The organism is Mesorhizobium sp. WSM3864 (assembly GCF_002294955.1).
In the GTDB taxonomy this organism is placed as follows: domain Bacteria; phylum Pseudomonadota; class Alphaproteobacteria; order Rhizobiales; family Rhizobiaceae; genus Mesorhizobium.
This window is the reverse complement of record NZ_NSGD01000024.1, coordinates 1-55,341: the sequence shown is the minus strand read 5'-3', so window position 1 is coordinate 55,341 and position 55,341 is coordinate 1. Positions and strand designations below refer to the sequence as shown.

The following is a 55,341-nucleotide window of genomic DNA, read 5'->3' as shown; positions in this document are numbered from 1 at the left end:
ATGCGCAGGGCCAACTGGAGCAAAGACTTCTTCTATGAACTCTTTACTCATATGCGATAGCCCTGCCCTCGAGGGGGGAGACAAGGCCGGCGCTAAATCAACTTCTCCAGCGTAATCGGCAGATCCCGCACCCGCTTCCCGGTGGCGTGGAACACCGCATTGGCAATCGCCGGCGCCACGCCGACGATGCCGAGCTCGCCGACGCCCTTGCCGCCCAGCGCCGAGGAATGCGGGTCGGGGATGCCGACCGAGATCGTCCGGATGTCCGGGATGTCGGCATTGGTCGGCAGCATGTAGTCGGCGAGGTTGCCGTTGACGATGCGGCCATGGCGGCGGTCGACGATGCCTTCTTCCAGCAGCGCCTGGCCGATACCCATGATGATGCCGCCCTTCCACTGGCTCTCCGCCAGCTTGGGGTTGTAGAGCCGGCCGGAATCCAGCGCCGACACGACGCGCGACACGCGCACCGTTCCAAAATCCTCATCGACGCGCACCTCGACGAAATGCGCGCACCAGGAGTGGCGGGAATAATCGCCCTCGGTGTGCGGCAGCGCCATGGCGATGGTGGTGTAGTTGTTGTAGCGCTGCTCCGGCGTGAAGCTGGCCGGAACCGTGTCGCCCTTGGCCTCGATCTTTTCGCGACCGAGGGCGCGCATCAGCTCGGCGATCGAGAACTCCGGGCCGTCACCGCGCGGCGAGGCGATGCGGCCACCCTTCACTTGAAGCGTGTTCGCCTGCAGCCCATGGAAGGGCGAGCGCGGATCGGAGAGCGCCAGCCCGATCAGCTCGTCCAGCGCCTGGCCCGCCGCCTTGTAGACGGCGCCGGTCATGACCCCGGCAAGCCGCGAGCCGCCGGTGACGCCGGCGCGGGCGAAATGCGAATCCCCCAGCCTCACCGACACCTTCTCCACCGGCACGCCAAGCGTCTCGGCCGCGGTCTGCGCCAGGATCGTGTAGGCGCCCTGGCCCATGTCGATGGAGGAGCTCTCGACCTCGACCGAGCCGTCGGCCAGGAGCTTCACCACGGCCTCGCCATAGGCGCGCCGCACCGGATAGGTGCCGGCCGCCACGCCCCAGCCGATGAGCTGGTGGCCGTCGCGCATCGAGCGCGGCTCGCGCGAACGCTTCGCCCAGCCGAAGGCTTCCCCGCCGGCGGCAAAGGCCTCCCGCAACTGCCTTGTCGACCACGCCTTCTTCGCGTGGGGATCCTGCTCGGCATAGTTGATCAGCCGCATCTCCAGCGGGTCGATGCCGAGCTCATAGGCGAGCTCGTCGATGGCGCATTCGATGCCGAAGGCGCTCGGGTTCTCGCCCGGCGCGCGCTTTGCCCCCGGCACCACCGTGTTCACCCTGACCACATTCTGCTTCGAGGAGAAATTGGGCGTCGCATACATGATCGAGGTGACGGAGCCGAGCGGCTCGACCCACATGCCGTCGACCGCCGTCTCGTTGACGCCGCGATGCACGATCGACTGGATGCGGCCCGCCTTGTCGGCGCCGATCGCAACTGTCTGGCGCGTCGCGGCGCGGCCGCCATAGGAGGTGAAATTCTGCGGGCGGTTGAGCACCAGCTTCACCGGGCGTCCGAGCATCTTTGCCGCTGCCGCGGCCACCGCGCTGTGCGCGAGCGCCAGCGCCTTGGAGCCGAAGCCGCCGCCGATATAGGGCGAGACCAGCCGCACATTCTGGAACGGCACGCCGAACCATTCGGCATAGGTGCGCGCCATGCCGTCGAGCCATTGGCTCGGTTCCCAGATGGTGAGCTGGTCGCCCTCCCAGCGCGCGATCAGCCCATGCGGCTCCATAGCCGCCTGGAACTCGCGCGGCGTGTTGTAGGCGGCGCAGACGCGCACCGGTGCCTCGGCAAAGGCGGCCTCGGCGTCGCCCCATTCCTTGGTCATGGCGTCGACCGGAATGCCGTCGCTGCCGTCGCTGAGGTCGACGATTGCCGGCATCTCGTCATAGCTGACCTTGACCAGCGCCGCGGCGGCGACGGCCTGCTCGAAGGTCTCGGCCACGACGGCAGCAATGTGCTGACCGGAAAAGGTGACCTCGCGCACCAGCGGGCAATAGGTTTCTTCGGACGGCTGTCTGCCGAACCAGTCCGATGCCGAATTCAGGTCCATGATGGTGTCGGGCGTCAGCACCGCGAGCACGCCTGGCGCGGTTTCCGCCGCGCGCGTGTCGATGCCGGTGACCTTGCCGGCGGCAATCGTCGCGCCGACCAGCACCGCATGGGTCAGCCCTTCGAGCTGCTGTTCGAACGCGTAATGCGCCGCGCCGGTGATCTTGGCCGGGCCGTCGACGCGCGACAGGCGCCCGCCCACCGCTTCGAGGCGCGCGCTGTCGGAGCCTGCGTGTTTCATGTCATGAACGGTCATGCCGTTTCTCCCAATTTCAGGATGGCGCGCGCGATCACGCGGGGCGCCAATGCGATCTTGTAGCGGTTGGCGCCATGGTCGACGGCGCCCTCCATGACGAGCTCGCTCGCCTTGCGAACGGACGCTTCGTCGAGCGGCTTGCCCTTCAGCGCCTCTTCGACGGCGCGCGCCCGCCACGGTTTCGTCGCGACGCCGCCGACCGCGACGCGGATGTCGCGTATGGTGCGGCCGTCGCCCTCGAGCTCCAGTCCGACGGCAGCGCTCGCCGCCGCGAACTCATAGGACTGGCGGTCGCGGACCTTGAGATAGGTCGAGCGCCGGGCCGCGGCGGAGCCCGGGATCTCGATGGCCGTGATCATTTCGCCGGGGCGGATGTCGTGCTCGCGTTCGGCCGTGGCGCCAGGGGCGAGGAAGAAGTCCTCGACCTTCAGCTTCCGCTCGCCGAGATCGACCTCGGCGTCGAAGGCGACCAGCGCGATGGCAAGATCGCCCGGATAGGTGGCGATGCAGGCTTCGCTGGTGCCGAGCACCGCATGGCCGCGCGTGACGCCGCCGATCGCCGAGCAGCCGCTGCCCGGCTCGCGCTTGTTGCAGGCCGGGAAGTTCTGCGGATCGCGGAAATAGGGACAGCGCGTGCGCTGCATCAGGTTGCCGCCGATGGTCGCCATGTTGCGCAGCTGTGCCGAGGCCGCCTGCCACAACGCTTCCGAAACCGCTGGGAAGTGGCTTTTCACCTCGGCGTTGTCGGCGACATGGCTCATCTTGGCCAGCGCGCCGATGACGGCGCGGTCGGCGGTTACATCAATGGCGTTGAGCCCCGCGATATGGCTGATGTCGATGACGGTGGCCGGTTCGGCGACGCCGCATTTGGCGAGATCGATGAGCGTCGTGCCGCCGGCAAGCAGCATGGCTCCGGGAAGGGCGGCCGCGTTGCGCGCGGCCTCGGCGCTGTCGGCGCGGAGATAGGAAAAGTCTCTCATGAGCGGAGTCCCTCGGCTGCCTGCCGGACGGCGGCGACGATGTGCGGATAGGCGCCGCAGCGGCACAGATTGCCGGCCATGTATTCGCGGATCTCCTCGTCGGAGCCGGCATGGCCCTCGCGGATGCAGGCCACCGCCGACATGATCTGTCCCGGCGTGCAATAGCCGCACTGGAATGCATCCTGTTCGAGGAAGGCGGCCTGCACGGCGTGCAGCGTGCCGTCTTCGTCGGCGAGCCCTTCTATTGTTGTGATCGAGCGTCCCTCGACCTGAGCGGCGAGCGTCAGGCAGGCCAGCACCCGCTCACCGTCGACATGAACGGTGCAGGCGCCGCACTGGCCCTGGTCGCAGCCCTTCTTGGTGCCGGTGAGGTGGAGCCGCTCGCGCAGCGCGTCGAGCAGGGTAACCCGCGGCTCGATATCGAGCGCGTGGTCACGGCCGTTGATGGTGAGGTGGACGGACAAGGTGGTGGGGCTTGCGCCGTTGCTGGCCTTGCCGTTCCTGAAATGGCCGTCTTCGGGAGGGTCGATGATTGTCTGGCTGGTCATGAGGCGTCGGGCTCCGATTGCTGGACGCTAGGGGGAGGGAAATGGGGCTTGGGAGGAGAGGGGCAAGGCGTCGAAGCAGCTAATCTCCCCCCTTGCGGGGGAGATGCCCGGCAGGGCAGAGGGGGTCGTCTCACGTCGAGCGCCAACGTCCTCGCGCGTCGCGCGCCAGCAAGGCGCTTCACGCGCGGCGCCCCCCTCTGTCGCCTGCGGCGACATCTCCCCCTCGAGGGGGGAGATTAGGCGCTTACCCCGTGACATACCGCTTGCCCTGATTATATGATAAGACAACTCCACTAAAACGGAGGCGCCTCCGTTTATTTACGTGGGGGCTGACCCGCATGGGTTCAAGCCCCATATTGCGACAGTGGAGAAAAAACTGACTGAACAGCCTTCGGAGCCTGCCGAAAAGCCTGAAACGCCGGCGCCAAAGCCGCTGCGCGCCGACGCGCGGCGCAACCGCGACAAGCTTGTCGAGGCGGCGGCGCAGGCGTTTGCCGCCGAGGGTGTCGATGCCTCGCTGGAGGAGATCGCCAAGCGGGCAGGAGTCGGCATCGGCACGCTCTACCGGCATTTCCCGACGCGCGAGCATCTGGTCGAGGTGGTCTACCGCCGCGAGGTGGAAGCGCTCTGCCATGCGGCCGAGGAACTTGCCGGCGCTCATCCGCCCGATGTGGCGCTGGAACTCTGGATGCAGCGCTTCGTCGACTACATCGCCACCAAGCGCGGTCTGGCGACAAGCCTGCGGCTGTTGCTCACCACCAACTCGACGCTGTTCTCCGATACCTCGGGCCGCGTATCCGGCGCGCTGAAGGGGCTGGTCGAACAGGCCGCAGCTGCGGGGAAGATCCGCGCCGACGTCGATGCGTCGGACGTGCTGCATGCGCTGGGCGGCATCTACTCCGCCCCCAACACGCCCGACTGGCGGGACCGCTCGGGGCGGCTGGTGAAGCTCTTGATGGATGGGCTGAGGTTCGGGGCATCGGAGGCGGCGAAAGCCGGCTGAAGCACCGCTAGCTGAGCGCGCTTCGTCTGTCCGGTTCCAAGCTGGTGATCCAGTCCGCAAAGGCCGACATCGCGGCGGTCGGTTCCCTGGACTTCAACTTGGTCAGCCAATAGCTGCCGAGCGATATTGAGGCCTGGAAAGGGCGCCTTATCGACCCCTTGCTCAGTTGTCGCGAAAACATCAGCGCCGGAGCCAGCGCAACGCCTGCCCCTTGTTCGGCGGCTTCCATCATCGCCAGTGAAGAATCGAAGACGATCGCGCTCGCGAAGTTCGCCGGCGCTTCCATGCCGGCGGCCTCGAACCAGCGGCTCCATTCGTCCTGACGGTAGCTGCGCAGCAAGGTAAGCGCGCCGAGGTCCTGCGGCGCGTGAAGCGTCGCCGCCAGTTCCGGCGTGCAAAGCGGCGTCAGAGGTGCTTCGAAAAGTTCCGTCGCATCAAGTCCATGCCAGGCGCCGTTGCCGAAGCGGATCGAAAAATCCAATCCCTCGGCCGCCAGGTCGACGCGGTTGTTGTTGGTGGACAGGCGCAGCTCGACGAACGGATGGGTGCGCCGGAAGTCTTCCAGTCTCGGAAGCAGCCAGCCGACGGCGAAGGTTCCGACGGCGCCGACGACGAGCGGTTCGCACAGTTTTCCAGATCCGACCCGCTCCAGCGATCGCGCCAGGCGGTCGAAGGCGTCGCCGACGATCGGCAGCAGAGCCTCGCCTTCCGCCGTGATCTTGAGGCCGCGAGGCAACCTGCGAAACAGCTGCACGCCGAGCCGCTGTTCGAGCGATCGAACCTGCTGGCTAACGGCGGCCTGCGTCACCGCCAACTCGATGCCGGCGCGTGTGAAGCTGAGATGCCTGGCCGACGCCTCGAAGGCCCGCAATGCATTGAGCGGCAGGTAAGGTCGAACCATCGATGCCCAAGATTATCTTATAGCTGTTGCGATTTATCATCGTTTGTAGCCGGTTCGAAGGGGTCATAAACCCGCAATCGTCCGATCCTGAGGGAGCAGATCATGTGCAGCCGGCTTCGCTTCACCATCGCTGCCGTCGTCCTCGCCTGCGCGCCGGGCAGCCTGTCGGGCGCTCGCGCCGCCGATCAGGACGCCAAGATAAGGCACCTCGTCGATGAGGCGGTGAAGCCGGTGATCGCCCAGTACGACATTCCGGGGATGGCCGTCGCCGTGTCCGTGAACGGCGAGCGTTTCTTCATCGACTATGGCGTGGCCGAAAAGGACACCAGGGCCGCCGTCACCCGCGATACATTGTTCGAGCTCGGCTCGATCAGCAAAACCTTCACCGCGACGCTCGCGGCCTATGCCGAGGTCGAGGGCAAGCTCGCGCTTGGCGACAAGGTCGGCAAGCACATGCCCGAGCTTCAGGGCAGCGCGCTGGGCCATGTCAGGCTGCTCGACCTCGCCACGCACACGGCCGGCGGTTTCCCGCTACAGCTGCCCGATACGGTGAAGACGCAAAAACAGCTCATCGCCTATTATCGCCAATGGAAGCCGCAATTCGCGGCCGCCACCACCCGCACCTACGCCAACCCGAGCATCGGCCTGCTCGGGATGGCCACCGCCAAGGCGATGGGCGCGAGCTTCCCGGCGCTGATGGAAAAACGGCTGTTGCCGGAACTCGGCTTGCGGCGAACCTACGTCAACGTCCCGGCCGCACAGATGAAATCCTATGCCTGGGGCTATAACCGCAACGACAAGCCCGTCCGCGTCACCCCGGCCTTGCTTGCCGCCGAGGCCTACGGGATCAAGTCGAACGCCGTCGACATGATCCGCTTCCTCGAACTCAACATGGGCATCGGCAAGGTGCCGGACGATGTCGCACGCGCGCTCGATGCCACCCACACCGGCTATTTCCGCGCCGGCGAACTGATCCAGGATCTGATCTGGGAGCAATATCCCTATCCGGTCGAACTGGCGAAGATCGTCGCCGGCAACGCGCCCAAGATGCTGGAGCCGACCCCGGCAACCGCGATCGAGCCGCCCATGGCGCCCCGCGCCGATGTGATCCTCAACAAGACCGGCTCCACCAACGGCTTCGGCGCCTATGTCGCCTATGTCCCGTCGAGGAAGATCGGCATCGTCATGCTGGCGAACAAGGCCTACCCGAACGAAGCGCGGGTCAGGGCGGCCTACCAGGTGCTGTCGCGGCTTGGCGACTGAGCCGCACACCCGATCGCCGCGGCGCTCGGTCGCCGAACGCCCCAAACGCAACCCTTTACCGGCGCACGACCGGCGCCCCGAAAGACCTGCCCAAAAAGGAGAACCAAGATGACCCTCTCGATCACCCGGCGCTCAGCGCTTGCCGGCGCATTCGCAACTCTGCCGATCGTCCGCATCCAGGCGGCGACGCGACCGGGCAAGGCCGATGTGGTGGCCGCGACCAAAGCGGTCGAAGCGCTCGAATCGAGGAATGGCGGGCGCCTTGGCGTCATGGTCCTCGGCACCGGAACCGACGCCGCGATCGAATACCGGGCCGACGAGCTGTTTCCGATCACCAGCACCTTCAAGTTCCTGGCCGCGGCGGGCGTGCTGAAGGCCGTCGACGACGGCAAGGCCAGGCTCGACGACCGGATCGTCTATGCCGCGTCCGATGTCGAACCGGGCTATTCGCCGGTCACGAAGGAGCACTCCGGCGAGGGCATGACGCTTGAGGATGTCTGCGCCGCGGCGGTTGTGTGGAGCGACAACACCGCCGGCAACCTTTTGCTCAGGGTGCTTGGCGGGCCGCAGGGCCTCACTCGTTTCGCACGCACGCTCGGCGACGACGTCACCCGGCTCGACCGCACCGAGCCGACGCTGAACACGGCCATCCCCGGCGACAAGCGCGATACGACCAGCCCGCGAGCCCTGCTCGGCGACGCCAGGCGCATCCTGTTGGGCGACGCGCTGTCGCCTGCATCGCGCAAACGCATCGAGGCGTGGTTGATCGAAGACAAGGTCGGAGGGGCGCGAATTCGTGCCGGCCTGCCCGCCGCATGGGGCATCGGCGACAAGACCGGCAGCGGCGACAATGGAACGACCAACACCGTCGCGCTCCTGTGGCCGCCCAACGGCGCCCCCATTCTCGCGGCCGTCTACTACACCGGGTCCACTGCGCCGCGGGCCTCGCGCGAGGCAGTCCACGCCGATGTGGCCCGCATCATCGTCGAGACGTTCGCAGGATAGTGCGGCCTGGGCGGCGTCGCCGACGGCCGTACGGGACCAAACTCGGCGACGGCAGCGTTTATGTTTTGAGGCGTTGGAGCGCCCTGCTGGAAACCGGCGCTGAAGCTGCCAATCTCCCCCCTCGTGGGGGAGATGTCCGGCAGGACAGAGGGGGGCGCTGTCCCGCCGGCGTCTCAGGTCGGTCCAGCCAATCCCGCCGCGATAACAATGTGCTGACAGACATTGTCGATGTCGCGGAGGACATCGTCGTTCCAGAAGCGCAGCACCGTCCAACCGTCCTGTTCCAGTCGCTTCGTCCGGATCGCATCAGCATCCGCACGCCCAGCATCGCCATGCTGCGATCCATCCACCTCGACGATCAGCCTCTTCTCCGGGCAGGCGAGGTCGACGATGTAGCCTGCGATCGGAAACTGCCTGCGGAAGCCCAGGCCCATCAGCCGATGCGCGCGAAGTTCGTTCCAGAGCTTCAGCTCTGCGTCGGTCATAACCTTGCGCATCGATTTCGCATTGGCGCGATGTCTGGGTGGTAAGGGCGTATGCGGCATGCTCGAGCGGTGGGACTGAGGTTTGTTTCGCCAAGGCTTCTACTCTACGGCGCCCCCCTCTGTCCTGCCGGACATCTCCCCCACGAGGGGGGAGATTGGCAGCTTCGCCGAAGGCGACATCTCCTGATGACCGGCAGGGCAGGGGGCGCGCTACCTGTTCTTGGAAATCGATTGGCGCCTGGATATTTTGTCTTCTTACCAACTCAGCACCCCCAGGAGCCCGCCCATTCCAAAGCCCACCTTTCTCGAGATCGCCCGCCGCGCCGGGGTCGGCACGGCGACGGTGGAGCGCGTTTTGAACGGCAGGGGCGGGGTGCGCCCCGAGACCGTCGAGAAAGTGGTGGCGGCGGCGCGCTCGCTCGATTATCCGCGCCGGCTCCCCGAAGCGCATCGGGGCGTCATCCGCATCGAGGTGATCCTGGTCAGGCCCGACGCCACCTTCTTCGCGCGCCTCTCCCGTGCCTTCGAACGCATCGCCGCGACGCTCGACCGCTCGATCGCCGTCCACCGCACCTTTCTCGACGAGGCCAATCCGGCGGCGATCGCCAAGCGCATCCTCGAACCGGAAATGCGGCGCGCCGCGCTGATCCTCGCCGTGCCCGACCATCCGCTGGTGAGCGCGGCGGTGGCGAAGCTGGAGGCGGAAAACATCCCGACGGTGCAGATCGTCACCCAGATCTCCGGCACCAAGAGCACCTATGTCGGCATCGACAATTACGCCGCCGGCCGCATGGCGGGGCTGCTGATGGCGAAGATGCAGCGGCGGCCGGGCAAGGTGGTCGCGATCTGTCACAGCCAGATCTATCGCGTCCACCGCGACCGCGTGCGCGGCTTCTTCGACTATCTGATCGACGAAGGGCGGGATTTCGAGCCCCTCGCCACCCTGTTCGGTTTCGACAACGGCGACCGCAATGCCGAGCAGCTGCATGAGGCGTTTGTGCGCTGGTCCGACCTTGCCGGCCTGTACAATGCCGGTGGCGCCAACACGGCGCTGAACGAAGTGCTGCGCCGGCACCCACGCGGTCGCGACGTCTTCTTCGTCGGCCATGAACTGACCGAGCGCAGCACGCGCGGCCTGCGTGACGGCACGATGGACGTCGTGCTCGACCAGGCGCCGGAGGCGCAGGCGCGCCGCGCCATCGACCTGGTGTTGGCGGCGCTCAACCTGCACGACCTGCCGGTCGACAACCCGCCGATCCGCTTCATCACCTTCACTGCCGAGAACCTTTGATCTGATTTGATCAAGGTTGCGCGAGCCTTGGCCGGCATCGCGGTGCTAACTCGACCGCGAACGGGAGACGAGCATGTGCGAATTCTCCCCCTCATCCGGCCGCTGCGCGGCCACCTTCTCCCGAGCGGAGAAGAGGGCCGGCACCGACGCAGCCTGGCTCCTCTCTCCCTGGGGAGAGGTCGGATGGCCCCGAATTGCGCTTCGCAAATCGGCTGCCAATCCGGGTGGGGGGGAGCTTTCACAAGCCTGATCGTCCGCCCGCGAACGGGAGGATCATCGGTGACAAGACGCTTGACGGCCTACGACCTGCAAAGCGCCAAGGGCAGCAGGAAATGGCTGCAGCTGCATGTCGACACGCCGGCCGAGGCGGCGGCCGCGGTCGCCTGCGACATCGTCATCCTCTCCTGCGAGCCCGACCACAATCTGGAATCGATCCGCCAGGCGGCGCCTCACGCGTTCCTTTCCGTCGGCATGCCGCATGGCGCGGTCGCGTCGCCCGAGGAAGCGGTGCGGCTGGGCTTCGCCATGATGAAGCGCGGCGCCGACGCGGTCTATTCATCGCACTCGCCGCGCTTCATCGAGGCGATGGCGGCGGAAGGCATTCCCGTCACCGGCCATGTCGGCCTGGTGCCGAACCGCGCCACCTGGACGAATTTCCGTGCCGTCGGCCGCACGGCGGAAGAGGCCTTCAAGGTGCTGCGCGCGGCCAAGGACCTGGAGAATGCGGGTGCGGCCTGCATCGAGGTCGAGGTGGTGCCGGTCAGGCTCGCCGACCACATCACCCGCTCGACGCCGCTGATCACCATGGGCATGGGCTGCGGCACTGCCTGCGACACGCAGTATCTCTTCTCCTGCGACGTGCTGGGCACCCACACCGGCCACTATCCGCGCCATGCCAAGCGCTATGCCGACTTCGTCACGCTGGAGGCCGAGTTGCAGGAAAAGCGCATCAGTGCTTTCCGCGCCTTCGGCCGCGATGTCGCCGAAGGCAGCTACCCGGAAGCGAAGCACCAGGTGGACATGGACGATGCCGCCTATGACCGCTTCCTCACGCTTTCTCAATCGCTGTGAGACCAGCCATGGACGACCTGCAATACGGCACGCGCAACAAGAGAGGCGATTGGGCCCCGAACGAACCGGCCGGCACCGCGCCGCTCTTTGCGTTTCCGCCGCGACCGCTGGCGCTGCTGAAGTGGCTGCCGCATTATTTCCTGCCCTACAACGTGCTCTTCGCCCTCTCGGCAGTGGTGTGGTGGCGCTACGTGCTGCCGGACGTCGAGACGATGAAGACGCTCGCCATCGGCTGGATCCTGCGCCTTTTCATCGTCAACTGCGCGGCGCTGCTTGTCTTCTTCGGCGCTTTCGAGCTTCGACTCTACATTTTGAGAACCCAAGGCAACCGCTTCAAATACAACGGCAAATGGCCCTCGGAGCAGAAGAGCAAAGCCTTCTTCTTCGAGAACCAGAACATCGACAACATGCTGCGCACCTTCGGCACCGGCATGCCGATCTGGACGGCGATCGAGGTGGCGATCCTCTACGCCTACGCCAACGGCTATGTGCCGTGGCTGACCTTCGCCGAGAACCCCATCTACCTGTTCTGTCTGGCGCTGGTGGTGCCGATCATCCACGAGACGCATTTCTTCCTGCTGCACCGGACGATCCATTTGGGGCCGCTCTACAAATGGGTGCATTCGGTGCACCACAATTCGGTCAACCCGTCGCCCTGGTCGTCGCTGTCGATGCATCCGGTGGAGCAGCTCGGCTATCTCGGCGTCGCCTTCTGGCACCTGATCATTCCGTCAAACCCGCTGCTGGCGCTCTACCAGCTCCACTATGCCGGCTTCGGCGCGATCCCGGGCCATGTCGGCTTCGACAAGGTGGAACTGACGGAGGACAGATCGGTCGATAGCCACGCCTATATCCACTACCTGCACCACAAGTATTTCGAGGTGAACTACGGCGACGGCCTGATCCCGTTCGACCGCTGGTTCGGCACCTTCCATGACGGCAGCAAGGACGGCGAGGCGCGCATGCAGGCCCGCTACGAGAAGAAGAAGGCGCGCGTCAACGCCGCCGCGAAATGACAGCCGCATGGAAAGCCACGTGGCCGGCCTGAGCCGCCTACTTCAACGATCCCGAAAGGGCCGGCGAACAAGACAGGAGTGAGCCGGCACTCCAAATCCAGAGGGAGGAAACCCGTGAAGAAGTTTCTCATCTCGACGGCGCTCGCCGCTTTGATGACGACCGCGTTCGCGACTGTCTCGACCGGCGCCTTCGCCGCCAAGCTCGGCGTCTCGATCGTCAACTTCGACAACAATTTCCAGACGCTGCTGATGCATGGCATGCAGGCCCGCGCCAAGGAGAAGGGTGCCGACATCCAGGTCGAGGACGCCCAGAACGACGTTGCCAAACAGCTCGACCAGGTCAAGAATTTCATCGCCAGCGGTGTCGACGCCATCATCGTCACGCTGGTCGACACCAATGCCTCGAAGACCATCAGCGAGGAAGCCGCCAAAGCCGGCATTCCGCTGGTTTTCGTGAACCTCGAGCCGTCTGACATGAAGAACCTGCCGGAGAAGCAGGTCTATGTCGGCTCGAACGAGGTCGAGTCCGGCACGCTGGAAGCTTTCGAGGTCTGCAAGATGCTGCGCGCCAAGGGCAAGTCGGCCGGCGCTACGGCCTACATCATCATGGGCAGCTTGGTGCATCAGGCAGCGCTCCAGCGCACCAAGGATGTCGAGCAGATCTTTTCGACCGACATGTGCAATTTCATCAAGGTCACCGACAAGCAGTCGTCCGAATGGTCGCGCGACAATGCGCAGAACCTGATGACCAACTGGCTGACTGCCGGCCCGGCGCCCGACGCCGTCATCGCCAACAACGACGAATCCGCCATCGGCGCCATCCTGGCGCTCAAGGCCAACGGCGTCGACCTGAAGAACGTCGTGGTCGGCGGCATCGATGCCACGCAGGACGGGCTCCAGGCGATGAAGGCCGGCGAGCTATCGGTCACGGTGTTCCAGAACGCCAAGGGCCAGGGCGGCGGCGGTGTCGATGCCGCGCTCGCGCTCGCCAAAGGCGAGAAGGTCGACCGCGTCGTCTATGTGCCGTTCGAACTGGTGACGTCCGCCAACGCGGCGGAATACCTGAACAAGAACTAGACCCGGATCATCGGGGCGGCTCTTCGCCGCCCCGATGGGTTCGCGCGATCTGAAGGCAAGACAGATCTGAAGGGAAGAAAAATGACCGGTTGGATCAGGGCCTGCGGGCTCGACGACATCGAACAGGAAGGCGCCCGCCGCTTCGACCATGGCGGCAAGACCTATGCCGTCTTTCGCTCGCCCGACGACGAGGTCTTCTGCACCGACGGGCTCTGCACGCATGAGGCGGTGCACATCGCCGACGGCCTGGTGATGGACTACGAGGTCGAATGCCCAAAGCACGCCGGCGCCTTCGACTACCGCACCGGAGCCGCCAAGCGCCTGCCGCCATGCATCAACCTCAGGACCTATCCGGCGAAGGTCGAGGCGGGAGCGGTGATGGTGGCGGTGGGGTGAAAAGCTCCTCCTTCTCCCCTTGTGGGAGAAGGTGGATCGGCGCGCAGCGCCGAGACGGATGAGGGGTGTTCCAGCTTGGCGGCCACGACGACAGCGCAGCGACATTCCCCAGCGCCTCACTCCGTCCAGCACCCCTCATCCGTCGCCTTCGGCGACACCTTCTCCCACAAGGGGAGAAGGAAAGAGACGCTAAATTCCCTCGCCATCCACCAGCGGCACGTCCTCTCCTTCCCAGGGGCTCGGCAACGAACCTCGCCCCGCCATGGGCAGCGGCATCCAGCATCTCAACTCCGGCTCGGCATATTCGACGATGCGTCCGGGCGATGAATCCGATGCCCGCCAGCCTTCCTCGCCGAACTGGTCGGCGCGCGACCAGTAGGCCATGTCGACCTCGGCCGGTCCCTGTTCGGACGAGCGCACCGTCACCAGGATGCGACTGCCGTCCCGCGGCGCGCTCGCCATGTTGCGCCAGTGGTCGGTCTCGTCCATGTGATCTCCTCCCAAGAAGCTTGGTGGCAATAGTCGCCGCCCGCCGGGGAGGGGTCAACCCGAACTTGGCGCGAGACAGAAATATCGTTCACAGCTAATATGTTCGCCGACCGCAATCGGACGGACGACCATGGACGAAGGGTTGCCTCAAGCCACCCGTCTCGGGCCGGTCCATCTCAGGGTGACCGACATCCCGGCTGCCTTGATCGTCTGGCGCGATACTCTCGGATTGGCGGTCCTCGGCGAGGATGCCGTCACGGTGGAGCTCGGCGCCGGCGGGCGGAAGCTTATCGTGCTTCACGCCGGAGCGCGGATCGCCCTGCCGCAGAAATCGCGCGATCTCTTCCATGTCGCCATCCATGTGACGAGCCGCCGCGACCTCGCCCACACCGCCGCCCGGCTTAAGGCTTCCGGCTTGCGCTACAGCGCCCAGGACCACCTGGTTTCGGAATCGCTCTACGTTTCCGACCCGTCGGGCAACGGCATCGAGATCTGCTTCGACACGCCGGAACGCTGTCTGCGCCGCGAGGTGTCGGCCGATGGCCGCGTGGCGCTGATCGGCACCGACGGCAGCGCGCATTCCGGGCTCGAGCCGCTCCATCTCCCGGGCCTTTTGCGCGACCTCGGCAATTCCGGCCATGTCGAGCAGAGGATGGCCGCGAACGCCTTCATCGGCCACATCCATATGCGCGCCCGCGCGCCGGAGGAACTGATGGAATTCTATGTCGGCGTGCTCGGCTTCCGCCCGCACATCCAGTCGAGAAGCTTCGGCATGTTCGACTGCGGCACCGGGAGCCGGCCGCATATGGTCGCCTTCAACATCTGGGCGCGTGACGAGCTGCGCGAGCCGCCGCCGGGTGCCGCCGGCCTCGACCATTTCACGGTTGAGCTTGCATCGGTCGAGGAGCTGGCTGCGCTGGAACGCAGGCTCGATGCCGCCAACCTGCCGCCGAAAAAGATCGGCGGTGCCGTGGAGACCGCGGACCCGGAAGGCAATCGCTTGCGGTTCGCGCTTCGGGAAGGTTGATCGCGACGATGCGGACCATTGGGGAAGACAAGTGGGAGGAGGGGAGAATGACCATCAGGGTGATAGGAACCGGCTTCGGCCGCACCGGCACGGATTCGATGCGCGAGGCGCTGACCATGCTCGGCTTCGGCCCGTGCCATCACATGTCGGAGGTCATGGCGCATGCGGAGCAGAAGCGGCTCTGGCGAGCGCTTGCCAAGGGCGCCGCGCCGGATTGGAATCGGCTCTTTGCCGGTTATAAATCCTGCGTCGACTGGCCCTCCGTGCATTACTGGCGCGAGCTGATCGAGGCCTACCCCGAGGCGCGCGTCATCCTCACCTGGCGCTCGCCGGAAAGCTGGTGGGAGAGTTTCGCAAAAACCATCCTGCCGGCCGTCATTGACAGCCAGGATCAGGAGTCGTTGGGCGTCGCCCTTGTCACGAAGCAGGTTTTCGGCGGCCGTCCGCAGGACCGCGCACATGCGATTGCCGTCTATGAGGCCAATATCGAAGCGGTGCTGAAGACGGTGCCGGCCGAGCGCCTGCTGGTTCACAAGCTGGGCGACGGCTGGGCGCCGCTCTGCGCCCATCTCGGCGTTCCGGTGCCGGACGAACCCTATCCCAACCGCAACACCACGAAGGAGTTCCGGACGGCGCTTTCGTTGAATTGAAGGGAAGGGAGGGGAATAGGGGAATAGGGGAAAAAGGTACTGGCATCCGATATGCGGAGTTCACGAAGTCTGATCTTCCCTACCTCCCTACCTCCCTACCTCCCTACCTCCCTACTCCCCTATTTCCGTTCCGCAGGAAGGAACACCATGATGAGCCATTTGGACAGCACCTTCCTGACCGCCTCGCAACTGGCGGCGGCGATCCGCGAGAAGAAGGTCGGCGCTTTCGAGGCGATGGAGGCGCAGCTTGCCCGCATCGCTGTCGTCAACCCGCTGCTCAACGCCATCGTCACCCTCGACGAGGAGGCGGCCCGGGCCGGAGCGAAGGCCGCAGATATGGCGGTCGCGCGCGGCGAGGCCGCCGGTCCGCTCAACGGTGTGCCGGTCACGCTGAAGGACGGCCATGCCACCGCCGGCATGCGCACCACCGTCGGTTTGGAAGCCTTTGCCGATCATGTCCCGGCGACGGACAGCACGATTGCCGCGCGGCTGCGCAAGGCCGGCGCTATCATCATCGGCAAGACCAACGTGCCGCCCAGGCTGCGCGACCTGCAGACCGACAATCCGATCTTCGGCCGCACCGTCAATCCGTGGGACGTTACCCGGACACCCGGCGGCTCCAGCGGCGGCGCGGCTGCCGCGGTCGCCGCCGGGCTGGTGCCGCTCGAGATCGGCAGCGATGCCGGCGGCTCGATCCGGATGCCGGCGCATCTGTGCGGCGTCTATGGCTTCAAGCCGACGCAGGCGACGGTGCCGATCACCGGCAGCTACGCCGATCCGCCCGACCTGCCGCGCAGCTTCCGCCTGCTGTTCGACATCGGGCCTTTGGCTCGCGACGTCGACGATCTCATCCTGGCGCACCGCATCATCGCCGGCGCCGACGGTCTCGACACCGAAGTGCCGCCGGTAGCGACGGACGAGGCGCCGGAGCCGTCGCTGGGCAAGCTCAGGGTTGCCTTCGCGCCCGAATTTCCCGGAGTGCCGACCGCGCTCGACATCGCCGACGCGATCGCCGGCTTCGCGGGCGCCATCGAGGTCGGCGGCGCGCGGGTAGGGCAGGCATTGCCGCAGCACGATTTCGCGGCCGAGCGGGCGCTGTTTTCCGATCTCATCACCTGGTATTCGCAGGTCTTCCGGCAGCCGCGCGAAACCTCGCCCTCGCTGGCCGCCTATCTCGAGGCGCTCAACCAGCGCGACGAATTCATCGCTGCCTGGGAGCGCTTCTTTGACGGGTGGGACGTGCTGGTCTGTCCGGCGATGATGTGCACGGCCTTCCGCCACCGCGAAATGGGGGCGCCGATCCCCGTCGACGGCATCGAGACGCCCTACTGGAGCGCGCTCAGCCACGCCTGCCGCTTCAACTTGACCGGGCATCCGGCCGCCGTCATTCCGATCGGTGTCGACCGGGAGGGCCTGCCGATCGGCGCCCAACTGGTCGGCCGCCGCCATTCGGACATGAAGCTGCTGGCTGTGGCGAAGGCGCTGGCGCGTCTCACCGACGGTTTCGTCAGGCCACCGGGATTGTGAGCGCGTGGAAACGGAGGGCTGCGTGAAAGACCAAGGGCCGCCGGCCCAGGGTCAAACATGCACGTCGCCGAACGACAGTTCGCCGTCGTCGGCGCGCATCAGGAAGGCGGCGGCAAGCATCGCAAGATAGAACACGACGACGCCGCAGACCACCACGACGCCGGGGATGGGACCGAGCGTCGCCACGCGAAAGGTGTCAAGCAGCGAGGCGCTGAAGCCGATCGGCGAGCCTTCGCGCTGCAGGCTGGGCGTGGTGATCTTCAAGACCCAGGCAAGCATCAGGATCGTGTACATGAAGACGTAGTTGCGGCGCAGCCTCCGGACCAGCGCCGCGCGCTGCGAGATGAGGAAGCGCGGCGAGCGCAGGCCTTCGCCGAGGATGGCGAGCCAGTTGGAGGCGAAATCCGGCTGCGGCGAAAAGATCTGCGCGAAGTAATAGCGCTCGAACTGACGCACCCGCGCCCGATAGACGTCGAAGAACCGGTAGCGCCGCGCTTCGATCCATAGAAGCAGCGTGATCAAAAGCATGGCGAAGAGCAGCACGCCGTGATGCGCCGAAGGCGTCGACAGCGATACGGACAGCATCGCCGCCACCACCGTGATTGCCCAATTGCTGGTGCGGTCGAGCCGGTCGCGCCAGCCCGCCATGCGCGCGATCTCGGCGCGGTGGAAATGCGACATGGTGGTTGCGAATTCGGAGGAAGTGAGCTTCAGCGCGAATGCATCGGAGCCCCTTGGCGGCGCCGCTGCTTCGGCTGGCTTTACGGTCTGGACCTGCGACATCCCCTTGCCACGTGCCTCCCGCCGTGGCCGGCCGTTGAGCCGGCCACACCCCCTAAAGCACAATGTGGGGCCGGCAGAAATGTTCCTGCCGACGCGCTCCGACGGAAGCTCTTATGCGCTCAGCCAGACCCGTTCGGCCACGCGATGATCGCTGAGCAGGAAGTTGGGATTGGGAACGAAACCCCTTACCTCCTGGCGCGCCGCGTCGATCCAGCTGGCGAAGGCCGGGATGATGGTCGGGCACTCGTCATGGATCATCTGCTGCAGCTCGAAATAGACCTCGCGGCGTTTTGCCGGATCGGCCAGTGAGCGCGACTCCGTCAGCCTTCTGTCGAAGCTGTCGTTCTTCCAATGCGTCTCGTTCCACGGCGCGCCCGAGGCGTAGACTGAGGAGAACATCATGCTCGCCGACGGCCGCCCGGCCCAGAAGGAAGCCACCCATGGCTTCTTCAGCCACACGTCGCTCCAGTAGCCGTCATCGGGCTCGCGCTTGACGCTGATGGTGATGCCGGCGGGCTTGGCCGATTGCGCGAAAAGCTCGGCCGTGTTGACCGCCTGCTCGAACGCCACGGGGGCGGCGTGCAGCTCGAGGGTAAGATCGCTCTTGCCGGCCTTCTTGAGGTGAAAACGGGCCCTGTCCGGATCGTAGCCGCGCTGCGCGATGTTCGGATTGAAGCTCGGATCGCCGGCAGCGATCGGATGGTCGTTGCCGACCCGTCCGAAGCCGGCCATCAGCAGCTTCACCATCTGCTCGCGGTCGAGCGCGTGCTTGAGCGCCAGCACGACATCGGGGTTGTTGAACGGCTCCTTCGTGGCGTCCATCGGCAGCGAGAAATGCTGCTTGCCTTCGGTGACCAGCAGATAGGCGCGCGGGTCCTTCTTGAGCAGTGGAGCGATCTTGTAGTCGATGCCGTTGACGATGTGCACCGAGCCGCCTTGAAGAGCCGAGACGCGTGCCGCGGCGTCGTTGATCACGACCGTCTCGACCGTATCGACATGGCCGCGATCGCCGCGCCAGTAGGTCTCGTTGCGTGCGGCGGTGGCGTGCACGCCGGGCTGGAAGGCGGTGAGCTTGAACGGACCGGTGCCGATCGCTTTCGACCAGTCGGCGAAGCCTGCCGGCACCATGGCGAAATGCAGATCCGACAGCACATAATCCATGTCGGGATTTGCCGATTTGAGCAGGATCTCGACTTGCGTCGGCGAGATGGCCCGCACTTCCGCGACGTCGGCGACCAGCCCTTTGGCCTTCGACTTGGTCTTGTCGCCGATATGCAGGCCAAGCGAGTATTTGACGTCGTCGGCGTCGAACGTCTTGCCGTTGTGAAACTGCACGCCCGGCCTGAGATTGAGGATCCAGCGCTTGTTGCCGTCGCTGGCTTCCCAGCTTGCCGCGAGCTCCGGCGCCGCCTTGCCGTCATCGCCAATCTCCACCAGCGTGTTGTAGACCTGCCGCGACACGTTGATGGAAAAAGTGCCGATCAGTTGCGTCGGGTCCAGCGTGTCGGCGGAGCTGCCGCCGTTGAGGCCAAGGCGCAGCGCGCCGCCCTTGCGCGGCGCCGCGGCAAGGCCGGTATGTGGAAACGCCGCCGTGGCGAAGGCAGCCGCAGCGGCCGTCTTGATGAAGCTGCGGCGGTTCATGCTGTCCAGGCTCGAGAAGACGCTTCTGTCGTTCATGTCATTCTCCCATTGGTTCAATAGGCGCCAAGGACTTCGTTGACCATCAGCGGCTGTGGCGGCAGCCGCCGGTCGAGAACCGCGCTCAGCGCGCGCGCCTGCGCGCCGAGTGCTCGCTCGGGAAATAGGTTCCAGTGCTCCCAGGGGTCTTCGCGAAGATCGAACAGCTCCCCCCAGGCCGGCTGGTTGGGATAGCGGGTGAACCGCCACTCCTTGGAGATGATCGACTGGTTGTAGAGGCAGGGGTCACGTCGCGGATGATATTCACCGAACAGGAAGTCGCGGACGTCGGCGACCCGGCCGTCGATCAGCGGCTTGAGATCGGTGCCGTCGGTCGCGGGCGCCGGCAGGCCGAGCAGCGATGCGATGGTCGCGAACAGGTCGAGGTGGCTGGTCAGCGCATCGAGGCTTGTTCCGGCGCGGATGCCTGGACCGCTAAGGACCAGCGGGACCTGCAGCAGTTGTCGGTAGGGCGGTGGCCCCTTGCGCAGCAGCCCGTGGTCGCCGAGCAACTCGCCATGATCGGCGGTAAACAGCACGAAGCTGTCGTCGAGCACGCCAACGTCGTCCAGTGCGACGAGCAGCCGCCCGACGGCATCGTCGATCATCTGGATCATGCCATGCGTGTGGGCGATTGCGATGGCCAGCGTTTCGTCGGAGATATCGTCGGTGCGCAGGAGGAAGCCCTGCTCGCGCGGCTGCTCGCCGGAGGCGATGTAGGGCACTTTGGTCGGATCGTCGCCTTCGCCGAGATAGGCCGGCATCCGCTCCAGCTCGCCCGCCCGGATGGTCGGCGTGGGCATCAGCTCCGGTCGGAACAGGTCGCAATAGGGCCGGGGCGGGGCGAAGGGGTGGTGCGGGTCCGGAAACGAGACGAACAAGCCGAACGGCTCTGCCTGCTTGCCCTGGCGCTCGATGAAGTCGATCGCCCGATCCGCGATCCAACTGGTGTAGTGCAACTCGGGCGGCACCGCGCTTTTCCAGACTTCGTTCAGATCCTGCGCCCGGCTGTCGGGACTGGCGTCGGGCTCGTAGAGGTCCACCACTTCGGGGTGGTTGCGCTTGAGCCAGGCGGCGTAGTGGCCGGCGCGAGTGGCTTCGTTGCCTTCGCCCATGACGAGGTCGACGGCATCGAAGCCGAAATAAGGACCGTGCCAGTCCTCGCAGCCCGGCCTTTCCCAATAGGCAAGCGATTCAGGCATGTCGCGTTCGACGGGCGCGAGCAGTGGCTGAAAGTGCAGCTTTCCGACGCCTTTTGTGGCGTATCCGGCAAGCGAGAGCGCCTGCCACAGATTAGGGAGCCGGTCGTCGAGCGCCACGCCATTGCGCCACAATCCGTGATGGCGTGGATAGAGCCCTGTTGCCATGGTCGCTCGGCTTGGCGAGCAAATCTGGTTAGGCGTGAAGTGCCGATGGAAGGTTGCGCCGCGCGCGGCGATGCGGTCGATGTTTGCGGTATGGGCGACGCGGTTGCCGGTGACCGAGAGCGCGTCGTAGCGCATCTGGTCGGCACAGATGAAGATGACATTGGCTCGCTTCACGACGGCTCCGCCCGTTCTGCTAAGCTTCCAGCTAGGGCCCGAAACGCAGCGAAATCAAAGATCAAGATTTTCGTTCGGTATGTGCTAATCCTATACCGGGAGGACGAGATGCGTTTTTCCGGGCTCAGCGTTCGTCAACTGGAGGCCTTCGAGGCAACGATGGTGGCCGGCTCCGTGTCGGGCGCTGCGGTCGCGCTCAACGTCTCGCAGCCGAGCGTCAGCCGGCTGCTGCAGGAGCTGGAGATCGATACCGGCCTCAGCCTGTTCGATCGCTCGCACGGTCGGCTCGTTCCGACCGAGCAGGGCCTGCTGTTCTACGGCGAGGTCGGCAAGACGTTTCATGGCGCGCGCAACCTCATCATGGCGGCGCAGGAGATCAGGGAACTGAAGCGCGGCGTCGTGCGGATCGGGACGCTGGCGGCGATGTCCTTCAAGATCGTGCCGGATGCGATCCAGCAGCTTCGGACGCGCTTTCCGGAGGCAAGGACCACCATCGCGGTGCGCAGCTCGACGGAGATCGTCTCCTCCGTCGCCTCGCGCCTGACCGACGTCGGCCTGGTGGACGCGGGCGTTTCCTTCCTGGATGCCAAATGCGTCGCCACTTTCGAGCGCAATAGCGTCTGTGTCATGGATCAGAAGCATCCGCTCGCCGAGTGCGAGCGGGTCCGGCTGGAAGATTTTTCGCGTTATCCTTTCGTATCGCTGGGCGAGCTCTATTTCCGGCGCAGCCGCGACGGCGCGAGGCTGCTCGACGTGACCGCGGCCAACACCGTCGCCGACATTTTCCAGTCATTCTTGGCCTGCGCGCTGGTCAGGGGCGGCCGCTCGCTGGCTGTGGTCGATCCGTTCACTGCGGGCTTCTATTCCGAGTTCGGACTGGCACTCAGGCCAATCGAGTTCGACATTCCGTTTCGCATCTCGATCATCGTCAATGATCGGTCGGCGACGGGGGCGGCGGCCGGCAAGGTCATCGAGGCGATGACCGATCTGATCGGCCGTTAATCAGCATTGCCGGCCGCCGGTCATGGATGCTTCCTATCGCTGAGCGGCTGATATGGGAAACGGCACCACTTCGGCCTCGGGCCGGGCATAGAGGGCGGTCGCGACCGCCTCGATCACAAGGTCGAGCGCCGCAAGCGCCGTGCGGCTGGTCTCGTCGTCGCCGCGCAGATAATGGCAGGCCCTGTCGAGGTGCAGGTGGGCGGCGGCAAAGTCGCTTTTCATTAGCTTCTCCTTATTGCCCCGCCGTGCCGCGACCATGCGTGAGTCGCTTTACCGACAAGCAAAGATGGGCGGCAGCATTTGAATCGAATTGTACGCGACGTCGAAGCTGCTTGAGAGAGGCGGGCGGAGCCGGAACTGCCCGATCCCTCCGCGCCTGTGAGGAGGATGTCCGGCAGGGTAGAGGAGGCGCTGTCCCGCCGGCATCCCAGCCCTTGCAGGCACCTCCATCACGGTTAAAAGTGGCCTGCTTTGGAGATAGGTTGAATCGACGTTGGTCCTCCACGGCGCCCCCTCCGTCCTGCCGGACACCGCCCCCACAACGGGAGAGAGTGGCAGTTCCACCGCCGTGCAACCGATGCATGTGCGAAACCGTTATGGCGAGGATAATCGAGGGGTGCGGCAATTGTCCTTCATGCCCAACCGGCGCCGGCCGGTTTCTCTCGCGCTTGCCGCGGCGGCGCTTGCATCGATGCCGGCCGCCGCCTTCGCCGCCGAAAAAACCGGCATGTCGAGCGAAGGCATCTTCGTTCTCGAAGTCATCTTGCTGCTCGTCGTTGGCCGAGGCATCGGCGAATTGCTGGAGCGCCTCGGCCAGCCGGCGGTGATGGGACAACTGATCGGCGGCATCCTGCTCGGGCCCTCGCTGCTCGGCTGGCTGTGGCCCGCGGCCGAGCGGCTGGTCTTTGCCGGCGATGCCGCGCAGAAGTCGATGATCAACGCCATCGCCCAGTTCGGCGTGCTGATGCTTCTGCTGCTGACCGGCATGGAAACGGACCTGAGGCTGGTGCGCCGCGTCGGCCGCGCGTGCTTTTCCATCTCCGCCACCGGCGTCGCCGTGCCCTTCGCGCTCGGCTTTGTGGCGGCGCAGTTCATGCCGGCCTCGCTGCTCGCCACCGGCAGCGAGCGCATCGTCTCCGGCCTGTTCCTCGGCACCGCGCTTTCGATCTCCTCGGTCAAGATCGTCGCCATGGTGGTGCGCGAGATGAACTTCATGCGCCGCGACCTCGGCCAGATCATCGTCTCCTCGGCCATCATCGAAGACACGATCGGCTGGGTGATCATCGCCATCACCATCGGCATCGCCACGCATGGCCGCATCGAGCTCGCCAGCCTAGCCTTCACGCTCGCCGGCGTCGCCGCCTTCATGGCCTTTTCCTTCACGCTCGGCCGCCGCATCGTCTTCGACGCCATCCGCTGGACCAACGACACCTTCCGCTCGGAATACGCGGTGGTCACCGTCATCCTCGCCATCATGGGCGGCATGGCGCTGGTCACAGACCTGATCGGCGTGCATACGGTGCTTGGTGCCTTCGTCGCCGGCATATTGGTCGGCGAGTCGCCGATCCTGTCGCGTCATATCGAGGGGCAATTGCGCGGCGTGATCACGGCACTCTTCATGCCGGTGTTCTTCGGCGTCGCCGGTCTCTCGGCCGACCTGACAGTGCTCGTCGATCCCGAGCTTGCACTGCTCACCGTGGCGCTGGTGGCGATCGCCAGCCTCGGCAAGTTTGGCGGCGCCTTCATCGGCGCGGAGGCCGCGGGCATGAGCCGCAGCGAGGGCATCGCCGTCGGCTGCGGCATGAATGCGCGGGGCTCGACCGAGGTCATCGTCGCCTCGATCGGTCTGTCGATCGGCGTGATCTCGCATACGCTTTTCACCATGATCGTCACCATGGCCGTCATCACCACCTTGGCCATGCCGCCGACGCTGCGCTGGGCTCTGGGGCGGCTGCCGATGGGGGAGGCGGAAAAGAAAAGGCTGGAGCGCGAGGAGGTCGACCAGCGCGGCTTCATCACCAATCTGGAGCGGCTGCTGGTGGTGGTCGACGAGGGCGTCGTCGGCCGCTTCGCCGCCTACCTCGCCGGTGTCATCGGAGCCGGCAAGCCGACGACCGTGCTCCGTACAAGCGGCGAAAGCGAAGCCGACCCCGTCGAGGCGGCGCATCTGGACGAGATCGAGAAAGGCGCTGAGCAGGGCCGCGAGGCGGCGAAGGAAGCCGACGAGGAGCCCGCGCATGAAGCCCCCCTCACGCGCCGCCCGCATGACGCTCCGCTCTCCGCCGAGGCGGTCGCCAAGGAGGCGCGCAAGGGCTACGGCATGCTGCTCATCGGCGTCGGCCGAGCGGTGACCGCGAAGGGCGGCTTCTCGCGCCGGCTGAACGAGGTCGCCGGCGCTTTCGAGGGCCCGCTCTGCCTGGTGCTGAAGCCGGCCGGCGCCGGCCGGCAGATGCCGCGCCTTGGGCCGGGATCCGGCAGGATCCTGGTGCCGGTCAACGGCACGGCGAATGCACGCCGCGGCGCGGAACTTGCGTTTGCCGTCGCCTCGGTCACCGGCGCGCCGGTCAAGGTCCTCTATGTCGCGCGTCCGGGTCGCGACGAACCGCGCGACACCGTCTCGCATCGCCGCAGGGAGGCTGTGCTGAAGGACATTGTCGCGCTTGCCGACCGTTATGGCGTCGAGATCGAGACGGCCATCCGCTCGAGGGCCGCCGCCGCCGATGCCATTGCCCGTCAGGCGGGCAGGAACGTGGCGCTGATCGTCATGGGCGTGGCGCGGCGGCCGGGCGAGGAACTCATCTTCGGCGAGACGACGAGCGGCGTGCTGCAACGCTGCCCATGCCCGGTGATGCTGATCTCCGACGCGCGGCTGCGCCGCGACGACGAGGGCAGGGAGGCGCTGCGTTCGGGAACGGGCACGGGCTGAGGGCAGCTTCGGCCTGACGGTTCGAACAGCTGAGGGCGCGCTTCACTTGCCTTCGAAAAAGCGATGGATCGCGGCGTCCAGCTTGCCGATGAGCTCGGCGTTGCGCGTGCTGCCGGCCCAGATCAGCGCATTGAGCCGCATGTCCTTGTTGAGGAAGTTCACCTTGCGGGATTCCAGCAGATATTGCGCGACTTCGAAGTGGCGTCCCTTGATGGCCTCGATGAGCGCGCTGTTGCGTCCCGTCTTGTCGGCGAGATTGACGTCGGCGCCATGCTCGACCAGCAGCTTGACGATAGCGAGATGCCCGTTCCTTGCCGCTTCGATGAGCGGCGTCCTGCCGTAATAGTCGGCGCGGGCGTCGATATCGATCTGCGGATGCTTCAGCAGCGACTTGATGCAGGCGAGGTGACCCCTGGCCGCGGCCAGGCTCAATGGCGTGCTCTTCCATTTGTTTCTGCAGTTCACGTCGACCGCCGGGTGGCCGATCAAGGTTTCGAGCACGGCGATGCGGCCGTTATGCGCGGCGAGGTGCAGGCTTGACCAGCCGTCTTCATCGGTCTGGTTGATATCCGCGCCCGCCGCGAGCTCGGCGCGCGAGGCTTCGGCATCGCCGCTCTCGGCCGCGACCAGCAGGCGGGACCAATTCCTTGCTTCTGCGGCTTCCAGGCCTGTGTCCACTGCAATATCCCCGACCGCGGATGGCGCCGGCCCAGCCGGCATTCAGATGCAGCGTCTTTCTCTCGCGGAGAGTTTCACACTCGCCGTCGTCGGGCAATGGATTTCGCGTCGGCGGTGCGGTTCGAGGGGAGATGCCGGCAGGGCAGGTCCGAGCGTGGATCGCCGGCGCCCCATGCGACGGAGAGGGGCGTCGGCGCTTGACGCGCCGCGACCCCCTCTGTCGCCTTCGGCGACATCTCCCCCTCGAGGAGGGAGATTCATCTCGTTATGCCATCTGCAGCCGCTGCCGGCTCGGCTGCGGCGGGAAGGCGATCGCGATGCCGGCGGCGCCCAGGCCGACCAGCGCCGAGCCGATGAACAGCCAGGAATAGCTGGCATAGGCGTCGTAGATCATGCCGCCGGCGAGCGGGCCGAACGACATGCCGAGGCTGGAGAGCATGGTGGCGGCGCCGAACACCGTGCCGATGATGCGCGGCCCGAAATATTCGCGTGCCAGCACCGCATAGAGCGGCATGACGCCGCCGTAGGTGGCGCCGAAGATGACGGCCAGCACGTAGAACTGCTCGAGCCGGCCGACCGCGAGATAGGCGGCGATCACGGCGGCCTGGATGGCAAGGCCGGTGATCAGCACCGGCTTGACCCCCAGCCGGTCGCCGAGCACGCCGTAGAGCAGGCGTCCGCCAAGGCCGGCAAGGCCCTCGACGCTATAGATCGAGACGGCAGCCATCGGCGCAACGCCGCAGGCCATCGCATAGCTGACCATGTGGAAGATCGGCCCCGAATGCGCCGCGCAGCAGGCGAAGAAGGTCATGCCCAGCACCAGGAATTGCGGCGAGCGCAGCGCCTGGCTGACGCTCATGCCGGGGTCGTCGGCGGCACGCGCCGGCATGCCGCCGTCGGCCGCCGCGCCGGCCGCCGGCGGCTGGCGTACCAGGAAGACGGCGGGCAGCAGGAGCACCCAGGCCATGACGCCGATGTCGAACATGGCGGTTCGCCAGTCATAGGCCGAGATCAGCCAGCGCGCGAAGGGCGAGATGGTCATCGGCGCCACTCCCATGCCGGCCGAAACCAGCGACACGGCAAGGCTGCGGTTGGTGTCGAACCAGGCGGTGGTGAGCGCGATCATAGGCGCGAAGAACGCGCTGGCCGCCAGCCCGACGATCACGCCGTAGCTGAGCTGGAAGATCAGCAGCGAGTTGGCTCGGCTCGCCACCACCAGCGCCAGCCCGAGCAGCACCGCGCCGGCAAGCACGACGGGGCGGGCACCGACGCGGTCATAGATCGCGCCCCAGGCGAAGCCGCCGACGCCCATCACCAGAAAATTCAGCGTCATGGCGCTAGAAATGCCGGCGCGCGACCAGCCGGTGTCGATCGACATCGGCTCGAGAAAGATCGCCAGCGAGAACATCGCGCCGAGCGCCACACAGGTCATCAGCGCGCCGGCCGCGACGATGACCCAACGATAGGAAGGATTCATGATTTTCTCCCGTGCCCTAAGGCATCCTGTTTGATGCGGCACGGTTTTTCCAGGTCCATCGCGCCGCTTGCGTCCGAAGGACGCCGCGGCAGACACCGATCCTACAATCTGGTTGCATTATTTATCTGGTTCTTTGGGAGATGTTGGCCTATCGCCTTATGCTGGCGTTCCTTCACACCCCCCTCTGTCCTGCCGGACTGTCCGGCAGGACAGAGGGGGTGCCTCGCGCCGACCTCTCTAACTGTCAGCAGTCTTCCACACCCACATTGACCGCGCACCAGGCCCTTCTAGATTGAGCCGCTGCAATCGGGAGGAGGCAACACGCCATGCAACTCTATCGCGGCCGGCTCATCGATCACCTTCATCTGGTAGTGCGCGACGTCAAGGCGAGCCGGCGTTTCTACGGCGCGGTGCTCGAAGTGCTGGGCATCCCGATCGGCGGCGAGGCCGAGGATTATTTCTGGGCGGACGAACTGTTCGTTTCCAGCGCCGATAGCCGCGCGGCCCAGGGCGTGCTCACCGGCCGTCACCATCTCGCCTTCCAGGCCAAGGACCGCGCCATGGTCGACGCCTTCTACCAGGCGGGCCTCGCCGCCGGCGGCAAGGACAACGGCGCGCCGGGCGAGCGTCCCTACCACCCCGGCTACTACGCCGCCTTCCTGCTCGACCCCGACGGCAGCAACATCGAGGCGGTGTTTCATGGCGAGGCGAAGCGCAGTGCGCCGGCGGTGGAGATCAGTTTTTAGCGCGGCGGCGGGCGCCGTTATGCATGCGGAAGCTATTCCTTCACCGCGCCCGTCATCGAGGAGACGTAGTGCTCGACGAAGAACGAATAAAGCACCACCACTGGCAGCGAGCCGATCAGCGCGCCTGCCATCAGCGCTCCCCATTCATAGACGTCCGAGCGGACGAGCTCGGTGAGCACGCCGACCGGAACCGTCTTCTTCTCCGACGACTGGATGAAGGTCAGCGCGTAGATGAATTCGTTCCAGGACAGCGTGAAGGCGAAGATGCCGGCAGAGATCAGGCCCGGCACCGACAGCGGCAGCACGATCTTGGTCAGGATCTGCCAGCGGGTGGCGCCGTCGATCAGCGCGCATTCCTCCAATTCGAAGGGGATCGAACGGAAGTAGCCCATCAACAGCCAGGTGCAGAACGGAATCAGGAAGGTCGGGTAGGTGAGGATCAGCGCGAAGGGCGTGTCGTAGAGACCGAGGTTGAACACCATCACCGACAGCGGGATGAACAGGATCGAAGGCGGCACCAGATAGGCGAGGAAGACGGCAAGGCCGACCTGACGGGCGCCTGAGAACCGCAGTCGCTCGATCGCGTAGGCGGCGAGCACCGCAGCCGCCAGCGACAGGAAGGTGGCCGCCGTCGATATGATCACCGTGTTGAGCAGCCAGCCGGGGTAGGAGGTCTCCAGGAGCAAATAGCGTATGTGCTCCAGCGTCGGATGCACGACCCAGAACGGATTGTAGTTCACATAATCGGTCATCTCGACATTGGGCTTAACCGCCGTGATCGTCATCCAGTAGAATGGAAACAGCAGCACGATGAGAAACACCAGCAGCGGCAGATAGACCGTGACCACCCGGCGCGGCAGGCTCTGCAGGTAGCCCATGCCGCCTTCGTCGGTGTCCAGGCGCTCGACTTCTCTGATCGCGGCCATGTCAGTCTCCGCCGCCTTGCTGCCACCTGCGGCGTTGCAGGCCGAAATAGCTGAACAGGATCGCCGCCAGCAGGAAGGGGATCATGGCAACGGCGATTGCCGCGCCTTCGCCGAGCTGGCCGCCGGCAATGCCGCGCTGGAAGGACAATGTCGCCATCAGGTGGGTGGCGTTCACCGGCCCGCCGCGGGTCAGCACATAGATCAGCTGGAAATCGGTGAAGGTGAAGAGCACCGAGAAAGTCATGGTGATGGCGATGATCGGCGTCAAAAGCGGCAGCGTCACATGGCGAAACAACTGCCAGCGGCTGGCGCCGTCGAGCGTGGCGGCTTCGTAGAGCGACTGCGGGATGGTCTGCAGGCCGGCAAGCAGCGTGATGGCGACGAACGGGATGCCGCGCCAGACATTGGCCGCAATGACCGAAGCGCGCGCGTTGGTTGGATCGCCGAGGAAGTTGATGCGGTGGTCGATCAGGCCCATCTGCTGCAGCGCCCAGGACAGGATCGAGAACTGCGAATCGTAGATCCACCAGAAGGCGATGGCCGACAGCACCGTCGGCACCACCCAGGGCAGCAGCACCACCGCGCGGAAGAACGACTTGAAAGGCAGCTTCTCGTTGAGGATGAGAGCCAGCCAGAGGCCGAGCACGAATTTCAGGATCGAAGCGCTGACCGTGTAGAGCACGGTGTTGAAGACTGACAGCCAGAACACGCTGTCGCTCCAGAGATATTCATAGTTCTCGACGCCGATATAGATGCCGGGCCGGCCGATACGCGTGTCGGTGAAGCCAAGCCAGACGCCGAGTCCCAGCGGATAGGTGAGAAAGACCAGGAGCAGCGCCGCCGCCGGCAGCATGAAGCCGAGACCAAGAGTGTTCCGGCTCTCGGCAAGTCGCGAAAGCATCGACGGACGCCGCTGAACGGCAACGGATGGCACGGCCATGGGCGCGAATTCCTCGCAACATGCGGTGGAGTGGTGGTGGCCGCGTGGTCCTTCCGTGCCCCGGAAGATCCCGACGCGGCCACTCTTGCTTCAGGTGCCCGGCAGGATCAGACGCGATAATAGCGGTTGGCGCGCTTTTCGGCCTCTTCCATCGCCTCTTGCGGTGTCGCCTGTCCTGTCACCGCCTTGGCGAACATGTCGACCAGCACATAGTCGGCCATGGTCGCGGCCGAGGCATAGCCGAGCGGCCCGGCATAGCCGTTGGGTCGCAGCGTCGCCGAAGCTTTCGCGTAAGCGGCGTTGTTCGGGTCGGCCTTCCACACCGGATTGTTGTCGAAAGCCTTCAGCGTCTGGCAGCAATAGCCGGCCGACGACGTGATCCAGTCCGACATCTGCGGGTCCTCGAACATGAACTGCAGATAGGCTTTGGCCGCGTTGGGGTAGGGCGTGTAGTTGAAGATGACGGCCGTGGTCACCTGGAACAGCTCGACCGATTTCCCGACCGGACCGATCGGCAGATTGGTGGTGCGGATGTCCTTGGCTATTTCGGCCAGCTTCGGGTCATTGTCCTTGTTGATCTTGGCGGTGTTGTAGGCCGAGATGCCGTTGGCGATCACGCTTATTTCGCCGGCCAGGAAGGCGCGGTTGTTGTTGACGTCGAGCCAGCTTTCCGTGCCGGGGATGAAGGTCTTGTAGAGCTCCTGCGCATACTGGATCGCCTTGAGCGTCTCGGGGCTGTTGATCGTCACCTTGCCGGCTTCGTCGACCATCTGGCCGCCATGGCTCCATAGCAGCCAATGCGCATAGTTGTTGCCGTCGCCGACGCCGTGGCCATGCGTGAACCCGGCGGGATGGCCCTTTGCCTTGAGCGCCTTGCAGAGCTCGAGGAAACCCGCCGTGTCCTTCGGGAATTCCGAGAAGCCGGCCTCCTTCACCCAGCTTTCGCGATAGACGATGGCGTTGCCGATGGTGGCGAGCGGCAGGCCGAGGAACTTGCCCTCGCGCGTCGCATACTGCTTCGGGCCGTCGTGCCAGCCGCCATACTTCTTGCCGAGATGGTCGCCGAGTTCGGTCACGTCGAGCAGCTTGTCTGGATATTGGTGCGGGTCGTCGAACCAGACGAACATCAGGTCGGGACCGGAGCCGACATTGGCGGCGACGGCCGCCTTGGGCCGGATGTCTTCCCAGCTCTCCTTGTCGACGCGCACCTCCACGCCCGTCGCCTCGGTGAACCGCTTCGTATTCTTCAGCCATTGGTCCTCGTCGCCCTGCACGAAAGGCGACCAGCGCAGCAGCCGGAGCTTGGCGCCTTCCTCCGGCTTGTAGGTGAGGCCCTCCTGGGCGAAGGCGCTCGAGCCGACGAAGCGGCTGCCCAAGGCTCCGGCGGCCGCGCCGGCGGTCGTGCGGATCACGTCGCGTCTGGTGAACTTCATGCTCGTCTCCTCCTGTGGGTTTCCTCGTTGCGTGGTCTATGGCGCCGCTTCGATCCGCTGGCCCGTTTCGCCGTGAAACAGATGAATGGGGCCAGGTTCCACCGACAACCGGATGGTTTCTCCCGGCGCGAAGGAATGGCGTTCGCGGAAATTGGCGACAATATCCTCTCCGCCCGCGGTCCGGCCGATGATCTGCACTTCCGAGCCGGTCGGCTCGATCACCACCACGGTGACCGGAATGCCGTCCTCGGCCAGCCGCAGATGCTCGGGCCGAACGCCGAGCACGACGGCTTCGCCGTTGCCGATCGCGGGTGGTTTCGACAGAGGCACGGAGACGCCACCCGCGCCCCGGAACGACGACGGCGCGCCGTCATTGGCGAATGTGCCCTTGAGCAGGTTCATGGCCGGCGAGCCGATGAAGCTCGCGACGAAGAGGTTGTTCGGCCGGTCGTAGAGCTCGAGCGGCGGCCCGATCTGCTCGACGAGGCCGTCATGCATAACGACGATCTTGTCGGCCATCGTCATGGCCTCGATCTGGTCGTGCGTGACATAGATCGTCGTCGTCTTCAGCCGCTGGTGCAGTTCCTTGATCTCGGCGCGCATCTGGACCCTCAGCTTGGCGTCAAGGTTGCTGAGCGGCTCGTCGAACAAAAACACCTGCGGATTGCGCACGATCGCCCGGCCCATGGCGACGCGCTGCCGCTGGCCGCCCGAAAGCTGGCGCGGATAACGCGACAGAAGCGGCACCAGCCCGAGGATCTCGGCCGCCCGCTTCACCCCGGCATCGCTCTCCGCCTTGGCCACTCCCTTCAGCATGAGCGAGAACGCCATGTTTTCGGCAACGGTCATGTGCGGATAGAGCGCGTAGTTCTGGAAGACCATGGCCACGTCGCGCTCCTTCGGCGCAACATCGTTGACGACACGGCTGCCGATCGAAATATGGCCGCGGGAGATTTTTTCCAGCCCGGCAATCATCCGCAGAAGCGTCGATTTTCCGCAGCCCGACGGCCCGACCAGCGTGACGAACTCGCCGTCCTCTATGTCGACGCTGACGCCGTGCAGGATCTGGGTGGCTCCGAACGACTTGTAGACATCGCCAATCGCGACAGACGCCATCGAACTCCTCCCGATGGTCCCTGCGGGTTTCGCGGGGAGCCGTTTCCAATCAAGGTGTGGCTGAAACGGATGCCGGCAAGCATCCACCACTGGCGTCGGCGACGTTTGCCCCAGCTCCCCCGGGTCACGCGACTGTGAAACGGTAGCGCTACCAAACCCGCCTGTAAAGCTGCGGCGCATGCCCTTAGACTTTCGTCTCAAAGGGCAAATGAGCCAGCCTGCCGTGAGCTAAGTCAATCCAGGGCTGTGCCGGATGGCCACTAATCAGGTCGGCGAAGAAGGCTGAATGCGCATTAGCAAGTACTAAGGTGTAGATTTCAACCTGGCCGAGAAAGAGCCGACAGTTCCCGTTTCCGCGCAGACGGGATTGGCAGCTGTCCCATTCGAGATGCGGTAATGCTGATAGCGGTGCTTCCGGTGTGGCCCTGCTGCCACCGCGGGAAGGGGCGCGGCCGCTCCTTGGCCGTGTTCACCCGCCGATCAGAAACGCCGCAATCAGCTTCTGCAAGTTCCCGCCCGGACCGAACTCGACCTTGTCGAAGTCGCGGCTGGCCCGGCGCTGCGCCTTGGAAAGCTGGTCGAGATAATTCGTCAGCTCCGCCCTGATCTTGGTGCAGCCGGGGTCGTCGGCAACGGTGAGGCCGGTGCTGAAGGCGACGATCTTGTCCACCATGTCGACGATGCCGGCGCCGTGGACCTTCTCGTGTGCGGCGAGGCCGGCGGCAAACGCGTCCCACCGCGCCTGCACGGCGGGGGCAAGTTTTGCGGCGGGCTTGGGCAACGTGTAGGTGATGATCAGCTTCGGGCGAGCGGTCTTCAGCACGCAGGCGCCGCCTTCGGTCTGATAATCGCGCTGCCAGGTCAGCTTGAAGTTGGTCTGCGCGATTGCCCGCCGCCCGTTGCCGGCCGAGTCCCTGCCGATCACAGGGCCTTTCTCGCCGATCGAGACATAGAGCGCCTCCACGCTTTGTCCTGAGATCGCATAGGTCTCGACCTTCTCGCTCGGCTTCCATTGGGCGAGGGCTGGTGAGGAGAGGAGCAGGGCGGAAAGCAGCAAGACGGATTTCATGAGGACTCGACAGAATTCCGGGACGAGCCTCCGTGCATAGCGGTTGTCGGCGCAAGAGCAAAGCCGGCGCGGCGCTTTCTCCCGCAAGGCGGAGACAACGCGCCGGCGCCATCGGAACCCGCTCCACCCGTCCGCCGTTTCCTTGTCATCGTTCCGCCCCAGGGAGACAAGGATGACCCGCAACGAGATCATTTCCGTTCTTGGCCCTGTCGACGAGGCCGTCATCGCCGACGTCGCGCTCACCGGCGCCAGCCTTGAGGAATTGCGCGAGGCCTTCGCCTGGATCGGCGCCGACGAGGCGCTGATGAACGAGGGTCGCGCGATGCCGGGCGCCAGGGTAGCGCGGCTGATCGAGATTCTCGAACCGCCCGAGGACGAGGCCGAAGCGCCGAGCGGGACGGAGTAGAGCGCGAATCCTGATCTCCCCCCTTGAGGCCTGAGGGGTCGTCTCACGCAGATCGCCGACGTTGTATTCCTCCGCGCAAGGCGCCGGCACTTCACGCGCAGCGATCGCTCCGTCGCCTTCGGCGACATTTCCCGATAAGGAGCGAGATAAGACTCCGGCGCCTCGCTCGGCCATTCATCCGATTTCGCTCGGTGCACCCTGTCCCGCAAGTCCAGGTGATTCCCCTACTTGCTCCTCCGACACCTCGGGCATAGCTTCTTCCTGCCTTGGGGGAGGGAGCTGCCTTGGATACCAATGTCGTCATTGTCGGCGCGGGACCGGCGGGGCTGGCTGTCGGGGCCTGCCTGAAGCGGGCCGGAGTCGATTTCATCATCCTCGAAAAGGCGAGCGAGCTGGCGCCGGCCTGGCGGCGGCATTACCGGCGGCTGCACCTACACACGGTGAAGTCCTTCTCGTCACTGCCTTTCCTGCCGTTCCCGAAAAGCCACCCACGCTACGTTCCGCGTGAAAAGGTGGTCGCCTATCTCGACGCCTATGCCGCGCGTTTCAGCCTGGAGCCGCGCTTCGCCGTCACGGTGAAATCGATCCGCCGGGCGGGCGAAAAAATCGTGGTCGAGACCGATGCCGGCCCTTTCAACGCCCGCAAGATCGTGATCGCCACCGGCAACAATGCCGAGCCGATAACGCCGGCCTTTGCCGGCATCGAAACCTTCAAGGGAGAGGTGCTGCACAGCGCCGCCTACACCGAGGCCACGCCCTATACGGCCAGGAACGTGCTGGTCGTCGGCATGGGCAACACCGGCGCCGAGATCGCGCTCGACCTTGCCGAGAGCGGCGCGCATCCGACGATCTCGGTGCGCAGGGGCGTCCACATCGTGCCGCGCCAGCTCTTCGGCGTGCCGATCCAGATGGTTGGCATCGCCAGCCGGCCGATGCCGCGGGCGCTGAACGACTGGATGTTCCCGAAAATCCTCGACCTTGCGCTGGGCAGGCTGGAGAAATACGGCATCGTCAGGCCGAAGGAAGGGATCCTCAAGCAGATCGACGCCGGCCGCATTCCGGTCATCGATGTCGGCACCGTAGCGGCGATCAAGGCGGGCAGGATCGGCATTCTCCCCGATATCGTCAGCTTCACCGAGGACGGCGCAACATTCGCCGGCGGGCAGGAGCAAAACTTCGACGCCGTAATCTTCGCCACGGGCTACCGTCCTGGCTATGACGGCATCCTGCCGGCGGAGCTGCGGCCGGGGAAGAGTGGAGTGAATCCACGGGCGACGGCGCTGGGTGTCTACCTCGTCGGCTTCTACAATCCGGTCACCGGCCTGCTGCGCGAGATCGGCATCGAGGCGCAGGCGGTGGCGAGGGATATTGCGGGGTGAGGCGTGGCGGAACTGCCGATCTCCCCCCTTGAGGGGGAGATGGTCGGAAGACCAGAGGGGGTCGCAGCGCCTTACGCAGTCCGCCACGAACACGACGCTGACGATTTACGGGAGACGACCCCCTCTGTCGCCTTCGGCGACATCTCCCCCTCAAGGGAGGAGATCAAGGCGCATAAATCGGGTGGCGCCCGCGCACGCCCTATGCGAAGCCAGCCTGGCCAAGGAGGGACGCACCCATGCTCACGCTCTACGATTATCTGCCCTCGCAAAATGCCTGGAAGGTTCGTGTCCTGCTTGGCCTGCTCGGCATCGCTTATGAAACCCGGATCGTTTCTATCTTCGAGGGCGAGAGCCGTACGGAGGCCTTCCTGAAGCTCAATCCGGCCGGCGCCGTTCCCGTGCTCGCCGTGGAGAATGGTGCGGCGATCGCCGAATCCAACGCCATCCTCGCTTGCGTCGCGGAGGGGACGCCCTACCTGCCGGCGGACCGGCTCACGCGCGCCAAGGCCATGCAGTGGCTGTTCTTCGAGCAGTACTATGTCGAGCCGGTCATCGGCTCGCTGCGCTTCTGGTCGCTGACCGGGCGGCTGGAGCGCAATCAGCCGCTGGTGGCCGGCAAGCGTGAGGCGGGCGCCCGCGCGCTTGACGCTCTCGAGCGCGGCCTGCAGGACACGCCGTTCCTTGTCGGCGGCTCACTCACCATCGCCGACATCGCCGTCTATGCCTACGGCCATCGCGCCGAGGATTGCGGCTTTTCGCTTGCCGACTATCCGGCGGTCAGCGCCTGGATCGATCGGGTGAGCGGGACGATCGGCTCAGGCTATCCCGTGCATCCCTACAGCATCGACCCGCATTCGGGCGGTTGAGCGCCGGAACAGAAGGCCCGGGGAGGGCGTTTGCCCAAGGCGGTGCGCCGGTTCCGTCGACGAACGGCGCCGGCAGCGCCGGCCTGTTTTCCAGCAAACCGACAATGGAGGCCAGGAATGGTTCGCACCATCGCTATCGCTATCCTCTCTACCGGCATTGCCAGCCTGCCTGCTGTCGCGGCCGAGGAATGGTGGGTCGCCAGGGACGCCGTTTCGAAACAGTGCGAGATCGTGCCGAAGAAGCCCGACGGAACGCTTGTCGTCGATCTGGGCAAGAAGAGATACGCCAGCGAGGCCGAGGCCAAGAAGGCGATGGCGGCGCTGGCGGATTGCAATAAGCAGTAGGATCGACCGAGCTGATCTCCCCCCTTGAGGGCCCCAGAGCGGGGAGATTACCTCACCCCTACCGATCCACCATCGACATCGTCCGCTCGTTATACCGCGGCCCCGATACCTTCTCAGGCGTCAGCGCCATGTCGAGCCCCAACATCTCGGTGGCATCGAGCTTGATGTCGGCGGCGGCGACATTCTCCTCCAGATAAGTCCGTCGCTTGGTGCCGGGGATCGGCACGATGTCGATGCCGAATTCCGGCCCCTTGGCCAGCAGCCAGGCGATCGCCACCTGGCCGGGCTTGACCCCCTTGGCGACGGCGATCTCGCGGACCGTAGCGGCGGCGGCGACATTGGCGTCGAAATTTTCGCCCTGATAGCGCGGGTCGCCGCGCCGGAAATCGCCTTCGGGATAGTCTTCCGCCCGCTTGACGTCGCCGGCGAGGAAACCGCGGCCGAGCGGTGCGAACGGCACCAGCCCGATGCCCACTTCCGCAAGCGCCGGGATGATCTCGGGCTCGAGGTTGCGCTCCCACAGCGAATATTCGCTCTGCAGCGCCGAGACTGGGTGCACGGCATGGGCGCGGCGAATGTTGGATATCCCCGCCTCCGACAGGCCGAAGAAGCGCACCTTGCCCTCCGCCACCAGCTCGCCGACCGCGCCCGCGACATCCTCCATCGGCACGTCAGGATCGACGCGGTGCTGATAGAGCAGGTCGATGCGGTCGGTCGCGAGCCGCGTGAGCGAAGCCTCGACCACCTCGCGGATATGCTCCGGCCGGCTGTCGCGCCCGGTGCCATCCTGCTTGCCGTCGACGATGCGGAAGCCGAATTTTGTCGCGATCGTCACCTCGTCGCGCCGGCCCTTCAGCGCGCGTCCAAGCAGCTCCTCGTTGATGAAAGGCCCGTAGACCTCGGCCGTGTCGAGGAAGGTGCAGCCAAGCTCGATCGCCCGGTGGATCGTCGCGATCGACTCCGCTTCGTCGGCCGGGCCGTAGGATTGGCTCATGCCCATGCAGCCGAGGCCGATGGCCGACACGACGAGCCCCTGGCTGCCGAGTTTCTGCTTGCCGAGGCTCATTCATCTGTCTCCGGTAAGAAATTAGCACCCGCGAAATTATAATGCCGGGACGCGATGCGTCCAGCGCGGCGTCAAGCCATCGGCAGCATTCGGCGCATGATCAACGAGGCATGGCCGCCGACGCCATGTGCGGCCGGCCGGCGCTCGACCACCTCGAAGCCGTGCTTGCGGTAGAAGGCGATCGCCCGCTCATTGCCCTCGATCACCTCCAGGGCGATGCTTGGAATGCCGGCATGGGCAGCAAGCACCGCGTGCAAGAGGTCGACGGCGAGGCCGCTGCCGAACTCTTCCGGCTCGATATGCAGCCGGTCGAGCATGACATCGCCCCTCTCGTCCATCGCTGCCATCGCATAGCCGGCGATCGAGCCGTCGGTCCGCTCGGCCACGAACGACATCTTGTTGTCGTCGGCGAGCTCTTCGGCGAGCTTGTCGGGCGCATGTTTTTCGTCGGAGAGCCGGGCCACGGTTTCCTCACCCATGATCGGCGAATAGGTCCGCCGCCAGGATCCTCCCAGCAGCCGCGAGACGGCTGGCAGATCGTTCTTCGTCATCGCGCGGATGTGAGACATGTGCTTCCCTCGTTGCACTCCAAGATAGGGCGCGGCGCTGGCGACGGCCAATCTTCCCCTTGTTGTGGCGGAGATGCCGGCAGAGCAGAGGGGGCGCTGTCCCGCCGACGCATCGTAGTTTCTTGTTCGGAGATCGATAGCAACAAAGCGGCGGCCCTTATTGGCTCAACCGCCTCGGTCCTTCCGGTGCCTCTCTGGTCTGGCCTGCCGGCCGTCTCGCCCGCTTGACGGGAGCTTGGCGCTCCGTCGCCCCGCCAAATTGACTCGCCCCCCGCTCTCATTCATCCTTAGAGACTGTTCAGCGCCAGCGTGTACAGAGTGAGCCATGGCCAGTCCCGTCGCCAGAGAAAATTCCCGCCGCGCCGCGGTGAAGAAGGCGCTCGACCGCCACAAGGTCTATGTCACCGCGCAGAGCTTTTCCGGCGGCACTTACAGCGCCCGTGTGCTGGTCGACGGTGAAGCCTATTGGGTCGACGAGTTCCGGCTCTCGCAGCTGCGGCAGGGTCTGACGCCGGCCGAGCTGGAATTGACGCCGGCGACCGACGATTGAGTGTAGTGCCTTCGTCATCCCAGGGCGGAGCAGGAGCGAAGCGACGTCGCGGAGACCCTGGGATCCATGCCGTGACCTGGACGCGTCACGACGGTCCAAGTTCTGCTCGGCTGCAGTCCGCGGTAAAGATCACCGCATGGATCCTCGGGTCAAGCCCGAGGATGACGACCGCGCGGGCTCGGGGGCGCGAAGGATCGCGGCCCTTGCCACTGTCGGCTACGCGCTTCGGCACCTAACCCATGCCGGCTCCCCAACTCAAAACCTACCGCGCCAAGCGCGAATTCTCCCGCACCCCAGAACCGGCGGGCGGCACGGCAGGCGAAGTCAGCAACCGCTTCGTTATCCACAAGCACCACGCCACCGCCGATCACTACGATCTGCGCCTCGAAGTCGGCGGGGTGCTGAAGAGCTGGGCGGTGCCGCGCGGCCCCTCGCTCAACCCGGCCGACAAGCGCCTCGCGGTCGAGACCGAGGATCACCCGATCGAATATATCGACTTCGAGGGCGTCATCCCCGAGGGCGAGTATGGCGGCGGGCCGATGATCGTCTGGGACACTGGCACCTGGGCGCCGATGGAGGATGTGGACAAAAGCCTGCGCACCGGCGCCTTCAAGTTCCGGCTCGCCGGCCAGAAGCTCAATGGCGGCTGGATGCTGACCCGGCTGAAGCCCAAGCCCGGCGAGGACGAGAACAAGAAGAATTGGCTGCTTTTCAAGGAGCGCGATCTCGCCTCCGACACCGAGCTCGACATTCTCGAAGCGCGGCCGGAAAGCGTCAAGTCGGGCCGGCGCATCGAGGAACTGGCCGCGCCGCCGAAAAAGCCGCAGCGCCTGCCGCCGAAACCTGGCTCGCTGAAACCCGGCGCGCTGCCCGGCGCGGTCAAGGCAGACCCGCCAAGCCGCATCGAGCCGCAGCTCGCCGCGCAGGTGAGCGAGCCGCCCGGTGGCGAGGACACCGGCACGCTCTGGCTGCACGAGATCAAATTCGACGGCTACCGCACCATGGCGCATGTCGTGGACGGGCATGTGCGGCTGATCACCCGTGGCGGCCTCGACTGGACCAAGCGCTACGGCGACCTCTCGCAAGCCTTTTCGCGCCTGCCGGTCAGCCGGGCGATCATCGACGGCGAGATCATGGTGCTGGACGACAAGGGCATCTCGCGCTTCGCGCTGCTGCAGGACGCGCTGGCCCAGGGCGCCGGCTCGAAGCTGCATTTCTACGCCTTCGATCTCCTGCATCTCGATGGCTGGGACCTGCGCAGGGCGCCGCTGCAGAAGCGTAAGGCGCTGCTTGCCGAACTGCTCGCCGGCCAGGCGGCCAACTCCGCCATCCAGTACAGCGACCACGTCGAGGGCGATGGCCGCGGGCTTTACGACCAGGCCTCGGACCTTGGGCTGGAAGGCGTCGTCTCCAAGCGCGCCGATGCCATCTACATGAGCGGCCGAACCAAGAGCTGGACCAAGGTCAAGGCGCAAAAGACGGATGATTTCGTCATCGCCGGCTACACCGTTTCCGACCGGGCGGAAGGGCTTGCGGCGCTGGGCATGGCCGAGTTCGTCGACGGCGAATTGCACTATCGCGGCAAGGTCGGCACCGGCTTCGACCGCGACATGGCGACCGACCTGCTGACCCGGCTGGAGCGGCTGACCGCCGGCGCCACGCCGCCCGAAGGCGTGCCGCGCGAGATCATGCGCGAGATGCATTGGGTGAAGCCGCTGCTGTCGGCACGCGTCCGTTATTCGAACCGCACCGCCGACAATGCGATCCGCCACGGCGTCTTCCGCGGCCTGCGCGATGTCGGCGGCCTGACGACGCCGGTTGCGGTCAAGCGCAAGCGGCTGATCGCCGAGTCCGACCTCGCCACCATCTGGGTCACCAATCCGGAGCGGCGGCTGTTCGGCAAGACCGGGCCGACCAAGCTCGACATTGCCGTCTATTACGCGCTGGTCGGCGATTTCATGCTGCCGCACATCATCGGCCGCCCGGTGTCGCTGGTGCGCTGCCCGACGGGGCGGCCGCAGGACTGCTTCTTCCAGCGCCACGCCTTCACCGGCATGCCGCCCTCGGTGGCGGTGTTCGAAAGCATCAGTTCGGAAGGCGAGACCAAGACCTACCTCTCGGTCGAGGACGCCAAGGGCTATCTGGCGCTGGCGCAGTTCGGCGTCGTCGAGTTCCACACCTGGGGCACGCACCGCACCAAGCTCGACAAGCCCGACCAGATCGTCTTCGACCTCGACCCGGGCGAGGGGATTTCCTGGCGCGAGGTGGTCGAGGCGGCCGTCCACATCAAGAGCGGGCTGGAGAGCCTCGGCCTGGTGCCGTTTGCAAAGACCTCCGGCGGCAAGGGCATCCACATCACCGTGCCGGTGACGCGCAAGCAGAACTGGAAGAAACTGCACCAGGCCTCGAGCGCCATTTCCACTTTGCTCGCGGCAAGCGCGCCCGACACTTTCGTCACAGTCATGGGCAAGGAAAACCGCAAGAAGCGCATTTTCATCGACTTCCACCGCAACGCCCGCGGCCACACCTCCGCCGCTCCCTATTCGCTGCGCGCCCGCACCAACCTGCCGGCCTCGACCCCGATGAGTTGGACCGATCTGGAGGCTATCGACGCGCCCGAGGATCTGAACTACGCCTCGCTGCCGGGACTGTTGGAGACCTCGGGCGATCCCTGGGCGGAGATCGACGAGGCCGCCAGGGATTTGCCGTCCCATTTTTCGTCATCCTAGGGTGCGTCGCTTCGCTCCTTGCTAGACTTTCGCCCAGTCCCAAGCCCCAATCCATCTCCATCGACGCTTCCTACAATTTGAATTATCCTCCGCGCCAGCCGGTCCAAGAACACTTCGTCAGCAATTTGCATGTACCATCAAGGGTCGGTGTAGGATTTCCGGAGCGCCAACCGTCCTTCGGACGAAGCGCCGGGAGCATGATCGCGAAAAGTCGGACCGGTGTTCGGCTAAAATCATGCTTCCAAAAAAGTAACTGTCAGTGCATGGCCGCGTAGGAGTTCATCATGGCGCCCAGGGCAAGTTGGAAAGGTTACCTCAAGCTCAGCCTCGTCAGCTGTCCGGTCCGGCTTTATCCGGCCACCAGCGCGAGCGAGCGCATCTCGTTCAACCAGTTGCACAAGAAGACCCACAACCGCATCAACATGAAGCCGGTCGACCCCGAACTCGGCCTGGTCGAACGCTCGGACCTGGTCCGGGGCTACGAATATGAGGATAAGCAGTACATCATCATCGATGATGCCGACCTCGACGCGGTCCGGATCGAATCCAACCACACGATGAACATCGAGGCCTTCGTCGACGAGAATGAGGTCGACGTCATCTACCAGGACTCGCCCTATTACCTTGCCCCGGACGGCGCCATGGCCGAGGAGACCTTCGCGGTGCTGCGGGAAGCGATGCGCAAATCCGGCAAGCTGGCGATCGCCCGCCTGGTCCTTTCCAGCCGCGAGCGCGTGGTGACGATCGGCCCGCGCGAGAACGGCATGTTCGTCTGCACCTTGAGGAACCCCAACGAAGTGCGCGGCACGGCTGAATATTTCGGCAACATCCCGGCCGGCAAGCCGGATCCGGAAATGCTCGATCTCGCCCAGGCGCTGATCAAGCAGAAGGAAACTCATTTCGATCCGAAGAATTACGAGGATCGCTACGAAGTGGCGCTGATGGGGATGATCCGCGAGAAGCTCAAAGGCCACAAGCCGATCATCGCGGCGGCGCCCGAACGCGGCAATGTCATCAACCTGATGGATGCGCTGAAAGCGAGCCTGTCGCAGTCGGCCAAGCCGCCGGCCAAGTCGAAGAGCAAGGCCGAGGAGGCGCCGGCCAAGCCCGCCAAGAAGGCGGCCGCCGGCGGCGGCGCGCCTGAGAACCCGCTGAAAGCGAACCTGTTGAAAGCCGTCGGCAAGAGCAAGAAGTGACGGGAGGGCCGGTGATCCTCCCCGGCGCCGTGTTCGGCGCCGTCGGCCCGCTGGCCGCGTTTCCGCTCAGGCTCGCCGCGCGCGAGGTCGAGCGCCGCCATGCCGAGTTGAGGCGCGGCGTCACCCGTCGCACCACCCATGTCGTGTTCGGCCGCACGCTGCTGGCCAAGGCGGCCACGGCAAGAACGGGCGATGCCGACATCGAGCGCCGCGTTCAGGCCGAGCGCGAAGCCGGGCGCGAATTGGTCAGCGAAAACGGCTTCCTGCGCTTGCTCGGTCTGTTGAAGGCGCCTCAGGCGTCGTCGCTGTCCCGGCAGTCGCTGATCGACCAGTCGCGGCTTGCCGCCAGCGATCTCGACATGCTGTCGCTGTTCGACGCCTTCGAACATGACGGCGAACCCTATTCATTCCGCGACCTGATCCTGGCCAGAAAATATGCCGGGCTGATCGCCAGCGGCGCGACGTGGGGCGCGATCGCGCGTTCGGTGCATCGCTCCGGACCGGTCGCCTCGCTCACTGCCAAGTCGCTCAATCTCGGTTCGCAGCATGGCCGGCCGGACGCGATCTATCTCGACGAGGGCCGCAGCGAGCTCGACGGCCAGCTTCTGTTCGACCTCGGCTCACCGGAAGACGACACGCTGGAGGAGCTGTTCGCCGAGGCGGAAGCCGCGGAAGAGGAGGGGCGGCACGACGAGGCCGCAACGCTCTACCAGCGCTGCATGGCGATCGATCCGAAAGATGCCATCGCCGCCTTCAATCGCGCCAATTGCCTGCGCGGCGCCGGCCGCGCAGCGGAAGCCGCGCATGATTATGCCCGCGCGATAAAGCTCGATCCAGGCTTCGTCGAAGCCTGGTTCAACCTCGCCGGCTTGGTGGGCGACGAAGGCAAGGTCGCGTCGGCGCGGCGGCACCTGCAGAAGGCGATGGCGCTCGACAAGGCCTATGCCGACCCGGTGTTCAACCTGGCCCGGCTTGAGTTCGACGCCGGCAATCTGGCCGAAGCCCGCCGACTGTGGGCGCGCTATCTGGAGCTCGACGCGGAGTCCGAATGGGCAAGACTGGCGCAGAAGGGGATCCAGTTCGTGGATTTGCACATGGCCGGTGAGCGAGATGTTCGCGCTTGAACACCCCCCTCTGGCCTGCCGGCCATCTCCCCCGCAAGGGGGGAGATCAGCCGTCGCGTCCGCTTTCGCCAATCGCCAGCGTAAGAGGTCAGGCGCGGCGCCAAAGTTGCCAATCTCCCCCCTTGCGGGGGAGATGCGCGGCAGGGCAGAGGGGACGGAGTGCGGCCTTGCCAGGAAGCCCGCCCGATGACCTACTTCCTCTTCGACGGCCCCGACTCTGCCGCTGTCACCGTCCTGCTCGCTCATGGCGCCGGTGCGCCGATGGACTCGGCCTCAATGGCCGTGACAGCGAAGGCTCTCGCCACCGCCGGTTTCCGCGTCGCGCGCTTCGAGTTCCACTACATGGCTGCGCGCCGTTTTGGCCATCGCAAGCCGCCGCCGCGCGCCGAGACGGTGAACCCGGAATATGTCAAGGCGATCGCCGATCTGCGCGCCAAAGGCTTGACCGGCAAGCTCATCATTGGCGGCAAGTCGATGGGCGGGCGCGTCGCCTCGATGGTCGCCGACGAGATGTTTGCCAAGGGCGAGATCGCTGGCCTGGTTTGTCTGGGCTACCCCTTCCATCCGCCGGGAAAGCCGGAGCAACTGCGGACAAAACATCTCACCGACCTGAAGGCCCCGACGCTGATCTTCCAGGGCACGCGCGACGAGTTCGGCACCAGGGACGAGGTCGCGACCTACGGGCTGTCAGCGGCAATAGAGGTGGTCTGGCTGGAGGACGGCGACCACGATCTCAAGCCGCGTAAGGCGGTGTCGGGTTTTTCGGTGGCGGATCACCTGAAGACGGTGGCGGAGACGATAAAAGCTCGGATGGCGCCTCTCGCTTCGTCATCATAGGGCGAAGCAAGGAGCGAAGCGACGCGGCGCAGACCTAGGATCCATGCCGTAACGCTGGCATTGCAACAGCTCAGAATTTTGCCCCCGCAGGGTTCCACGGCGATGGTCACGGCATGGATCCTTGGGTCAAGCCCGAGGATGACGAATGAAGAGGCGTCTTCGGCAAATGAAACTCGCCACCTTCAACATCAACAACATCAACAGCCGGCTGGAAAACCTTTTGGCTTGGCTCGTCAAAGCCAAGCCCGACGTCGTCTGTCTGCAGGAACTGAAATCCCGCGGCACGCAGTTTCCGCTGACCCGGCTGGCGAAGGCCGGTTATGGTGCGGTGTGGAAGGGCGAGCCGACCTGGAACGGCGTCGCCATCCTGGCTCGCGGCGCCGAGCCGGTGCTGACACGCGACGCGCTGCCCGGCGACGATGCCGACCGCCAGGCGCGCTACATCGAGGCGGCGGTCAACGGCATCGTGATTGCCTGCCTCTACGCGCCGAACGGCAACCCGCAGCCCGGGCCTAAGTTCACCTACAAGCTCGCCTGGCACCAGCGCTTCGCGGCGCATGCGAGCGAATTGTTCGACACCGGCCTGCCGGTCGTGCTTGCCGGCGACTTCAACGTCGTGCCCGAGCCGCGCGACATCTACGCCACCCGCTCCTATGACGACAACGCGCTGGTGCAGCCTGAAAGCCGCGCCGCCTTTGCGGCGCTGATCGATCAGGGCTGGACGGATGCGCTGCGCAAGGTCTTTCCGAAGCAGGAGAAGCTCTACACGTTCTGGGACTACCGCCGGAACCGCTGGCCGCGCGACGCCGGCCTACGGCTCGACCACATTCTGTTGTCGAAGAAGCTGGCGCGGAAGCTGAAAGGAGCGGGCATCGATCGGGAGGTGCGTGGCGAGGAAAACGCCAGCGACCATGCGCCGGCGTGGGTGGAACTGGCGACCTGAGCTTCTAAACGGGAGAAGGGAAAGGCGGCGCTGTCCCGCCGGCGTCTCTACGTTTTGATGCCAGCCTCTCGCAAATAATGTCTGTGCAGCAACGACGGCTCGCGTTAGCTTTTGCAGGATTACGAGGGGACGCGGACCTTATGCTTTTCAGCTTGTGTATTTTTCTCCAGCCAACGCTCTCCCGCCGTGGCTGACAACGCCCTCGTCCTCTTCATCTCCGTCCTTGTCATCGCCGGCGCCATTGCCCTCATCGCGTTCGCTTTGCGCTGGCGGCGCAAGCGCCGCAGGGCTCGCGGCAGTGCCGACCCCACCCGCGATTACGCGCCCCGCACTGCCTGGGGGCAGACGTCCGGCAAAGTCAATTTCTCGTCCTTCGTCTTCATGGATGTCGATGGCGACGGCAAGTTCGGTCAGGCCGACCGGCCTATCGCCGGCATCGTGGTGCGGGCCTATGACGAAACCGGCGCCTTCCTCGCCGCAGTGCGCACCAACAATGGCGGCTTCGCAAATTTCGTCATGTCGTCGAAGAAGCGCCGGGCCGTTTTGTGCAAGCCCGGAACCTACCAGTTTTCCGTTTCGGTGCCAAAAGGCTGGCGTGTGAGCACCGGCAATGAGATCCAGTCGCTGCGCCTCGACGCAGTGCCCGGCGCGCCGGCCGGTCTCGCGGGCGAGGATTTGCCGAAGGCGGTCGGCATCTCGCCGGCACGCTTCATTCGCGGCAAGGCCGCGGCCGAGGCGGCGCTTCATGTGCTGGGCAAGGGGAGGGTGCTGGAGACTTGGCAGCTTCCGCCCGGCGATTTCCTTATTGGTCTTCATGGCGACGCCGATACGCTGGCGATCTCGGGATCGGGCCTCGACCGGCGCCTGGCGCTCACGCCCTATCCGGCCGACCTCGGACTTTTGCGGCCGAATGCGATTGCAGACGACTCAGCGCTTGAAATGATCGGCTTCGACGCCGTCACCATTCTTCCCTTCCAGAAAATCCCCTGCGGCCATGCCGGCCTTGAATGGCGCAACCTCAATACCCTGACGAGCCAATACGTCAAGGACAGCGAGGGCTACCTAAACGGCAATCTCTTGCGCGGCCGTGTCGCCTACACCAGTAGTGGCCACCCGGCGGAGTTTGCAGACACGACGCCCTTCGGCTTTCATTCGGTGATGCTCACCGCCGCGTGGCTGGCCTCGGAAGGCGAGGTAGCATTGGTCGAAAGCTGGCTCGGCGAAGAACTGGTCGCGAGCGACGAGATAGCGCTCTCGGCGTTGGCGCCGGTTCACTACGCGCCAATGCTCAAGGCGGTGACGCGCGTACGCATTTCCACGAAGCACTATTGGCAAGCTGTGCTGGACAGATTGTTATTGGTGCGCTAGGCACGGGCCGAAATTGTTCGAAGACGATCAAGTTGCTTGCGGTTGTTATCGCGGGGCGCATTTACCAGCCTCCGCGTATTTTCAACAAACGCGGTGAACCGCTCAAACCATGGGTTCGGCTTCGACGGCCGGGGCCGGAACCAGCGGCACTGATTGCCGCAGTCGCCGAAGCCTTGTCATCCCTGGCGAGGTTGGGATTTCGAAGGTCTTCCGAACCTTGTCCAAACATCCACATCGGGCAGATCAGCGCGAGTGGCGCAAAGGCTGCCTCGGGCTAAGCCTAACGATCGCTTGGCCTCATTGTGGGGTTGGGTTCGAAGGGCTGTTCAACGCCGTAACTGCCGACAGTTTGTCTTTGCGGACCAACACAGGCTTCTCGTAAGTCTTCTTCATGATTGAATTCCCCCGTTCAACTGTTCATGCCGGCAAAAGTATCGAAACTGCTTGCTAGGGCGCAACGAAGCCATGAGCACAGCTGGCTTCCGAATATAGGATCAGACGGGATTTCCCGGATCAACCCACCACTGCCGAAGGACCTCCAGTGACCATCGAAAGCTTGCCTTTGCGGACCAACACAGGCTTCTCATAAATCTTCTTCATGCTGTGGCTCTCCTGAAAATCCCGGGCGGATAATGTCATAAGAGCGTTTGCTGTCAACCAGCGCGGGTAGTCGAGCTTGTTATTCTTGGGGAGTGTGGCTTTCTGCTCACGGGCCGCTTGTTTATGGAGCGAAAGACATCACGCTTCGGTTCGGAGCATCGGGATATTGGCCGGCCGGCTGAGTAAAGCCGAAATTCGGCCGGCGCGGGATTGAAGAAGTCACGCCGCGCCAAAGCACGTTTATCTTTCTTCGTGTGATGTCTTGCACTTAGCCCCGGCGGAAAGCTCGGCTAGAATGGCCGATGCGCCTTCGGCCAGTTGGAGTGGAGGCGCCTGGGGGATGCCGATGAAAAGATCGACCGACAGGCTGTTGGCGCTGGCGATGCTCGTCGTCGGCTTCGCTTGCTTCGCCAAGCTCTATCTGGCGCTGGGGGGCAAGCCCCCGGCCACGGCGAGCGCCGGGATCTTCGGCGCGGCGGGCATGCTTTCGATTCTCGCCGGGCTTTCGTTCCTTGCCGGCCTGCTGCCGGGCGCGCCAAGGCATGAGCCTTCGGCGCCTCTGTTCGGCCGCGACGCCGAGATCGTGCCGGCCGGGCGCCCGCGGCTGCGCCGCATCGCGCTTGCCGTGCCGCTCATTGCCCTTGTCGTCATCCTCGCCGACCAGTTCGGCCGGTGGCGGGAAACAGGGGGCGATGCGGCCGCGCCGGCCAGGGAAGTCGCCGTCGCTCCGGCGGAGCCTGGGACCGAGCCGGCCTCCGGGCCTGTCGCGCCGGCGTCGACGACCGCACCGTCCGAGCCGGCGGCCGCTCCGCCGCAGCCCGCCGCACCGGCGCAGCCTGCAACAACGCCGGCCCAGCAGACCGCGCTGGCGCCGGCCACGCGGCCGCAGACGCTGGCGCCGCCTCGGCCACCGCCCCCAGCCCAGCCGACCGCGCCGGAAGGCCACCGCGATGCCGTCGTCTGGCTGGCGGTGTCGGCCGACGGCCACCAGATCATGAGCGCCAGCACCGATCGCATGATCAAGCTCTGGGATATCGACGGCAAGCGGCTGATCCGCGACCTCGGCGTCCACAAGGACATGGCGCGCAGCGCGCTCTTCATGCCCGACGGCAGAAGCGCGCTCACCGCCGGCGACGACGGCGAGATCGTGCTGCGCCAGCTTTCCGATGGCACAGTGCTGCATGTCTTCTCGTCCGGAGCGAACGGCGGCGTCCGGCAACTGAAGATCAGCCCCGACGGCAAGCTCGCCGTCAGCGGCCACGACACCGGTTCCGTCGTCGTCTGGGATTTGCAGAAAGGCACGGTGCTGCATGTCCTGCCGGGCCACGATTGGTCGGTGAGTTCCGTCGCCATCTCGCCAGATGGCGCCAGGGCGCTCACCGGCAGCATCGATGGCGAACTGAAGCTCTGGGACATCCCTGCGGGCAAGCAGCTGCGCAGCTGGCACGGCCACGATCGCGGCGCCTATGGCGCGCTCTTCCTGGCCGACGGCCACCATGCGGTGACCGGCAGCGGCGACTATACGATAAAACTCTGGGACCTCGACACCTTCAAGGAGGTCCGCCGCTTCGACGGCCACTCCGGCACCGTCTATGCGCTCGCCTTATCGGCCGACGGCAAACGGCTCGGCTCCGCCTCGCTCGACGGCACGGCGCGGATCTGGAATATGGATACGGGCGCCGAGATCGCCGAGTTCGACCCCGGCACCGGGCCGATCTACTCGGTCGCCTTCGCCGCCGCCGGCACGCTTCTCACCGGCGGCATCGACGGCACCATCCGCGACTGGCCGGCGGCAGGAGGGGAGGGCACGGTACTGTTCGCCGGCGCGCCGCAGTAGCAAAGTAGGAGATTGGCGACAGCTTGCGCGACATCCAATCTCCCCCTTGCGGGCCCTTGCGGGGGAGATGCCCAACAGGGCAGAGGGGCAAGCGAAGGAATGTGGCCTGTCTGAAGAAAGCCTGTACAAGTATTGTCCAAGCAGCCATCGTCACCATGTGAGCAACACTGCCGAATCCATCTATTTTGTCCTGCAGGAGATCGATCCTGCGACCGGTTCGGCGGTCGCCGAAGCCCGAATTCGCGTCTCAGACCTGGAAGAGCTTCGCGCGGTTCTGGCGTGCGACAGTCCACAGCTATCCGGTTCATGGCATTTGGACCCGGACGACCTCGAGCGACTTGGCGCGATATGCATTCCACCTCGCGAGCTTGATGGAAGGCTCAACCGCATCGAGTCCTGGCATCCAATCCGTGAGGTCCCGTATCTCGTTCATACGAATTTCGAGCTGCCGCTGATGCTGGAAGGTCGCAAGCCGCTGGCAGTCTTCCATGACGCTTATCCGGCGGAATGGCTGTCGGAAACGTTGGCTCGCTTCGACCCGTTTGTGCGCTCGGGCCGGTTGGTGCGTCATGTCATCGATACTCCCTTTACCGAAGCCGAGCACGCCCGTTTCCCCGACTTCCAAGGGTGGCGGCGCGCCTTCTTCTCACTCCCCGGGGAGGAGTGGCGGATAGACGCGTTTCTGCTGTTATCGAAAGTGTTCGCCAAAACCGGCTGGAACGAATCTCTCGAGCGGATGGGGGCTCGCTTCTCGGCTATGAAGATTGGCAGAACGACTGGTGGATCGAACGCAAGTCAAAACACCGAACTAGCACCTCTTCGATCGTCTGAATTGTCGGCAGGACAGCGCCCGCCTCTGGCTTGCCGGCCATCTCCCCGACCTTTGGGGAGATCAGCAGATCGGCTACGGGGCCCTCCCTGCAACGTCGGCGGTTTGGCAAAAGCTTGCGCGACATCCAATCTCCCTCCTTGCGGGGGAGATGCCGGCAGGGCAGAGGGGGGTGTGACGGATCGCGGCTTACGAATTTCGAGCCAACCTTCGTCGGACGCGTGATTGCTGACAAGAGGTTCGCCAAGCCATGAATATAGTCGAAGCCTCGATCGCCGACCTGCGCCGCGCGCTGGAAGACAGCACAGTCACCAGCGTCGAGCTCACCGGCGCGTACCTGCGGCGCATCGCCCATTACGACCGCCACGGCATAGCGCTGAACGCCGTGCCCATCCTCAATCCAAAGATGTTCGAGGAGGCGGCAGCTTCCGACCGCCGACGCCGCGCGGGCAAAACGCTTGGACCGCTGGACGGCATCCCCTACACCGCCAAGGACAGCTACAAGGCGAAAGGCCTGACGGTCGCGGCCGGCTCGCCGGCCTTCGAGCATCTGATCGCCAGCGAGGACGCCTTCACGATTGCCCGGCTGCGCGCCGCGGGCGCGGTGCTCATCGGCCTCACCAACATGCCGCCGATGGCCAATGGCGGCATGCAGCGCGGCCTCTATGGTCGCGCCGAGAGCCCCTACAACAAGGATTATCTCACCGCCGCCTTCGCCTCCGGCTCGTCGAACGGCTCGGGCACGGCGACGGCCGCCAGCTTCGCCGCCTTCGGGCTCGGCGAAGAAACCTGGTCGTCCGGCCGCGCGCCCGCCTCTAACAACGCGCTGGTCGCCTACACCCCTTCGCGCGGCGTGATCTCGGTGCGCGGCAACTGGCCACTGGTGCCGACCATGGATGTGGTGGTGCCGCATACGCGCAGCGTGCCGGACATGCTGGAACTGCTCGACGTGATCGTCGCCGACGACGAGGAAACGCGCGGCGACTTCTGGCGTGTGCAGCCCTGGGTTTCGATCCCAAAGGCATCAGCGCTGAGGCCGGCGAGCTTTACCGGGCTTCCCCTGCAAGGCGCGCTCGAGGGCAAGCGGCTCGGCGTGCCGAAAATGTATATCGGCAAGGATCTCGGCGCCGACCGGCCGATCGAGACGCGCGCCTCGGTGCTGGAGCTCTGGCGGCAGGCCGCGCATGACCTGCAGGCGCTCGGCGCCGAGGTGGTCGAGGCCGATTTCCCCGTCGTATCGAACTATGAGCGCGACCGTCCGGGCGCGCGCTCTATGGTTGATCGCGGCCTGGTGCCGGAGGAATTTGCAAACCGCGAGGTCTGGGACCTGTCAATCTGGTCGTGGGACGATTTCCTGCGCGCCAATGCTGATCCGGCGATTCCCGATCTTGCCACGGTCGATGGCCCGAAAATCTTCCCGCAGCCGCCGGGCACACTGCCCGACCGCTATGGCGACGACGGCTTCGACCTGGCGGACTATGTCGAGCGGGCGAAAAACGGGGTGAACCCGCTCGAGGCCATCCCCACCATCGAGGACGGGCTGAAGGGGCTGGAAGAGATGCGCCGCATCGACTTCGAGAACTGGCTCGACGCCAACCGCCTCGACGCCGTGGTGTTGCCGGCCGTCGCCGATGTCGGCCCGGCCGATGCGGATGTCAGCGAGGCCTCCGCCGATCTTGCCTGGCGCAACGGCACCTGGGTCGCCAACGGCAATCTGGTCTGGCGCCATCTCGGCATCCCGACGGTGACGGTGCCGATGGGCACCATGGCCGATATCGGCATGCCGGTGGGCCTCACCTTCGCCGGCAAGGCCTTTGACGACGTGGCGCTGCTGACGATGGCCGGCAACTACGAGCGCGCCACCAAGCGCCGTACCCGCCCGCCACGCACGCCGCCGCTGGCCGATGATGTGTTTGAACGGAGCGGGGGCACATTGGGCCGCCCCAGCGAAGCGCCGCTTACGCTGGCCCTCACCGCCGAGACAATCCACGCCGGCGACGACACTGACGAGATCGCGATCGCGCTGGAGATCGACGCGGCCGAGGCCGGGCCGGATGCAGCCGTGGTCAAGGTCCACGTCAACGGCGAATCGGTCGCCATGCAGCGAAACGGCAATCGCCACACCGGCCGGATCGTCGTGCCGGCCTCGAACCACGAGGGCTTCCACAGCGTCTGGCGCGGCGCTTACGGCTCGATCGTCACGGCGATCGTGAGGCTGGCGGACGGGCGGAGCGCCGGCGCCTATGTGGTGACGGGCGGGATTGGCTGAGGCGGCGAAATCGCAGATCTCCCCGACAACAGGGGGACCAAGCTCGTCCCCGTCCTTGACCCACCCCCCACCTCCGCTATCTTCGCGCCCATGCCAGACACCGCTCCCTCGGCCGCCGCTCCGCTGATCGTCATCGACCTGCAGACCGGCATGTTCGACGGCCGTTTCGATCCGCCGATCCATGATGCCGACGTCATTGCCGAGCGCGCGCGAAAACTGATCGATTGGGCGCGGAAAACCGGCCGCAAGGTGGCCTTCGTGCGTCATGACGGGCCGGCGGGCGATCCGCTGGCGCCGGGCGCTTCCGGCTGGCCGGTATGGCCGCAACTCGGCCAGGCGGCCGGTGAGCCAACCTTCGGCAAGAGCGTCGGCAATGCCTTCTCCAACGCCGAGCTCGGGCAGTGGGTCGCGGGGCAGGGCGTTCGCGACGTGGTGCTCATCGGCGCCCAGAGCGATTTCTGCGTTGCCGCCACGGTGAAAGGCGCTCTTGCCCAGGGCCTCGGCGTCACCGTGGTTTCGGATGCGCATTCGACGCTCGATTCTGAGGAGGAGAAAGCGCCCGACATCATCATCCGGCACAACAAAGCCTTCGCCGAGCAGGGCGCGCGGCTGACGACGACCACGGCGCTGATTGGGGGCTGAGGGCTTGGCTCCTCCTTCTTCCTTGTGGGAAGAACGCGTCGCCGAAGGCGACGGATGAGAAGGGAAAACCAACCCAAGGAGCGCTCATGCCAATCCCCTCCCTGCCTGCCGAAGGTGGCTGCCGCTGCGGCCGCGTGCGCCTCAGGATCTCCGCCAAGCCGCTGCTCACCATGGCCTGCCATTGCACCGGCTGCCAGAAGATGTCGTCGAGCGCCTATTCGCTGAGCGCCGCGATCCCCGCGGATGGGTTCGAGATCACCAAGGGCGAGCCGGTGATCGGCGGTCTGCATGGCGCTTCGAAGCACTATTTCTGCGGCTACTGCATGAGCTGGATGTTCACCCGGCCGGAGGGGCTCGATTGGTTCGTCAACCTGCGCCCGACCATGCTGGACGACCCCGCCTGGTTCACGCCTTTCGTCGAGACCTGGACCAGCGAGAAGCTGCCCTGGGTCGAGACGCTCGCCCTGCACAGCTACGCGGCCCTGCCGGCTTTCGAGGAATATGACGGGCTGGTCGCGGAATACGCAAAGTCCCAGGCCTGATGGCCAAAAACAAAACGGCGACCCGGGTCAGATCGCCGTTCAGTACAAGGTCGACGCGGCCGTTGGGGGCGACATTGTTGGGGATGTGCTTGGGCGTCCGCGTCGACCAAGGCGGCCTCGTACCGCAGCCTGGACTATGGCATGTTTTTCTCGTGCCGAAACTTCCGCGATAGCGGAATAGGCAGGCGACAGGGACTTCCCCACCGCCGTTTGGAATTAAGGTTAACGGCGGCGCAGCCGGCCGGGCGCGCGATCTGCCAACCGCGGGTGACAGAGAACTTGGGCGAAACACTTTCTATCCCGATCCGCATTGACCTCTGGCGGCCGAGGGACGACGACTGATGCATCATTGCTGATGGATTGCATCTTGCCCCGCTTTCTCAACGCAAAACTCGCCGACGGCTCCCTGGCCGACCTCACCGTCGCCGACGGCCGCTTCAGCGCCATCACGCCCGCCGCCAATGCCGCCGGCGCGCCGCCAGGCGCCGTCGACCTCGCCGGCCAGCTCGTGCTGCCGGCCTTCATCGAGGGCCACATCCATCTCGACACCTCCTTCTATGGCGATGTCTGGCGCCCGCACATTCCCTGCACCAACGGCTTCGACGTGCGCGAGCGGGTCGCCTTCCAGATGCGGAACCTCGAGCAGGCCGCGCCGATGGACGAGCGCGCGAAAAACCAGCTCGAGCTTTGCGTTGGCAATGGCAGCCTCGCGATGCGCAGCCATATCATGGTCGACGCCGCGGTCGGGCTGAAACATGTCGAGACGATCCTTGCCGTGCGCGAAAAATATTGCGAGCTGATCGACATCCAACTCGTCGCCTTCCCGCAAAGCGGCATCCAGTCGTCGCCCGGCATCGCCGAGCTTCTGGACGAGGCTTTGAAGCTCGGCTGTGATCTGATCGGCGGGCTCGACCCGGCAAGCTTTGACCGCGATGTGAAGGGCCATCTCGACGTCGTCTTCGGCCTTGCCGAAAAACACGGCGCCGGAATCGATATCCACCTGCATGACGGCGGCACCCTCGGCCTGTTCGAGATCGAGGAGATCGCCGCGCGGAGCACGGCACTGGGCATGCAAGGCAAAGTCGCCGTCAGCCACGCCTATGCGCTGGGCGACATTTCCGCCGACGCGCTGGCCAAAGCCGGCGAGCTGCTCGCCGCCTCCGGCGTCGCCATCATGACCAACGCGCCCGGCAACCATCCTTTCCCGCCGGTGGCGGCATTGCGCAAGGCGGGCGTCACGGTCTTTGCCGGCTCCGACAACATCCGCGATTCCTGGTGGCCCTACGGCGATGGCGACATGCTGAACCGCGCCAACATGATCGGCTACCGCTCCGGCTTCTACGAGGATCGCGAGCTGGAAGCAGCCTACGACGTGGTGAGCCATGCCGGCGCCAGGGCGCTAGGGCTCGAAGGCTATGGCATCGCCGTCGGCGCCAGGGCCGATTTCGTCGCGCTCAGGGCCGAGCATGTGCCGGAAGCGGTGGTGGGGGTGCCGAAGGAGCGGACCGTGTATCGCGCGGGCAGGGAAGTGGCACGGGAGGGGAAGGTGGTCGATCGGGCCGGCCTCACCGGCCTGCCATCCACCGGCCTGCCATCTGCTTGACAGTCCGATGGTCGTACCGCATTTTCCGGCGAGGCAGGGGAGATTTCGCCATGAAGAAAGAGTATTCGAAGCCGACGCTCGTCCGCAAAGGCCGGCCCTCGGCGCAGACCGCGCAGCAACTTCCTTCCGGTAGTACGGACTAAAGCACGTCGCCCTTTAAAGGATTCGGGATTCCCAGAGTTACGGTTTGATGATTCATTGCGGTGGAAGGGAGAAC

At 65.3% G+C, this 55,341-nt stretch carries 50 protein-coding genes; 31 read left to right on the top strand and 19 right to left on the bottom strand.

Annotation, left to right across the window (positions count from 1 at the left end):
• Positions 1 to 92 precede the first annotated feature (92 nt).
• From CK215_RS27540 to CK215_RS27530, 3 genes are read right to left on the bottom strand one after another with little or no spacing between them, the layout of a single operon-like run.
• Positions 93 to 2,381, bottom strand: a complete 2,289-nt coding sequence (locus CK215_RS27540; protein ID WP_095832791.1) for a xanthine dehydrogenase family protein molybdopterin-binding subunit — start codon at positions 2,379 to 2,381, stop codon at positions 93 to 95.
• Positions 2,378 to 3,361, bottom strand: coding sequence for a xanthine dehydrogenase family protein subunit M (locus CK215_RS27535; RefSeq protein WP_095832790.1), 984 nt, complete (start codon positions 3,359 to 3,361; stop codon positions 2,378 to 2,380). Before CK215_RS27535 ends, CK215_RS27540 begins: the two co-directional genes overlap by 4 nt.
• The gene (locus CK215_RS27530; RefSeq protein WP_095832789.1) at positions 3,358 to 3,909 is read right to left on the bottom strand and encodes a (2Fe-2S)-binding protein; all 552 of its coding nucleotides are present in this window, start codon (positions 3,907 to 3,909) and stop codon (positions 3,358 to 3,360) included. The genes CK215_RS27535 and CK215_RS27530 overlap by 4 nt, the downstream gene beginning before the upstream one ends.
• A gap of 376 nt (positions 3,910 to 4,285) precedes the next feature.
• Between CK215_RS27530 and CK215_RS27520 the strand changes: the two genes are divergently transcribed.
• Positions 4,286 to 4,912, top strand: a complete 627-nt coding sequence (locus tag CK215_RS27520; protein WP_082980661.1) for a TetR/AcrR family transcriptional regulator — start codon at positions 4,286 to 4,288, stop codon at positions 4,910 to 4,912.
• Positions 4,913 to 4,919: 7 nt separating this feature from the next.
• Here CK215_RS27520 and CK215_RS27515 read toward each other — a convergent pair whose 3' ends face one another.
• The gene (locus CK215_RS27515) at positions 4,920 to 5,813 is read right to left on the bottom strand and encodes a LysR family transcriptional regulator (RefSeq protein WP_095832787.1); all 894 of its coding nucleotides are present in this window, start codon (positions 5,811 to 5,813) and stop codon (positions 4,920 to 4,922) included.
• A 102-nt stretch (positions 5,814 to 5,915) separates the two neighbouring features.
• Between CK215_RS27515 and ampC the strand changes: the two genes are divergently transcribed.
• Both ampC and bla read left to right on the top strand, forming a co-directional pair.
• Entirely contained in the window at positions 5,916 to 7,076 is a 1,161-nt protein-coding gene (gene ampC / locus CK215_RS27510; RefSeq protein ID WP_095832786.1) for a class C beta-lactamase, read from the top strand.
• Positions 7,077 to 7,184: 108 nt separating this feature from the next.
• A complete protein-coding gene (gene bla, locus CK215_RS27505) occupies positions 7,185 to 8,081 on the top strand; it encodes a class A beta-lactamase (protein WP_095832785.1) in 897 nt (298 codons plus the stop codon).
• Between the two features lie 173 nt (positions 8,082 to 8,254).
• Here the strand turns inward: bla and CK215_RS27500 are convergent, their stop codons facing one another.
• Positions 8,255 to 8,626, bottom strand: coding sequence for a DUF559 domain-containing protein (locus tag CK215_RS27500; RefSeq protein WP_067001341.1), 372 nt, complete (start codon positions 8,624 to 8,626; stop codon positions 8,255 to 8,257).
• 226 nt (positions 8,627 to 8,852) lie between these two features.
• On the opposite strand from CK215_RS27500, the gene CK215_RS27495 reads away from it, so the two are divergent.
• From CK215_RS27495 to CK215_RS27475, 5 genes are all read left to right on the top strand, one after another.
• Positions 8,853 to 9,857 (top strand): LacI family DNA-binding transcriptional regulator, encoded by a 1,005-nt coding sequence (locus CK215_RS27495; RefSeq protein ID WP_095832793.1) that lies wholly within the window; start codon positions 8,853 to 8,855, stop codon positions 9,855 to 9,857.
• Positions 9,858 to 10,136: 279 nt separating this feature from the next.
• The gene (locus tag CK215_RS27490) at positions 10,137 to 10,928 is read left to right on the top strand and encodes a 3-methyl-2-oxobutanoate hydroxymethyltransferase (RefSeq protein WP_095832784.1); all 792 of its coding nucleotides are present in this window, start codon (positions 10,137 to 10,139) and stop codon (positions 10,926 to 10,928) included.
• Positions 10,929 to 10,936: 8 nt separating this feature from the next.
• Positions 10,937 to 11,944, top strand: coding sequence for a sterol desaturase family protein (locus tag CK215_RS27485; RefSeq protein WP_067001337.1), 1,008 nt, complete (start codon positions 10,937 to 10,939; stop codon positions 11,942 to 11,944).
• Positions 11,945 to 12,058: 114 nt separating this feature from the next.
• Positions 12,059 to 13,021, top strand: a complete 963-nt coding sequence (locus CK215_RS27480; RefSeq protein ID WP_095832783.1) for a substrate-binding domain-containing protein — start codon at positions 12,059 to 12,061, stop codon at positions 13,019 to 13,021.
• Positions 13,022 to 13,102: 81 nt separating this feature from the next.
• Complete coding sequence (locus tag CK215_RS27475) at positions 13,103 to 13,417, top strand: MocE family 2Fe-2S type ferredoxin (RefSeq protein WP_067322435.1); 315 nt, start codon at positions 13,103 to 13,105, stop codon at positions 13,415 to 13,417.
• 189 nt (positions 13,418 to 13,606) lie between these two features.
• Here the strand turns inward: CK215_RS27475 and CK215_RS27470 are convergent, their stop codons facing one another.
• Positions 13,607 to 13,906, bottom strand: coding sequence for a hypothetical protein (locus tag CK215_RS27470; RefSeq protein WP_095832782.1), 300 nt, complete (start codon positions 13,904 to 13,906; stop codon positions 13,607 to 13,609).
• Between the two features lie 130 nt (positions 13,907 to 14,036).
• Here CK215_RS27470 and CK215_RS27465 point away from each other — a divergent pair, with 130 nt between their 5' ends.
• The 3 genes from CK215_RS27465 (at position 14,037) to CK215_RS27455 (ending at position 17,110) form a co-directional block, all read left to right on the top strand.
• Positions 14,037 to 14,933 (top strand): VOC family protein, encoded by an 897-nt coding sequence (locus CK215_RS27465; RefSeq protein WP_095832781.1) that lies wholly within the window; start codon positions 14,037 to 14,039, stop codon positions 14,931 to 14,933.
• Positions 14,934 to 14,980: 47 nt separating this feature from the next.
• Positions 14,981 to 15,583 (top strand): sulfotransferase family protein, encoded by a 603-nt coding sequence (locus CK215_RS27460; RefSeq protein ID WP_095832780.1) that lies wholly within the window; start codon positions 14,981 to 14,983, stop codon positions 15,581 to 15,583.
• A gap of 147 nt (positions 15,584 to 15,730) precedes the next feature.
• Complete coding sequence (locus tag CK215_RS27455) at positions 15,731 to 17,110, top strand: amidase family protein (RefSeq protein ID WP_245299730.1); 1,380 nt, start codon at positions 15,731 to 15,733, stop codon at positions 17,108 to 17,110.
• A 51-nt stretch (positions 17,111 to 17,161) separates the two neighbouring features.
• On the opposite strand, the gene CK215_RS27450 is transcribed toward CK215_RS27455, so the two are convergent.
• The 3 genes from CK215_RS27450 to CK215_RS27440 all read right to left on the bottom strand — a co-directional run bounded on the left by CK215_RS27450 (position 17,162) and on the right by CK215_RS27440 (position 21,111).
• Positions 17,162 to 17,893, bottom strand: coding sequence for a DUF2270 domain-containing protein (locus CK215_RS27450; RefSeq protein WP_095832779.1), 732 nt, complete (start codon positions 17,891 to 17,893; stop codon positions 17,162 to 17,164).
• A gap of 111 nt (positions 17,894 to 18,004) precedes the next feature.
• Complete coding sequence (locus CK215_RS27445) at positions 18,005 to 19,570, bottom strand: ABC transporter substrate-binding protein (protein ID WP_095783450.1); 1,566 nt, start codon at positions 19,568 to 19,570, stop codon at positions 18,005 to 18,007.
• A 17-nt stretch (positions 19,571 to 19,587) separates the two neighbouring features.
• Positions 19,588 to 21,111, bottom strand: a complete 1,524-nt coding sequence (locus CK215_RS27440; RefSeq protein ID WP_170950414.1) for a sulfatase-like hydrolase/transferase — start codon at positions 21,109 to 21,111, stop codon at positions 19,588 to 19,590.
• Positions 21,112 to 21,219: 108 nt separating this feature from the next.
• Between CK215_RS27440 and CK215_RS27435 the strand changes: the two genes are divergently transcribed.
• Positions 21,220 to 22,113, top strand: coding sequence for a LysR substrate-binding domain-containing protein (locus CK215_RS27435; RefSeq protein WP_170950413.1), 894 nt, complete (start codon positions 21,220 to 21,222; stop codon positions 22,111 to 22,113).
• A gap of 33 nt (positions 22,114 to 22,146) precedes the next feature.
• On the opposite strand, the gene CK215_RS27430 is transcribed toward CK215_RS27435, so the two are convergent.
• Complete coding sequence (locus tag CK215_RS27430) at positions 22,147 to 22,335, bottom strand: hypothetical protein (RefSeq protein ID WP_067322650.1); 189 nt, start codon at positions 22,333 to 22,335, stop codon at positions 22,147 to 22,149.
• 394 nt (positions 22,336 to 22,729) lie between these two features.
• Between CK215_RS27430 and CK215_RS27425 the strand changes: the two genes are divergently transcribed.
• A complete protein-coding gene (locus tag CK215_RS27425; RefSeq protein ID WP_245418840.1) occupies positions 22,730 to 25,039 on the top strand; it encodes a cation:proton antiporter in 2,310 nt (769 codons plus the stop codon).
• Positions 25,040 to 25,081: 42 nt separating this feature from the next.
• Here CK215_RS27425 and CK215_RS27420 read toward each other — a convergent pair whose 3' ends face one another.
• Entirely contained in the window at positions 25,082 to 25,717 is a 636-nt protein-coding gene (locus tag CK215_RS27420; protein ID WP_095783453.1) for an ankyrin repeat domain-containing protein, read from the bottom strand.
• A 265-nt stretch (positions 25,718 to 25,982) separates the two neighbouring features.
• Positions 25,983 to 27,194 (bottom strand): MFS transporter, encoded by a 1,212-nt coding sequence (locus tag CK215_RS27415; protein WP_095783454.1) that lies wholly within the window; start codon positions 27,192 to 27,194, stop codon positions 25,983 to 25,985.
• A gap of 326 nt (positions 27,195 to 27,520) precedes the next feature.
• On the opposite strand from CK215_RS27415, the gene CK215_RS27410 reads away from it, so the two are divergent.
• Positions 27,521 to 27,940, top strand: coding sequence for a VOC family protein (locus CK215_RS27410; RefSeq protein ID WP_095801405.1), 420 nt, complete (start codon positions 27,521 to 27,523; stop codon positions 27,938 to 27,940).
• A gap of 32 nt (positions 27,941 to 27,972) precedes the next feature.
• On the opposite strand, the gene CK215_RS27405 is transcribed toward CK215_RS27410, so the two are convergent.
• The 5 genes from CK215_RS27405 to CK215_RS27385 all read right to left on the bottom strand — a co-directional run bounded on the left by CK215_RS27405 (position 27,973) and on the right by CK215_RS27385 (position 33,424).
• Positions 27,973 to 28,866, bottom strand: a complete 894-nt coding sequence (locus CK215_RS27405) for a carbohydrate ABC transporter permease (protein WP_067001185.1) — start codon at positions 28,864 to 28,866, stop codon at positions 27,973 to 27,975.
• A gap of 1 nt (position 28,867) precedes the next feature.
• On the bottom strand, positions 28,868 to 29,806 hold the full coding sequence (locus CK215_RS27400) for a sugar ABC transporter permease (RefSeq protein WP_067001186.1): 939 nt from the start codon (positions 29,804 to 29,806) through the stop codon (positions 28,868 to 28,870).
• A gap of 107 nt (positions 29,807 to 29,913) precedes the next feature.
• Entirely contained in the window at positions 29,914 to 31,239 is a 1,326-nt protein-coding gene (locus tag CK215_RS27395) for an ABC transporter substrate-binding protein (RefSeq protein WP_095832775.1), read from the bottom strand.
• Between the two features lie 36 nt (positions 31,240 to 31,275).
• The gene (gene ugpC / locus CK215_RS27390; protein ID WP_067001190.1) at positions 31,276 to 32,355 is read right to left on the bottom strand and encodes a sn-glycerol-3-phosphate ABC transporter ATP-binding protein UgpC; all 1,080 of its coding nucleotides are present in this window, start codon (positions 32,353 to 32,355) and stop codon (positions 31,276 to 31,278) included.
• Between the two features lie 469 nt (positions 32,356 to 32,824).
• Entirely contained in the window at positions 32,825 to 33,424 is a 600-nt protein-coding gene (locus CK215_RS27385; protein ID WP_067001192.1) for a DUF922 domain-containing protein, read from the bottom strand.
• Between the two features lie 172 nt (positions 33,425 to 33,596).
• On the opposite strand from CK215_RS27385, the gene CK215_RS27380 reads away from it, so the two are divergent.
• From CK215_RS27380 to CK215_RS27365, 4 genes are all read left to right on the top strand, one after another.
• Positions 33,597 to 33,830, top strand: coding sequence for a hypothetical protein (locus CK215_RS27380; RefSeq protein ID WP_067001193.1), 234 nt, complete (start codon positions 33,597 to 33,599; stop codon positions 33,828 to 33,830).
• A gap of 284 nt (positions 33,831 to 34,114) precedes the next feature.
• Positions 34,115 to 35,209 (top strand): NAD(P)/FAD-dependent oxidoreductase, encoded by a 1,095-nt coding sequence (locus CK215_RS27375; protein ID WP_095832774.1) that lies wholly within the window; start codon positions 34,115 to 34,117, stop codon positions 35,207 to 35,209.
• Between the two features lie 236 nt (positions 35,210 to 35,445).
• Positions 35,446 to 36,075 carry a glutathione S-transferase family protein gene (locus tag CK215_RS27370; RefSeq protein ID WP_095832773.1) on the top strand — a complete coding sequence of 210 codons (630 nt, stop codon included), beginning with the start codon at positions 35,446 to 35,448 and terminating at the stop codon, positions 36,073 to 36,075.
• 117 nt (positions 36,076 to 36,192) lie between these two features.
• Entirely contained in the window at positions 36,193 to 36,420 is a 228-nt protein-coding gene (locus CK215_RS27365; RefSeq protein ID WP_095778240.1) for a hypothetical protein, read from the top strand.
• A gap of 58 nt (positions 36,421 to 36,478) precedes the next feature.
• On the opposite strand, the gene CK215_RS27360 is transcribed toward CK215_RS27365, so the two are convergent.
• A complete protein-coding gene (locus tag CK215_RS27360; RefSeq protein WP_095832772.1) occupies positions 36,479 to 37,486 on the bottom strand; it encodes an aldo/keto reductase in 1,008 nt (335 codons plus the stop codon).
• A gap of 71 nt (positions 37,487 to 37,557) precedes the next feature.
• Entirely contained in the window at positions 37,558 to 38,055 is a 498-nt protein-coding gene (locus tag CK215_RS27355; protein ID WP_066998508.1) for an N-acetyltransferase, read from the bottom strand.
• A gap of 325 nt (positions 38,056 to 38,380) precedes the next feature.
• Here CK215_RS27355 and CK215_RS27350 point away from each other — a divergent pair, with 325 nt between their 5' ends.
• The 13 genes from CK215_RS27350 to CK215_RS27285 all read left to right on the top strand — a co-directional run bounded on the left by CK215_RS27350 (position 38,381) and on the right by CK215_RS27285 (position 55,124).
• Positions 38,381 to 38,605: a hypothetical protein gene (locus CK215_RS27350; RefSeq protein WP_066998505.1), complete on the top strand. Its 225-nt coding sequence runs from the start codon at positions 38,381 to 38,383 to the stop codon at positions 38,603 to 38,605.
• A 239-nt stretch (positions 38,606 to 38,844) separates the two neighbouring features.
• Positions 38,845 to 41,334, top strand: coding sequence for a DNA ligase D (gene ligD / locus CK215_RS27345; protein ID WP_095832771.1), 2,490 nt, complete (start codon positions 38,845 to 38,847; stop codon positions 41,332 to 41,334).
• A 284-nt stretch (positions 41,335 to 41,618) separates the two neighbouring features.
• Complete coding sequence (locus CK215_RS27340; RefSeq protein ID WP_095778244.1) at positions 41,619 to 42,530, top strand: Ku protein; 912 nt, start codon at positions 41,619 to 41,621, stop codon at positions 42,528 to 42,530.
• 11 nt (positions 42,531 to 42,541) lie between these two features.
• Positions 42,542 to 43,654, top strand: coding sequence for a tetratricopeptide repeat protein (locus CK215_RS27335; protein WP_095829495.1), 1,113 nt, complete (start codon positions 42,542 to 42,544; stop codon positions 43,652 to 43,654).
• A gap of 186 nt (positions 43,655 to 43,840) precedes the next feature.
• The gene (locus tag CK215_RS27325; protein WP_095832770.1) at positions 43,841 to 44,491 is read left to right on the top strand and encodes an alpha/beta family hydrolase; all 651 of its coding nucleotides are present in this window, start codon (positions 43,841 to 43,843) and stop codon (positions 44,489 to 44,491) included.
• A gap of 166 nt (positions 44,492 to 44,657) precedes the next feature.
• Positions 44,658 to 45,434, top strand: a complete 777-nt coding sequence (gene xth, locus CK215_RS27320) for an exodeoxyribonuclease III (protein WP_095832769.1) — start codon at positions 44,658 to 44,660, stop codon at positions 45,432 to 45,434.
• A gap of 186 nt (positions 45,435 to 45,620) precedes the next feature.
• A complete protein-coding gene (locus tag CK215_RS27315; protein WP_095832768.1) occupies positions 45,621 to 46,802 on the top strand; it encodes a hypothetical protein in 1,182 nt (393 codons plus the stop codon).
• A gap of 946 nt (positions 46,803 to 47,748) precedes the next feature.
• Positions 47,749 to 49,239 carry a WD40 repeat domain-containing protein gene (locus CK215_RS27310; protein WP_095832792.1) on the top strand — a complete coding sequence of 497 codons (1,491 nt, stop codon included), beginning with the start codon at positions 47,749 to 47,751 and terminating at the stop codon, positions 49,237 to 49,239.
• Between the two features lie 67 nt (positions 49,240 to 49,306).
• Positions 49,307 to 50,293, top strand: coding sequence for a hypothetical protein (locus CK215_RS27305; RefSeq protein ID WP_245418839.1), 987 nt, complete (start codon positions 49,307 to 49,309; stop codon positions 50,291 to 50,293).
• A 25-nt stretch (positions 50,294 to 50,318) separates the two neighbouring features.
• On the top strand, positions 50,319 to 52,337 hold the full coding sequence (locus tag CK215_RS27300) for an amidase (RefSeq protein ID WP_095832767.1): 2,019 nt from the start codon (positions 50,319 to 50,321) through the stop codon (positions 52,335 to 52,337).
• A gap of 90 nt (positions 52,338 to 52,427) precedes the next feature.
• Complete coding sequence (locus tag CK215_RS27295; RefSeq protein ID WP_095832766.1) at positions 52,428 to 52,979, top strand: isochorismatase family protein; 552 nt, start codon at positions 52,428 to 52,430, stop codon at positions 52,977 to 52,979.
• Positions 52,980 to 53,065: 86 nt separating this feature from the next.
• Positions 53,066 to 53,521 (top strand): GFA family protein, encoded by a 456-nt coding sequence (locus CK215_RS27290; protein ID WP_095832765.1) that lies wholly within the window; start codon positions 53,066 to 53,068, stop codon positions 53,519 to 53,521.
• 355 nt (positions 53,522 to 53,876) lie between these two features.
• Positions 53,877 to 55,124, top strand: a complete 1,248-nt coding sequence (locus CK215_RS27285; RefSeq protein ID WP_095832764.1) for an amidohydrolase family protein — start codon at positions 53,877 to 53,879, stop codon at positions 55,122 to 55,124.
• Positions 55,125 to 55,341 lie beyond the last annotated feature (217 nt).

Bases quoted from the DNA above. Each gene is read 5' to 3' on its own strand.
- CK215_RS27395 (WP_095832775.1), bottom strand. From the start codon at position 31,239: ATGAAGTTCACCAGACGCGACGTGATCCGCACGACCGCCGGCGCGGCC.
- CK215_RS27535 (WP_095832790.1), bottom strand. From the start codon at position 3,361: ATGAGAGACTTTTCCTATCTCCGCGCCGACAGCGCCGAGGCCGCGCGC.
- CK215_RS27400 (WP_067001186.1), bottom strand. From the start codon at position 29,806: ATGGCCGTGCCATCCGTTGCCGTTCAGCGGCGTCCGTCGATGCTTTCG.
- CK215_RS27445 (WP_095783450.1), bottom strand. From the start codon at position 19,570: ATGAACGACAGAAGCGTCTTCTCGAGCCTGGACAGCATGAACCGCCGC.
- CK215_RS27385 (WP_067001192.1), bottom strand. From the start codon at position 33,424: ATGAAATCCGTCTTGCTGCTTTCCGCCCTGCTCCTCTCCTCACCAGCC.
- CK215_RS27295 (WP_095832766.1), top strand. From the start codon at position 52,428: ATGCCAGACACCGCTCCCTCGGCCGCCGCTCCGCTGATCGTCATCGAC.
- CK215_RS27300 (WP_095832767.1), top strand. From the start codon at position 50,319: ATGAATATAGTCGAAGCCTCGATCGCCGACCTGCGCCGCGCGCTGGAA.
- ampC (WP_095832786.1), top strand. From the start codon at position 5,916: ATGTGCAGCCGGCTTCGCTTCACCATCGCTGCCGTCGTCCTCGCCTGC.
- CK215_RS27465 (WP_095832781.1), top strand. From the start codon at position 14,037: ATGGACGAAGGGTTGCCTCAAGCCACCCGTCTCGGGCCGGTCCATCTC.
- CK215_RS27435 (WP_170950413.1), top strand. From the start codon at position 21,220: ATGCGTTTTTCCGGGCTCAGCGTTCGTCAACTGGAGGCCTTCGAGGCA.
- CK215_RS27500 (WP_067001341.1), bottom strand. From the start codon at position 8,626: ATGCCGCATACGCCCTTACCACCCAGACATCGCGCCAATGCGAAATCG.
- CK215_RS27410 (WP_095801405.1), top strand. From the start codon at position 27,521: ATGCAACTCTATCGCGGCCGGCTCATCGATCACCTTCATCTGGTAGTG.
- CK215_RS27405 (WP_067001185.1), bottom strand. From the start codon at position 28,866: ATGGCCGCGATCAGAGAAGTCGAGCGCCTGGACACCGACGAAGGCGGC.
- CK215_RS27430 (WP_067322650.1), bottom strand. From the start codon at position 22,335: ATGAAAAGCGACTTTGCCGCCGCCCACCTGCACCTCGACAGGGCCTGC.
- CK215_RS27455 (WP_245299730.1), top strand. From the start codon at position 15,731: ATGATGAGCCATTTGGACAGCACCTTCCTGACCGCCTCGCAACTGGCG.
- CK215_RS27450 (WP_095832779.1), bottom strand. From the start codon at position 17,893: ATGTCGCAGGTCCAGACCGTAAAGCCAGCCGAAGCAGCGGCGCCGCCA.
- ugpC (WP_067001190.1), bottom strand. From the start codon at position 32,355: ATGGCGTCTGTCGCGATTGGCGATGTCTACAAGTCGTTCGGAGCCACC.
- CK215_RS27310 (WP_095832792.1), top strand. From the start codon at position 47,749: ATGAAAAGATCGACCGACAGGCTGTTGGCGCTGGCGATGCTCGTCGTC.
- CK215_RS27530 (WP_095832789.1), bottom strand. From the start codon at position 3,909: ATGACCAGCCAGACAATCATCGACCCTCCCGAAGACGGCCATTTCAGG.
- CK215_RS27470 (WP_095832782.1), bottom strand. From the start codon at position 13,906: ATGGACGAGACCGACCACTGGCGCAACATGGCGAGCGCGCCGCGGGAC.
- CK215_RS27380 (WP_067001193.1), top strand. From the start codon at position 33,597: ATGACCCGCAACGAGATCATTTCCGTTCTTGGCCCTGTCGACGAGGCC.
- CK215_RS27415 (WP_095783454.1), bottom strand. From the start codon at position 27,194: ATGAATCCTTCCTATCGTTGGGTCATCGTCGCGGCCGGCGCGCTGATG.
- CK215_RS27340 (WP_095778244.1), top strand. From the start codon at position 41,619: ATGGCGCCCAGGGCAAGTTGGAAAGGTTACCTCAAGCTCAGCCTCGTC.
- CK215_RS27370 (WP_095832773.1), top strand. From the start codon at position 35,446: ATGCTCACGCTCTACGATTATCTGCCCTCGCAAAATGCCTGGAAGGTT.
- bla (WP_095832785.1), top strand. From the start codon at position 7,185: ATGACCCTCTCGATCACCCGGCGCTCAGCGCTTGCCGGCGCATTCGCA.
- CK215_RS27290 (WP_095832765.1), top strand. From the start codon at position 53,066: ATGCCAATCCCCTCCCTGCCTGCCGAAGGTGGCTGCCGCTGCGGCCGC.
- CK215_RS27515 (WP_095832787.1), bottom strand. From the start codon at position 5,813: ATGGTTCGACCTTACCTGCCGCTCAATGCATTGCGGGCCTTCGAGGCG.
- CK215_RS27325 (WP_095832770.1), top strand. From the start codon at position 43,841: ATGACCTACTTCCTCTTCGACGGCCCCGACTCTGCCGCTGTCACCGTC.
- xth (WP_095832769.1), top strand. From the start codon at position 44,658: ATGAAACTCGCCACCTTCAACATCAACAACATCAACAGCCGGCTGGAA.
- CK215_RS27460 (WP_095832780.1), top strand. From the start codon at position 14,981: ATGACCATCAGGGTGATAGGAACCGGCTTCGGCCGCACCGGCACGGAT.
- CK215_RS27475 (WP_067322435.1), top strand. From the start codon at position 13,103: ATGACCGGTTGGATCAGGGCCTGCGGGCTCGACGACATCGAACAGGAA.
- ligD (WP_095832771.1), top strand. From the start codon at position 38,845: ATGCCGGCTCCCCAACTCAAAACCTACCGCGCCAAGCGCGAATTCTCC.
- CK215_RS27285 (WP_095832764.1), top strand. From the start codon at position 53,877: ATGGATTGCATCTTGCCCCGCTTTCTCAACGCAAAACTCGCCGACGGC.
- CK215_RS27360 (WP_095832772.1), bottom strand. From the start codon at position 37,486: ATGAGCCTCGGCAAGCAGAAACTCGGCAGCCAGGGGCTCGTCGTGTCG.
- CK215_RS27485 (WP_067001337.1), top strand. From the start codon at position 10,937: ATGGACGACCTGCAATACGGCACGCGCAACAAGAGAGGCGATTGGGCC.
- CK215_RS27305 (WP_245418839.1), top strand. From the start codon at position 49,307: ATGCCCAACAGGGCAGAGGGGCAAGCGAAGGAATGTGGCCTGTCTGAA.
- CK215_RS27355 (WP_066998508.1), bottom strand. From the start codon at position 38,055: ATGTCTCACATCCGCGCGATGACGAAGAACGATCTGCCAGCCGTCTCG.
- CK215_RS27540 (WP_095832791.1), bottom strand. From the start codon at position 2,381: ATGACCGTTCATGACATGAAACACGCAGGCTCCGACAGCGCGCGCCTC.
- CK215_RS27365 (WP_095778240.1), top strand. From the start codon at position 36,193: ATGGTTCGCACCATCGCTATCGCTATCCTCTCTACCGGCATTGCCAGC.
- CK215_RS27350 (WP_066998505.1), top strand. From the start codon at position 38,381: ATGGCCAGTCCCGTCGCCAGAGAAAATTCCCGCCGCGCCGCGGTGAAG.